The 54,989-nt window shown below is 62.0% G+C and carries 59 protein-coding genes and 1 tRNA gene (2 of these 60 running past the window's edge); 30 read left to right on the plus strand and 30 right to left on the minus strand.

The window, feature by feature from the left end; genetic code table 11:
• Positions 1 to 701, minus strand: partial view of an acyltransferase family protein gene (locus AC1DYO_RS24460; protein WP_477267025.1) — the 5' portion only. It extends 403 nt beyond the left edge of the window; only the first 701 of its 1,104 coding nucleotides appear in the window; its start codon is at positions 699 to 701; the stop codon falls past the left edge of the window.
• A gap of 229 nt (positions 702 to 930) precedes the next feature.
• Between AC1DYO_RS24460 and AC1DYO_RS24465 the strand changes: the two genes are divergently transcribed.
• A complete protein-coding gene (locus tag AC1DYO_RS24465) occupies positions 931 to 1,374 on the plus strand; it encodes a hypothetical protein (RefSeq protein WP_477267026.1) in 444 nt (147 codons plus the stop codon).
• A gap of 68 nt (positions 1,375 to 1,442) precedes the next feature.
• On the opposite strand, the gene rimO is transcribed toward AC1DYO_RS24465, so the two are convergent.
• The 3 genes from rimO to AC1DYO_RS24480 form a co-directional block, all read right to left on the minus strand.
• On the minus strand, positions 1,443 to 2,756 hold the full coding sequence (gene rimO, locus AC1DYO_RS24470) for a 30S ribosomal protein S12 methylthiotransferase RimO (protein ID WP_477267027.1): 1,314 nt from the start codon (positions 2,754 to 2,756) through the stop codon (positions 1,443 to 1,445).
• 141 nt (positions 2,757 to 2,897) lie between these two features.
• Complete coding sequence (locus AC1DYO_RS24475) at positions 2,898 to 3,557, minus strand: TerC family protein (protein WP_477267028.1); 660 nt, start codon at positions 3,555 to 3,557, stop codon at positions 2,898 to 2,900.
• Positions 3,558 to 3,720: 163 nt separating this feature from the next.
• Positions 3,721 to 4,128, minus strand: a complete 408-nt coding sequence (locus AC1DYO_RS24480; protein ID WP_477267029.1) for a DUF930 domain-containing protein — start codon at positions 4,126 to 4,128, stop codon at positions 3,721 to 3,723.
• A 393-nt stretch (positions 4,129 to 4,521) separates the two neighbouring features.
• Here AC1DYO_RS24480 and AC1DYO_RS24485 point away from each other — a divergent pair, with 393 nt between their 5' ends.
• Positions 4,522 to 4,740, plus strand: coding sequence for a hypothetical protein (locus AC1DYO_RS24485; protein ID WP_477267030.1), 219 nt, complete (start codon positions 4,522 to 4,524; stop codon positions 4,738 to 4,740).
• 424 nt (positions 4,741 to 5,164) lie between these two features.
• Entirely contained in the window at positions 5,165 to 5,881 is a 717-nt protein-coding gene (locus AC1DYO_RS24490) for a pentapeptide repeat-containing protein (RefSeq protein WP_477267031.1), read from the plus strand.
• Positions 5,882 to 6,025: 144 nt separating this feature from the next.
• On the opposite strand, the gene AC1DYO_RS24495 is transcribed toward AC1DYO_RS24490, so the two are convergent.
• Positions 6,026 to 6,292, minus strand: coding sequence for a hypothetical protein (locus AC1DYO_RS24495; protein WP_477267032.1), 267 nt, complete (start codon positions 6,290 to 6,292; stop codon positions 6,026 to 6,028).
• Between the two features lie 1,184 nt (positions 6,293 to 7,476).
• A tRNA-Ser gene (locus AC1DYO_RS24500) sits at positions 7,477 to 7,566 on the minus strand.
• Positions 7,567 to 7,748: 182 nt separating this feature from the next.
• On the opposite strand from AC1DYO_RS24500, the gene AC1DYO_RS24505 reads away from it, so the two are divergent.
• The 11 genes from AC1DYO_RS24505 to AC1DYO_RS24555 all read left to right on the plus strand — a co-directional run bounded on the left by AC1DYO_RS24505 (position 7,749) and on the right by AC1DYO_RS24555 (position 17,385).
• A complete protein-coding gene (locus AC1DYO_RS24505) occupies positions 7,749 to 8,141 on the plus strand; it encodes a hypothetical protein (RefSeq protein ID WP_477267033.1) in 393 nt (130 codons plus the stop codon).
• A 297-nt stretch (positions 8,142 to 8,438) separates the two neighbouring features.
• Positions 8,439 to 8,825 carry a hypothetical protein gene (locus tag AC1DYO_RS24510; RefSeq protein ID WP_477267034.1) on the plus strand — a complete coding sequence of 129 codons (387 nt, stop codon included), beginning with the start codon at positions 8,439 to 8,441 and terminating at the stop codon, positions 8,823 to 8,825.
• A 165-nt stretch (positions 8,826 to 8,990) separates the two neighbouring features.
• Positions 8,991 to 9,413, plus strand: a complete 423-nt coding sequence (locus AC1DYO_RS24515) for a hypothetical protein (RefSeq protein WP_477267035.1) — start codon at positions 8,991 to 8,993, stop codon at positions 9,411 to 9,413.
• A gap of 146 nt (positions 9,414 to 9,559) precedes the next feature.
• Positions 9,560 to 9,652, plus strand: coding sequence for a putative RiPP precursor (locus AC1DYO_RS24520; RefSeq protein ID WP_477267036.1), 93 nt, complete (start codon positions 9,560 to 9,562; stop codon positions 9,650 to 9,652).
• A 205-nt stretch (positions 9,653 to 9,857) separates the two neighbouring features.
• Complete coding sequence (locus tag AC1DYO_RS24525) at positions 9,858 to 11,069, plus strand: septal ring lytic transglycosylase RlpA family protein (RefSeq protein ID WP_477267037.1); 1,212 nt, start codon at positions 9,858 to 9,860, stop codon at positions 11,067 to 11,069.
• A 98-nt stretch (positions 11,070 to 11,167) separates the two neighbouring features.
• The gene (locus tag AC1DYO_RS24530) at positions 11,168 to 12,334 is read left to right on the plus strand and encodes a D-alanyl-D-alanine carboxypeptidase family protein (protein ID WP_477267038.1); all 1,167 of its coding nucleotides are present in this window, start codon (positions 11,168 to 11,170) and stop codon (positions 12,332 to 12,334) included.
• 71 nt (positions 12,335 to 12,405) lie between these two features.
• Positions 12,406 to 13,080 carry a dTMP kinase gene (gene tmk / locus AC1DYO_RS24535; RefSeq protein ID WP_477267039.1) on the plus strand — a complete coding sequence of 225 codons (675 nt, stop codon included), beginning with the start codon at positions 12,406 to 12,408 and terminating at the stop codon, positions 13,078 to 13,080.
• Positions 13,077 to 14,132, plus strand: coding sequence for a DNA polymerase III subunit delta' (locus AC1DYO_RS24540; protein ID WP_477267040.1), 1,056 nt, complete (start codon positions 13,077 to 13,079; stop codon positions 14,130 to 14,132). The genes tmk and AC1DYO_RS24540 overlap by 4 nt, the downstream gene beginning before the upstream one ends.
• A 92-nt stretch (positions 14,133 to 14,224) precedes the next feature.
• The gene (gene metG, locus AC1DYO_RS24545; RefSeq protein ID WP_477267041.1) at positions 14,225 to 15,775 is read left to right on the plus strand and encodes a methionine--tRNA ligase; all 1,551 of its coding nucleotides are present in this window, start codon (positions 14,225 to 14,227) and stop codon (positions 15,773 to 15,775) included.
• On the plus strand, positions 15,775 to 16,563 hold the full coding sequence (locus AC1DYO_RS24550; protein ID WP_477267042.1) for a TatD family hydrolase: 789 nt from the start codon (positions 15,775 to 15,777) through the stop codon (positions 16,561 to 16,563). The genes metG and AC1DYO_RS24550 overlap by 1 nt, the downstream gene beginning before the upstream one ends.
• Positions 16,564 to 16,566: 3 nt before the next feature.
• Positions 16,567 to 17,385, plus strand: coding sequence for an MBL fold metallo-hydrolase (locus AC1DYO_RS24555; RefSeq protein ID WP_477267043.1), 819 nt, complete (start codon positions 16,567 to 16,569; stop codon positions 17,383 to 17,385).
• Positions 17,386 to 17,398: 13 nt separating this feature from the next.
• Here the strand turns inward: AC1DYO_RS24555 and AC1DYO_RS24560 are convergent, their stop codons facing one another.
• Positions 17,399 to 17,674 (minus strand): GNAT family N-acetyltransferase, encoded by a 276-nt coding sequence (locus AC1DYO_RS24560; RefSeq protein ID WP_477267044.1) that lies wholly within the window; start codon positions 17,672 to 17,674, stop codon positions 17,399 to 17,401.
• On the opposite strand from AC1DYO_RS24560, the gene AC1DYO_RS24565 reads away from it, so the two are divergent.
• The 9 genes from AC1DYO_RS24565 (at position 17,558) to AC1DYO_RS24605 (ending at position 25,845) form a co-directional block, all read left to right on the plus strand.
• On the plus strand, positions 17,558 to 18,028 hold the full coding sequence (locus AC1DYO_RS24565; protein WP_477267140.1) for a hypothetical protein: 471 nt from the start codon (positions 17,558 to 17,560) through the stop codon (positions 18,026 to 18,028). The genes AC1DYO_RS24560 and AC1DYO_RS24565 overlap by 117 nt on opposite strands.
• Positions 18,029 to 18,090: 62 nt before the next feature.
• Positions 18,091 to 18,294, plus strand: a complete 204-nt coding sequence (locus tag AC1DYO_RS24570) for a hypothetical protein (RefSeq protein WP_477267045.1) — start codon at positions 18,091 to 18,093, stop codon at positions 18,292 to 18,294.
• Positions 18,295 to 18,390: 96 nt separating this feature from the next.
• Positions 18,391 to 19,080 carry a hypothetical protein gene (locus tag AC1DYO_RS24575; protein ID WP_477267046.1) on the plus strand — a complete coding sequence of 230 codons (690 nt, stop codon included), beginning with the start codon at positions 18,391 to 18,393 and terminating at the stop codon, positions 19,078 to 19,080.
• A gap of 162 nt (positions 19,081 to 19,242) precedes the next feature.
• Complete coding sequence (locus AC1DYO_RS24580; RefSeq protein WP_477267047.1) at positions 19,243 to 20,886, plus strand: hypothetical protein; 1,644 nt, start codon at positions 19,243 to 19,245, stop codon at positions 20,884 to 20,886.
• 78 nt (positions 20,887 to 20,964) lie between these two features.
• Positions 20,965 to 21,630, plus strand: a complete 666-nt coding sequence (locus AC1DYO_RS24585; RefSeq protein WP_477267048.1) for a hypothetical protein — start codon at positions 20,965 to 20,967, stop codon at positions 21,628 to 21,630.
• Positions 21,631 to 21,731: 101 nt separating this feature from the next.
• Positions 21,732 to 22,238 (plus strand): M15 family metallopeptidase, encoded by a 507-nt coding sequence (locus AC1DYO_RS24590; RefSeq protein WP_477267049.1) that lies wholly within the window; start codon positions 21,732 to 21,734, stop codon positions 22,236 to 22,238.
• Between the two features lie 269 nt (positions 22,239 to 22,507).
• Positions 22,508 to 23,449, plus strand: coding sequence for a rolling circle replication-associated protein (locus AC1DYO_RS24595; RefSeq protein ID WP_477267050.1), 942 nt, complete (start codon positions 22,508 to 22,510; stop codon positions 23,447 to 23,449).
• Positions 23,450 to 23,966: 517 nt separating this feature from the next.
• Positions 23,967 to 24,110: a hypothetical protein gene (locus AC1DYO_RS24600; protein ID WP_477267051.1), complete on the plus strand. Its 144-nt coding sequence runs from the start codon at positions 23,967 to 23,969 to the stop codon at positions 24,108 to 24,110.
• Between the two features lie 292 nt (positions 24,111 to 24,402).
• Positions 24,403 to 25,845 (plus strand): ISNCY family transposase, encoded by a 1,443-nt coding sequence (locus AC1DYO_RS24605; RefSeq protein ID WP_477267052.1) that lies wholly within the window; start codon positions 24,403 to 24,405, stop codon positions 25,843 to 25,845.
• Here AC1DYO_RS24605 and AC1DYO_RS24610 read toward each other — a convergent pair whose 3' ends face one another.
• The 6 genes from AC1DYO_RS24610 to AC1DYO_RS24635 all read right to left on the minus strand — a co-directional run bounded on the left by AC1DYO_RS24610 (position 25,846) and on the right by AC1DYO_RS24635 (position 30,911).
• Entirely contained in the window at positions 25,846 to 26,658 is an 813-nt protein-coding gene (locus tag AC1DYO_RS24610; RefSeq protein ID WP_477267053.1) for a sulfite exporter TauE/SafE family protein, read from the minus strand.
• Positions 26,659 to 26,904: 246 nt separating this feature from the next.
• Positions 26,905 to 27,693: a DUF2066 domain-containing protein gene (locus AC1DYO_RS24615; RefSeq protein ID WP_477267054.1), complete on the minus strand. Its 789-nt coding sequence runs from the start codon at positions 27,691 to 27,693 to the stop codon at positions 26,905 to 26,907.
• 118 nt (positions 27,694 to 27,811) lie between these two features.
• Positions 27,812 to 28,684, minus strand: coding sequence for an aldose 1-epimerase family protein (locus AC1DYO_RS24620; protein WP_477267055.1), 873 nt, complete (start codon positions 28,682 to 28,684; stop codon positions 27,812 to 27,814).
• 180 nt (positions 28,685 to 28,864) lie between these two features.
• Positions 28,865 to 29,581 (minus strand): Bax inhibitor-1/YccA family protein, encoded by a 717-nt coding sequence (locus tag AC1DYO_RS24625; RefSeq protein ID WP_477267056.1) that lies wholly within the window; start codon positions 29,579 to 29,581, stop codon positions 28,865 to 28,867.
• Between the two features lie 23 nt (positions 29,582 to 29,604).
• Complete coding sequence (locus AC1DYO_RS24630; protein WP_477267057.1) at positions 29,605 to 30,381, minus strand: anti-sigma factor family protein; 777 nt, start codon at positions 30,379 to 30,381, stop codon at positions 29,605 to 29,607.
• The gene (locus AC1DYO_RS24635) at positions 30,378 to 30,911 is read right to left on the minus strand and encodes a sigma-70 family RNA polymerase sigma factor (RefSeq protein ID WP_477267134.1); all 534 of its coding nucleotides are present in this window, start codon (positions 30,909 to 30,911) and stop codon (positions 30,378 to 30,380) included. The genes AC1DYO_RS24630 and AC1DYO_RS24635 overlap by 4 nt, the downstream gene beginning before the upstream one ends.
• A 169-nt stretch (positions 30,912 to 31,080) precedes the next feature.
• Here AC1DYO_RS24635 and AC1DYO_RS24640 point away from each other — a divergent pair, with 169 nt between their 5' ends.
• Complete coding sequence (locus AC1DYO_RS24640) at positions 31,081 to 31,518, plus strand: DUF3592 domain-containing protein (protein WP_477267058.1); 438 nt, start codon at positions 31,081 to 31,083, stop codon at positions 31,516 to 31,518.
• A 112-nt stretch (positions 31,519 to 31,630) separates the two neighbouring features.
• Here the strand turns inward: AC1DYO_RS24640 and phnX are convergent, their stop codons facing one another.
• Both phnX and AC1DYO_RS24650 read right to left on the minus strand, forming a co-directional pair.
• Positions 31,631 to 32,443, minus strand: coding sequence for a phosphonoacetaldehyde hydrolase (gene phnX, locus AC1DYO_RS24645; RefSeq protein ID WP_477267059.1), 813 nt, complete (start codon positions 32,441 to 32,443; stop codon positions 31,631 to 31,633).
• A complete protein-coding gene (locus AC1DYO_RS24650) occupies positions 32,443 to 33,603 on the minus strand; it encodes a TIGR03364 family FAD-dependent oxidoreductase (protein ID WP_477267060.1) in 1,161 nt (386 codons plus the stop codon). The genes phnX and AC1DYO_RS24650 overlap by 1 nt, the downstream gene beginning before the upstream one ends.
• A 189-nt stretch (positions 33,604 to 33,792) precedes the next feature.
• On the opposite strand from AC1DYO_RS24650, the gene AC1DYO_RS24655 reads away from it, so the two are divergent.
• Entirely contained in the window at positions 33,793 to 34,977 is a 1,185-nt protein-coding gene (locus AC1DYO_RS24655) for an amino acid aminotransferase (protein WP_477267061.1), read from the plus strand.
• A gap of 22 nt (positions 34,978 to 34,999) precedes the next feature.
• On the opposite strand, the gene AC1DYO_RS24660 is transcribed toward AC1DYO_RS24655, so the two are convergent.
• Entirely contained in the window at positions 35,000 to 35,206 is a 207-nt protein-coding gene (locus tag AC1DYO_RS24660; RefSeq protein ID WP_477267062.1) for a hypothetical protein, read from the minus strand.
• Between the two features lie 168 nt (positions 35,207 to 35,374).
• Between AC1DYO_RS24660 and AC1DYO_RS24665 the strand changes: the two genes are divergently transcribed.
• Positions 35,375 to 36,883 carry a winged helix-turn-helix domain-containing tetratricopeptide repeat protein gene (locus AC1DYO_RS24665; protein WP_477267063.1) on the plus strand — a complete coding sequence of 503 codons (1,509 nt, stop codon included), beginning with the start codon at positions 35,375 to 35,377 and terminating at the stop codon, positions 36,881 to 36,883.
• Positions 36,884 to 36,959: 76 nt separating this feature from the next.
• Here AC1DYO_RS24665 and AC1DYO_RS24670 read toward each other — a convergent pair whose 3' ends face one another.
• The gene (locus tag AC1DYO_RS24670) at positions 36,960 to 38,240 is read right to left on the minus strand and encodes an MFS transporter (RefSeq protein ID WP_477267064.1); all 1,281 of its coding nucleotides are present in this window, start codon (positions 38,238 to 38,240) and stop codon (positions 36,960 to 36,962) included.
• The gene (locus AC1DYO_RS24675) at positions 38,237 to 38,983 is read right to left on the minus strand and encodes an MBL fold metallo-hydrolase (protein ID WP_477267065.1); all 747 of its coding nucleotides are present in this window, start codon (positions 38,981 to 38,983) and stop codon (positions 38,237 to 38,239) included. Before AC1DYO_RS24675 ends, AC1DYO_RS24670 begins: the two co-directional genes overlap by 4 nt.
• A 104-nt stretch (positions 38,984 to 39,087) precedes the next feature.
• Between AC1DYO_RS24675 and AC1DYO_RS24680 the strand changes: the two genes are divergently transcribed.
• Complete coding sequence (locus AC1DYO_RS24680) at positions 39,088 to 39,753, plus strand: ArsR/SmtB family transcription factor (protein WP_181056913.1); 666 nt, start codon at positions 39,088 to 39,090, stop codon at positions 39,751 to 39,753.
• A gap of 21 nt (positions 39,754 to 39,774) precedes the next feature.
• Positions 39,775 to 40,203: a rhodanese-like domain-containing protein gene (locus AC1DYO_RS24685; RefSeq protein ID WP_477267066.1), complete on the plus strand. Its 429-nt coding sequence runs from the start codon at positions 39,775 to 39,777 to the stop codon at positions 40,201 to 40,203.
• Between the two features lie 170 nt (positions 40,204 to 40,373).
• Here AC1DYO_RS24685 and AC1DYO_RS24690 read toward each other — a convergent pair whose 3' ends face one another.
• From AC1DYO_RS24690 to AC1DYO_RS24705, 4 genes are all read right to left on the minus strand, one after another.
• Positions 40,374 to 40,562, minus strand: a complete 189-nt coding sequence (locus AC1DYO_RS24690) for a DUF1059 domain-containing protein (RefSeq protein ID WP_477267067.1) — start codon at positions 40,560 to 40,562, stop codon at positions 40,374 to 40,376.
• A gap of 184 nt (positions 40,563 to 40,746) precedes the next feature.
• Positions 40,747 to 41,388 carry a class I SAM-dependent methyltransferase gene (locus AC1DYO_RS24695; RefSeq protein ID WP_477267068.1) on the minus strand — a complete coding sequence of 214 codons (642 nt, stop codon included), beginning with the start codon at positions 41,386 to 41,388 and terminating at the stop codon, positions 40,747 to 40,749.
• Entirely contained in the window at positions 41,381 to 41,590 is a 210-nt protein-coding gene (locus AC1DYO_RS24700) for a hypothetical protein (protein ID WP_477267069.1), read from the minus strand. The genes AC1DYO_RS24695 and AC1DYO_RS24700 overlap by 8 nt, the downstream gene beginning before the upstream one ends.
• A 175-nt stretch (positions 41,591 to 41,765) precedes the next feature.
• Positions 41,766 to 42,854 (minus strand): helix-turn-helix domain-containing protein, encoded by a 1,089-nt coding sequence (locus AC1DYO_RS24705; protein ID WP_477267070.1) that lies wholly within the window; start codon positions 42,852 to 42,854, stop codon positions 41,766 to 41,768.
• A 224-nt stretch (positions 42,855 to 43,078) separates the two neighbouring features.
• Here AC1DYO_RS24705 and AC1DYO_RS24710 point away from each other — a divergent pair, with 224 nt between their 5' ends.
• Together AC1DYO_RS24710 and mazG are read left to right on the plus strand one after the other, a co-directional pair.
• A complete protein-coding gene (locus AC1DYO_RS24710; protein WP_477267071.1) occupies positions 43,079 to 44,539 on the plus strand; it encodes a winged helix-turn-helix domain-containing tetratricopeptide repeat protein in 1,461 nt (486 codons plus the stop codon).
• 143 nt (positions 44,540 to 44,682) lie between these two features.
• On the plus strand, positions 44,683 to 45,507 hold the full coding sequence (gene mazG, locus AC1DYO_RS24715) for a nucleoside triphosphate pyrophosphohydrolase (protein WP_477267072.1): 825 nt from the start codon (positions 44,683 to 44,685) through the stop codon (positions 45,505 to 45,507).
• Between the two features lie 6 nt (positions 45,508 to 45,513).
• Here mazG and hflX read toward each other — a convergent pair whose 3' ends face one another.
• The 8 genes from hflX to dusB all read right to left on the minus strand — a co-directional run.
• Positions 45,514 to 46,905, minus strand: coding sequence for a GTPase HflX (gene hflX, locus AC1DYO_RS24720; protein ID WP_477267073.1), 1,392 nt, complete (start codon positions 46,903 to 46,905; stop codon positions 45,514 to 45,516).
• Positions 46,906 to 47,151, minus strand: a complete 246-nt coding sequence (hfq, locus tag AC1DYO_RS24725) for an RNA chaperone Hfq (protein WP_006202172.1) — start codon at positions 47,149 to 47,151, stop codon at positions 46,906 to 46,908.
• Positions 47,152 to 47,296: 145 nt separating this feature from the next.
• On the minus strand, positions 47,297 to 48,157 hold the full coding sequence (locus tag AC1DYO_RS24730; RefSeq protein ID WP_477267074.1) for a D-amino-acid transaminase: 861 nt from the start codon (positions 48,155 to 48,157) through the stop codon (positions 47,297 to 47,299).
• A gap of 102 nt (positions 48,158 to 48,259) precedes the next feature.
• Positions 48,260 to 49,621, minus strand: a complete 1,362-nt coding sequence (ntrX, locus tag AC1DYO_RS24735) for a nitrogen assimilation response regulator NtrX (protein WP_181056899.1) — start codon at positions 49,619 to 49,621, stop codon at positions 48,260 to 48,262.
• On the minus strand, positions 49,611 to 51,899 hold the full coding sequence (locus AC1DYO_RS24740; protein ID WP_477267075.1) for a sensor histidine kinase NtrY-like: 2,289 nt from the start codon (positions 51,897 to 51,899) through the stop codon (positions 49,611 to 49,613). Before AC1DYO_RS24740 ends, ntrX begins: the two co-directional genes overlap by 11 nt.
• A 144-nt stretch (positions 51,900 to 52,043) precedes the next feature.
• Positions 52,044 to 53,501, minus strand: a complete 1,458-nt coding sequence (gene ntrC / locus AC1DYO_RS24745; protein ID WP_181056897.1) for a nitrogen regulation protein NR(I) — start codon at positions 53,499 to 53,501, stop codon at positions 52,044 to 52,046.
• On the minus strand, positions 53,498 to 54,643 hold the full coding sequence (locus tag AC1DYO_RS24750) for a two-component system sensor histidine kinase NtrB (protein ID WP_477267076.1): 1,146 nt from the start codon (positions 54,641 to 54,643) through the stop codon (positions 53,498 to 53,500). The genes ntrC and AC1DYO_RS24750 overlap by 4 nt, the downstream gene beginning before the upstream one ends.
• Positions 54,640 to 54,989 carry the 3' portion of a tRNA dihydrouridine synthase DusB gene (gene dusB, locus AC1DYO_RS24755; RefSeq protein ID WP_477267077.1) on the minus strand. The gene runs 679 nt beyond the window's last position, so the window shows 350 of its 1,029 coding nt (coding positions 680-1,029); its start codon lies beyond the right edge, outside the window — the gene reads right to left on this strand; the stop codon is at positions 54,640 to 54,642. The genes AC1DYO_RS24750 and dusB overlap by 4 nt, the downstream gene beginning before the upstream one ends.

A 54,989-nucleotide genomic window follows, 5' to 3' on the forward strand; every position in this document is an offset into this window, starting at 1 on the left:
AGCGTGCTGCAGGACAGAAGGAAGGCGGCACCAAGCAGCAGCAGAGCCGGCAGCGAACGACCATATGCATGGATGTGGTGGACGAGCACGCCGGCGGCGAAGAACGGACCGAACTCGGTGATGAACAGCAGCCTCGCCGCGCGGCTTTCGATGAAGAACTCGTTCGACGCCGAGATCACCAGCCAGATGAAGATCAGCCCAAGCTTCCATTTCTGGAAAACGCCGCCGATGAGAGCCAGCGTCACCCATCCGTAGAAGACCAGTTCGAGCAGAATCGACCAGTAGACGCCGTCCATGAAGGGTTGGCCGAGCGCCGGCGCAAACATCGACAGATTGGCGGCGTACTGGCCGAGAGAAGCTGAAAACAGCGGTGCGCCGAAAGCCGCGATAATGACGAAGGTGATTGTCATGCACAGGAGGTAGCCGGGGTAGAGCCGCACGAAACGCGCAATGGCAAACTCTTGCCAGAAGCGGCCTTCCGCCGACCAGGCGATGACGAAACCGCTGATCAGGAAGAACAGATTGACGCCGAGATAGCCGTAGAGCGCAACCGGCGCAACGCTCGGATAGCCCTGGGCCAGAGCGCCCTCGGCAGCCGCGCCGCGAAAGAAGTAATGGAAGAACACCACAGCCAGCGCCGCCGCGAACCTCAACAGGTCAAGCGTCGCGATGTAATCCTGCCGGGCAGGTTTTGCGTCCATGGAAGTCTCAGTGTTTACGGCCCGGAAACCATAACGCGGACCGCGACCAAACGGGGTAAACGGGCAAAACTATCGAGAAATTTGGTAAATGGCATCGGCCCGGGCGCACGGGAACTATGACATGGCTCCGTGACCGCCTTCACAGACGCCAATGGCTTTTACTTTCATGTTCAACTTGCGGCCAAGATGAATTCGGCCGGCGTTACAAACGTCAGCAGGAGAAAGTCTTATGCAATTGAACAAAAAACTCTTAGCTATTATCGGTAAGCGTATTCCAGCCATTTATGACGTCATTCCACGCGGACCACAGGCGCGGTTTGTGCAAGTCGCACTCAATCCTCAACCGCTACCGCCTCACGAGCTGGGCGCTGCGATCGCCGACGAATTCATCCGCGGCGCGTGGTTCGCCGAGCGAGGCGGGCTCGACATGAAAGCGGTGCTGAGCGACCTCGACGATTGGTGCCCGACGCGGCCGAAGCTACCGAAGCTTCCCCCGTGGTGGCCGCCTATTCCGGAGCCCGAGCCGCATCCCGAATGGTTCGTGGACTTTCATCTGGGATTTGCCGCACGGCTGTCCGTGGTGGAGGCTGGCTCGGCGGGCACGCGGCTGGACAAGACCCTCAATCAGGCGATCGATCGGTCGCTCGCTGCGATGGAATCGGTCAAGCTCTGAAGAAACCGCGACACCGCCTTGCGAGGCCAAAATGCGAGGGCGCCGGGGAGGCGCCCTTTCGCGGTTTTCTAAACCGCCGACCCGTAAAGATCGTAGGCGTCGGCGCGGTCGATCTTGACGGTGACGATGTCGCCTTGGCGCAGCGGGCGGCGCGACTGGATATGCACCGAACCGTCGATCTCGGGCGCATCGTATTTGGTGCGGCCCTTGGCCGAGGTGCCATGCGCCTCGTCGATCAGCACCGGCAGGCGCTTGCCGACCTTCTTGGCCAGCTGCGTCGCCGAAATCTTCTGTTGGCGCTGCATGAAGCGATGCCAGCGCGCTTCCTTGATCTCCTGCGGCACCTGTTCAAGGCCGAGATCGTTGGAACGGGCGCCCCTGACCGGCTCGTATTTGAAGCAGCCGGCGCGGTCGATCCTGGCCTCGTCCAGCCAATCGAGCAGCATCTCGAAATCCTCGTCCGTCTCGCCGGGAAAGCCGACGATGAAGGTCGAGCGTATCGCGAGGTCCGGGCACACTTCGCGCCAGCCGCGGATGCGCTCCAGCGTCTTTTCGCCATGGGCGGGACGGCGCATGTTCTTCAGAACCTGCGGCGACGCGTGCTGGAAGGGGATGTCCAGATAGGGGAGGATCTTGCCCTCGGCCATCAACGGGATGACGTCGGCGACATGCGGGTAGGGGTAGACATAGTGCATGCGCACCCAGATGCCGAGCTTGCCGAGTTCCTCCGACAGGTCGAGGAACTTTGCCCGCACTTCGCGGTCGCCGAACATGGACGTCTGGTACTTGATGTCGATGCCGTAGGCGCTCGTGTCCTGCGAGATAACCAGCAGTTCCTTGACGCCGGCCTTGGCAAGCTTCTCGGCCTCGCGCAGCACATCGGCCGCCGGTCGCGAGACCAGGTCGCCGCGCAGTGCGGGAATGATGCAGAAGGTGCAGCGATTGTTGCAGCCTTCCGAAATCTTCAGATAGGCGTAGTGGCGCGGCGTCAGCTTGACGCCTTGCGGCGGCAAAAGGTCGATATAGGGATCGTGGCTCGGCGGTGCCGCCTCATGTACCGCCGCCATGACGCTTTCATAGGCCTGCGGGCCGGTGATGGCGAGCACGTTGGGGTGCTTCTCGCGGATGACATCCGGCTCGGCGCCAAGGCAGCCGGTGACGATGACCCTGCCGTTTTCCGAAAGGGCGGAACCGATGGCGTTGAGCGACTCGTCGCGGGCTGAATCGAGGAAGCCGCAGGTGTTGATGACGACGAGGTCGGCGCCGTCATGTTTTCGCGCGATCTCATAACCTTCGGCGCGCAGGCGCGTGATGATGCGCTCGGAATCCACAAGGGCCTTCGGACATCCAAGGCTGACGAAACTGACGCGAGGGGCAGACATGAGACAACGTTCCGGGTTTTTCGGGATTGGCGGCCCAGTACCACACTTATTGCGGCATTGGTATGGGCAGCGGCTGCGGCGAACGCGACCGCAGCTTCAGGCAGGCGCCGTGCTGTTACAGAAGCTATATGACCGAGAGCGTCAGCTCACCACGGGACTGACATGCGGCCAGACCTCGACAACGCCGCGATAGACCATGTCCAGCGCGACATAGAGGATGATCAGCAGGCCGACATAGGCGATCCAGCGGTAGCGATGCAAAAGCCTGGCGATGAAGCTCGCGGCGAGGCCCATCAGGGCGATCGACAGCACGAGGCCGATGACCAGCACCGGGAAATGATCGCGCGCCGCACCGGCGACCGCCAACACATTGTCGAGCGACATCGAGACATCAGCGACGACGATCTGCAGTGCTGCCTGGCCGAGCGTCTTGCGCGCCTTGCCGGTCGCCACAGTCTTGTCGCCGTCGAGGTCGGCATTGGCCAGCGCCTCGGTCGCCTCCTGTTCGTCGGCATGCGACGTGCGCAACTCGCGCCACATCTTCCAGCACACCCACAACAGCAGGATGCCGCCGGCCAGTAGCAGGCCGACAATGGCAAGCAGCTTGACGGTGACGGCGGCAAACAGGATGCGCAGCACGGTTGCCGCCAAGACGCCGATGAGGATCGCGTTCTTGCGCTGCTCGACCGGAAGACCGGCTGCGGCAAGGCCGATGACGATCGCGTTGTCGCCGGCAAGCACCAGATCGATGGCGATGACCTGGAGGAGGGCCGTCATGCTTGCGGCGCTGAAAATGTCCATCGACTGGAGGCCCTTGCTGCTCGCTAAGTGTTCGTCGTCGGATATGCCGACGCCCTAACGTGTATGGTTCACGCGCGTCAAGAGACCGCCACGGGCAAGGCCAAAAAACCTCAGGAATAGCGAAAGCTCGTTCTGCCAGAGAGAACCCTGCTCGTAGGAAAATTCAGTCGTAGAGATTGTATTTCGCCCAGTCGGCTTCCGGGATTTCGTCACCGATGTGGTAACGGAACTGCAGGACCTCCATATGGTCGGGCGCCGTCTCGCATTTGAACTTCAACCGGTACCATTGGCCCTTGCTGCGGAAGGCCGCTCCTGGGCTGCGGATGGCATCGGCTTTCATTTCCGGCGTCGCAAATGCATAGGCTACGACGCGGTCGGCCTTGTACTTGTGATCGTCATGGCTGATGCGGTCCAGAACCTCGGCGTCGCATCTTTGTTCCAGACGGGTCTGCGGATCAAGTTTCAGCAGGCCGGCGCGCAAGGCGGCGTCCATTGCGTGAGCGGGCCAGGCTAGCGTTACCGAGGCCAGGGCCGCAAAGAATAGTTTTTTCATGGGCGGGAGAACGAGCATATTTCGGGTCGAAAATCAACCGGAGTACCATTTTGGGGCAACGGGATATGTCCGGAAATCGCCGTTAGGCGAACAAGCTTGGCCGGGCAATTCCTCGCATCGGCGGATCAAGGTCCGATAATTTCGTCATATCCTTCGAACATTCAATTTGCCTAAAATGTTCCGGAACTAAATTAGCTGTTGCGCCTTGAATCGCGGGTTCATGGAGACGATCCGACTACCAGCAGCACTTCAAATATCCGGTCTCGGACGAAGCGATCTGGATGCGATGACATTGACGGGATCATAGATCAGGCGCACGTTGAGCGCACCGATCGAGCCCGGGCGGGCCCCGGCCGGGACCGCGTGTGCGATGAAAACCTCGAGCAGCACGGAGACTGACGGGAGGAAGGAATGAGCCAGGTCAAGGACGTTTGCGATCGAGCACGATCGCTATGGCTGCGGGTGGTGCGATCGACCCGCCCTGTCGACGATGTCGAGAACGACGAGCTGTATCGGCTGATCGACGGCAAAAACAAGGTCATCAGCGGCACCAACTTCGAGGCGTCCCGCTTCGACATCGAGACCGATCTATCGCGGTGGGAGAGCTACAAGCCGCCGAACCGTAACTGAAAACTATTCCGGTCCGGAGTACTTTGGAGAGCCCAGCCACCGCGCTGGGCTTTTCCATTTCAGTGAACAATGCGATCGGCTATCTCGGCTCGAAGCCGGGTTACGAGCGCGAGTGGCCCGACCGCGGCCCAGCGAGCGCAGAGGCAGGGGAGAAGGCACGCCTCCTGCTACACTGGTGGTAGAAGAAGAGAAGCAGAACGATCGCAGTCAGAGGGGAGAGGGCCAGATCAAACTTACCAAAGATCAGAGGCAGCGCTTCGACGAACTGGTTGACGCGCTGCGCGCGGCGTATCTTCCCACAGTTGCCGGTCAAGGCTGGTTGGCGGGGCCGAAGCCCACTCTGGATGCATGGTCGAAGTCGCTCCCAGTGTCAGCAGATGTGGTAAGGTTGATTGTCGGCGAGTAGCAGAGAGGTTCAGCAACAATGACTTTGAGACGAACCAGAGCTTACGGCGCATCCGGCTTGGTTCTAGCGGTTTGCATTGTATTTGCTTCGCAGAACGCCACTGCCGCTCAAAATTGCGACGCAGCCGCCGCGCCTGGCGTCAATTGGCAGGAGTGTGACAAAAAGCTTCTCATCCTAGAAGGACAGGACCTGAGCGGGGCGAACCTGTTCGGTGTTGATTTCACTTCGACCGACCTCAGGAACAGCAATCTCCTTGCGGCAAATTTTGAGAAGGCAACGCTTGTGCGTGCTTCCCTGGCCGGCTCGACCGCCAAAGGCGCCCGGTTCGACAAAATCGAGGCCTACAGGACCGACTTCAGCCGTATGGACGCGCAGGGCGCTGTGTTTGCGGGCGCGGAAGTGCAGCGCTCGAATTTCCAGGACGCCAATCTGACCAATGTTGATTTCACAAAGGCGGAATTGGGGCGTGCGCAGTTCCATGACGCCGATATCAGCGGCAGCCGCTTTTCGTTTGCCAATCTCGCGCGGGCGGACTTCCGAGGAGCGACGTTCACCGCGCCGATAGACTTTGACGGCGCTTTTTTCTTTCTGACCCGTATCGAGGGCCTCGATCTTTCCAATTCGACGGGTCTGTCCCAATGGCAGTTCAACATGGCTTGCGGAGACGCCCGGACCGAGTTGCCTTCTGGCTTGACGAGGCCTGAAGATTGGCCCTGTCAATTCCAGCAGGAATAGTTGTCGGCAAGCGAACTGCGGCAATGCTTCACCCGGCAGGGCTCCAGCCAGAATCCCAAGCGCGCAAAGCGCTTGATCGCCACAAAGTCTACGACGAGTTCCGGCTGAGCCAGCTTCGGCAAGGTCTTTCGCCGGCAGTCGCCATCATGGGATGCGGCCAACCGGCTCGTCGCAACGGTAGAGTGGGCAGCGTCCATCACGGGTCTGGACATAGGCCGACATCGGTACCTGCGGCCAGTCGCACTCGTTGCCGAACTGCCTGACATAGCGGTCATAGGTGTTTGGTCCGGTGGAAAGCACCACGGCGTGGCGGCTCTGGATCATCTGTTGAAGCTCTCCGCAACTCATCTTGCGCGTGTCCGGCCGGGCGTTGGCCAAGCCGGTCGCGGCAAACATGATCGCTGCAGTCATCGGAATAATTCGGTCCATAGACATAGGCCTCACCCTCGAACTGATATGTCACGCGAAACTCGCATCCCGGCCGGCGTGTCGGCAACAGCCAGCTGGCTACATTTTGCGGCATGGGCATGAAGCGCGCGTAGCAGAGGAAACATGGGAGCGACCGCTTGTCGAGATCAATGTTGCCTCAGGCTCCGACTGTCGCCACCCGTTTCCTGCTAACAGCAGGGGTGCTACCCAGCCGAAGGCGGCTTCGCCGGCCCTGTCCCGTTCCACTGGGTGAATTCCGCTCTCTTGCCGGTGATCTTCTCGATCGATTTCAACAGCGGCTCATGGATCTCACGTAGCGCGCGGTAGTGCTCGCAGTGGTAATCTAGAAGCGGGCCAACGATGCTTCTTGTGCATAGCCTCCGCTGCCGCCAGGAAGCGCGCGATTTGGTCTTGCGAAAGCTGTTTTGAAGGTTTGGTTCTGGCGATTGGCGATCTCCGTTGAAGGGGTTCGCCGTAACAGGACTATAATCCTACAAGCCGAGCCGGCCGGCAAGGGATCATACGCCGATATAACGTGTTGTAGAATGGGGCTCCTTCCGTTCCCGAAACGGGCAAGACACGTTCTTACGTTAGGAAAGCCTAAACAAACCCGCCGTCGTCTGGCGATGCTCCATGTGCCGCGCTATATCGGCCGCATGGGCCACCAGCAGTCCGCCGCGTGCCCCCACGCGACGGACCTCTGATGGGAGCGGCTACATCCCTAAGGAATCGACCGCTTGTAGATGTATTGTGAACTGCCGTGATCGCGTTAGCCTATGGTGTGATCGCGGAAGCCAAAGGTGCGGATCGAGGAGACTACGCCGAAGGTGAAGGGGCGCTAGCGCAGCAGCACGTAGGCGCCGAGCGCGACCATCAAGAGGCAAGCGCCTAGGCCCACCATGTCGCGCTGGACGGCTAGGCGAAGTCTACGGTGTGCGATCGTTCGCAACCGTAGATCCGAATAGAGACCGGATGATACTGGGCGACAGCCTTAAGCCAATTGACAAAGCCGCCTGGGCGGTTTGCCTGTTGACGCCTGAGTGGGCCGCCGAACTAGCGGCCTGAGTGTTCCCGACAAATACCAAAGAAGCCCGCTTCGGCGGGCTTTTTTGTTGGTTATGGCAACGGGATAAAAAAGCTAAAAAAAGCGATAGAATCAAGCAGACTGGCGGAGGGAGTGGGATTCGAACCCACGGTGGGCTTGCACCCACGCCGGTTTTCAAGACCGGTGCCTTAAACCGCTCGGCCATCCCTCCAACTAATTGCAATCATTGCGCTTTTGGTAATCGGTATAGGGCCAAGGAAAGCCTTTTGCTACGCGCTTTGCAACTATTTGCCTTTTCGGTTGTCGCTTATAGCCGCCTGCAACGCGACGTCAACTTGCTCTGCCGCGTCTGCCTGCATTCCTGGCATAACATGCGAATAGAGGTCTAGCGTTATGCCGATGTTCGAATGCCCAGGCGCTCGCTCGCAATCTTCGGACGAACGCCGGCTGAAAGCATTTGCGTGGCATGGGCATGCCGAAGATCATGGAAGCGGATCCGGGGCAGGGAGTCTTGCCGAGAACGCGCACCCACTCATGCGTGAGGGAGCGGGGCTGGAGGGGCTGGCCGTCGACCTGAGCGACAACGAAGCTGTCCGCGTCCGGACGAATGCCCAGGCGCAGCTGCTCCTCGGCCTGCCGCGCGCGGTGCGCTTCAGTTCGGCGAAACGAAGCCTAGCTCTGGTGAAGCCACAACTTGTGGCTCGACCAAACCCGCTGCTTTACGGTGGCGGGCTCTTTTTACTGGCACTATTCGCCGTCGTTGCGGACAAAATGTCGTTGACGTAGCGCTAACTAGGCGCAATCATTTCGGATTGTGCAGGGTGAGGGCGTTTCAATGAAACTTGTTGTCTTTGGCGTAGCAATGGTATTGGCCGCCACCGGAGCGGCTGTTGCGAAAGAGAAGAAAAAGGTGGCCACCACTCAGGCTGCAACCTCGTGTTCTGCAGCTCATATGAAGGCTGGCAGCAAGCGGACCCCGAAACCGGATTGTAAATCGACACGCACCGTTGTTGCGCGACCGTCAAATGGGGGCGCAAACTTCCTGGATCATTATAATCCGCGCTTAGGGTATGACACCAGTCCGTGGTTTTCGAACTGGCAATAATTGACGGCGGCTTCGGCTCCCGGGCTTTCTTTATCCAGCGACGGCCAGACCAATGCCGACACCGATTGCCACCTCAATGGCAAGCGAAGCCGATTCTATCTCGCTTGGGTCTGATGCAGCCGCATCAGATCGTCAAAAAACGCGGTCCACGGTCGTTCTCTCCTTCGTATGTAGATCAACGCCTCGCTGGCCAGGTCGAGCAGAACATGTGGAACGATCCGGAAGGCGAGCCTGACCTTGGCTGGACCGGCATTGCTACCGACTGGCGCGAAGGCGATCCGATCTCCTCGATCGAGCCGAACGGCGACGAACTGGACTTTAATGGCGACGAGGGAGGCCCGGCACGAGGTGCGTATCCGTCGTGATGAGAAGTGGCAGTTTATCAAGCTCGATCGGTTCGTGCGGCTCAGGCTCGCTTCATGCAGTGCGCGCACGGCGGGTGACAAATGGCCAGCGCCAAGTACATGCATATCTGCTAAAATACGAGCCGTCCCGCATATTCAAGCGTGACCGACATATGGGAGGACGCGATGAAAACTATGAATCGCAGGTCTGCAATTGCGCTCGGTGTTACGGCCGCTGTGGTAACGCCTCTGTTCACCCTGGTAGCGTCTGCGAAGACCAAGAAATATGGCCCGAAGGAAGGCAAGGAGATTGCCCCAGGCGTCAGAGTCGTGGAGGTCGGCACAGGAAACTCCGACATTCCTGCTTACAAGAGCATTTCAATCGTCGACGTCGTGTTTCAGCCCGGGGCACACGCTCCCGCAATGATGATGGACAACGACATGGTCTGCACGATCACCGCAGGTGCATTCACGATCAAGAAAGCGGACAAGGAATTCAAGCTCAAGGAAGGCGACGTATACACGTGCTCCAAGGGCAAGACCGACGAGGCGACCAATACAAGCAAGGTGGTCGGCGTACATCGCATCGCCGTCTTGATACCTGCCTAACAACCATACTTCTCCCGGTCAGGGCAATCGAGTCCTGGCCGGGGGCTTTGCCGCGGACGATCCCACCGCTCTGCCCCGAACATTGACAATGCGGCGAAACACCAGCCAATCTGTGTTTCCTAAATAAGAGCAAACGGGGGAAAACGATGAAGAAGACCTACGAGAGGCCGATCCTGGTAAAGCGCCAGAAGCTGTCGCAAGTGACAGCGCAGGAAGTCTCGTCCGTCGAGCCGCAATGATAGGTCTGACGTCGACAGGCCTCGGTGCAGCCGCCGGTGCGACGCCACAATCTCGCCCGGTTCTGGACACAATCGATTAATACGCTGATAAGCAATTCCTGCGCACAAGGGGATGGGGATTGGCGCGTCGCAGGCATTGCTGCTCTGGCTCCGCCGAATTCTAAAAGCGGCGCCTGTGTCGACACGGTAGGGGACATCAGAAAACATGCAGACCACGACGCACAGGCGTCTTCGTCGCGCTCCTGCTTTGGTCTTGTGCGCTCTTTCGGCTGTGTTGCTGGCCGCGTGCGCGTCGCCGCAACCGAAGGCCATGGTCGACCCCCGGAAGCCTCGCTCGAAGGAATATTTTGCCGAGACCGAATATGGCGTGAAAGCCAGCCCGCGCGTCCAATACATGCGGCGCGGCGGCGGTCGCGACCAGTTGGGCAAGCCCTATCAGGTGCGCGGCAAGTGGTATTATCCCAAGGAAGAAAAACGCTACGCCAAGGTCGGTCTGGCCTCCTGGTATGGCGATGCCTTCCACGGCCGGCTGACCGCCAATGGCGAAGTCTACGACATGACGCATTTGACAGCGGCGCATCCGACCATGCCGCTGCCGAGCTACGCCCGTGTCACCAACCTCGAAACCGGCAGTTCGGTTATCGTGCGCGTCAACGACCGCGGCCCGTACCATGAAGGCCGCATCATCGACGTCTCGGAGCGTGCCGCGCAGATGCTCGACTACGCCAAGGTTGGGACCGTCAAGGTGAAGGTTGAATATGTCGGCCGCGCTCCGCTCGATGGCGACGACGATCAGTATCTGATGGCATCCTACCATCCTGGCAACCGGATACCGGACCCGTCGGATGGCTTGCCGACCGGCGTCATGGTGGCGATGGCCGGCCCATCGCCTAGCCTATCTGTTGGCGCACCACCTGCCGCCGTGCCGTTTCCCGGCCAGCTGACGAATTCCGGCACCGAGACGCAGCCGGTGATGTCGATGCAGGCACCGGCTTCAAGCGATGTGACACTGCCCGAATTCGGTCCGATCGTGCCTCAGCGTCCGGAATCGCCCTTTTCCGTGGCTTCGTTGTCCTATGCGGATGAACGCGTGCAACGCGCCGACGTGTTTGCTGCCCTTGATGACCAGGGCATGTCGCCGGCCGATATCCTGCAATCGTGGAAAAAATCCAACCCGCAGGAAGCGCCCGCTGTCTCGGATTATGTCGCGGCCGGCTCCTTCGACGATGCCGCCGAGGCAAAGCGGGTGGCGGCGGCCCTCGAACCCTTCGGCAGGACCGAAATCCAGAGCACCGAACTCGACGGCAATGACTGGTACGCGGTCAATCTCTATCCGGATGGCCACGGCAATGTCGACGATCTCCTGCGCGCGGCATGGTCGCATGGCGCGCCGGACGCGCTGGCTGTGCGCAACTGATCTACAAGGCCGGCTTTGCCATTGCGCGGTTGATCCGCCGGGAAGAAGCCTGATAGCGTTGCCGCACGTTTCCTGCAGGCCAACGGGTCGAGCCTCTCATGCGATTTCTCCTTGTCCACCCTTTTGCCGGGCTTTTGGGTCTCGGTCTCGTGCTGGCAGCGCTGGCTCCGGCCAACGCACAGCTTTTTGAGACCAAGGCCACGCAGGCTTTCATGATCGATGCCGAGACTGGCACGGTGCTGTTTTCCAAGGATGCCGACCAACCGATACCGCCGGCCTCGATGGCCAAGCTGATGACCATGGAGCTGGTTTTCAACGCCATCAAGTCGAAGCGCATAACCCTCGACGACACTTTCGTGGTCTCGGAGAATGCCTGGCGCAAGGGTGGCGCCCCGTCGGGAACATCGACCATGTTCGCCAAGCTCAAATCGGCGGTTCGGGTCGAGGACCTGATCCAGGGCGTTACCATACAGGCCGCCAATGACGGCTGCATGGTGCTGGCCGAGGGCATGGCGGGCTCCGAAGAGAATTTCGCCGCGCAGATGAACGATCGCGCCCGCCAGATCGGGCTGGCGAAATCGACATTCGTCAATTCGACCGGCCTGCCGGCCGACGGTCAGCAGACGACAGTGCGCGAGCTGGCGCAGCTTGGCCTGCATATGTGGCGTGAGTACCCCGATCTCTACCTCTATTATGGCCGGGCCGATTTCACCTGGAACAAGATTTCGCAAAGGAACCGCAACCCGCTGCTGGCCATGGGCATCGGCGCCGACGGGCTGGCAGTCGGTTCAAGCGAGGCGGGCGGTTTCGGCATCGTCGGCTCGGTCAGCCATGATGGTACCCGGGTGATCGCTGCGATGAGTGGATTGGCGAACGATCGCGAGCGCGCCGAGGAGGCGCGAAAGCTGCTCGAATGGGGCGTCCGATCTTTCGAGAAGACCGAGATTTTCGCCAGCAATGAAGTGGTCGGCGAGGCCCAGGTGTTCGGCGGCGCCAAATCCGGCGTGGCGCTGAAGGCAAAGGCGCCGATCAACGTGCTGTTGCCGATCGCCAACCGCGACAAGCTGACCGCAAAGATTGTCTATCAGGGGCCGGTGTCGGCGCCGGTGGAGGAGGGCCAGCCTGTCGGCGCGCTGCGCATCTGGATCGGCGACACGCTGAGCCAGGAGACACCGCTTTTCGCCGCCGAATCGGTCGGCGTCGGCACATTGCCGCAACGCGCGCTGGATGCCGCCAAGGAACTGGCGGTAGGCTGGCTGCGTTAACTCCTGCGGCGTGGACCTTTTCTCAGGCGCGGACTATGACGTCAACGCAAAGCAGGACAAAGGCCTTTCGATTGGCAAGCGGATTTTTCATCACCTTCGAAGGCGGCGAGGGCGCCGGCAAGTCGACACAGATCGAGCGGCTGGCCGGGAAGATGCGCGCCAAGAAATATGATGTTGTCGTCACCCGCGAACCCGGGGGGTCACCCGGCGCCGAGGCGGTCAGGCATGTCCTGCTGTCCGGCGCCGCCGAGCCGTTCGGGCCGAAGATGGAGGCGTTGCTGTTTGCCGCCGCGCGTTCCGACCATGTCGAGCAGGTTATCCGGCCGGCGGTGGAGCGCGGCTCCATCGTGCTGTGCGACCGTTTCCTGGATTCGTCGCGCGTCTACCAGGGCGTCACCGGCGGCCTCGATCCGGCCTTCATGGAAGCGCTGGAAGAGGTCGCCATCAACGGCATGATGCCTGATATGACGCTGATCCTCGACATCGACCCCGCCGAGGGCCTGCGGCGCGCCACCGCGCGGCGTGGTGCCGACGATGGTCCGGATCGCTTCGAAAAGGAGACGCTGGACATCCACCAGCGCCGCCGCGATGCCTTCCTGGCGATTGCCACCGCCGAGCCGGACCGCTGTATCGTCATCGATGCGTCGGCGTCTCCCGATACGGTGGAGGACGTCGTCACGGCGGCCGTGTTCGCAGCACTTGAGGCGAGGGCACCGGCGCGCAACAGACAGGCGGCGCCCGCATGATCTTCGAACGCATCGCCCCCGAACAGCACGACACGCTGGACGGTGTACCGGAGCCGTCCGAAACGCCGCGTCTGGTCGGCCATGAGCAGGCGGCCGCGATGCTCGCTGCCGCCTATCGCTCGGGAAAATTGCCGCATGCGCTGATCTTTGCCGGGCCGGTCGGCATCGGCAAGGCAACGCTCGCCTTTCATCTGGCGCATCATCTGTTGAAGCATCCGGCCTTTGAGCAGGCGCCGGACGTGTTTGCCGTTCCTGATCCGGCCTCATCGCTGTTTCGCCAGATCGCCACCGGCGCGCATCCCGGCGTGCTGCATCTGACGCGGCCGCTGAACGACAAGACCAAGAGCTTCAAGACCGTCGTCACCGTCGATGAGATCCGCAAGGTCAACCGCTTCCTGTCGCTGACCTCGCATGACGGCAGCTACCGTGTGGTGATCGTCGATCCGGCCGACGACATGAACATCAACGCCGCCAATGCCTTGCTGAAAAACCTTGAGGAGCCGCCGACCCGCACTCTGTTCATCCTCATCGTCCATGCGCCGGGCAGCCTGTTGCCGACGATCCGCTCGCGCTGCCAGATGGTGCGGCTGGCGCCGCTCGATGCCGGCAGCCTGATGAGCGTTCTGGAAACCGTCGAGCCGCCGCCGCCGGCCGATCCGGCGGCGCGCGCGGCTCTGGCAGAGCGGGCGGGGGGCAGCGCCCGCAATGCGATCCTTTTGACCCAATATGGCGGGCTGGAGATTGCCGGCACGCTCGACGCGCTGGTGACGGCCGGCAAAAACTACGTTGCCGGCGCCTATCGCCTTGCCGAGGCCGTCGCCGGCCGCGACCAGGCGATCCAGTTCGACATCTTCAACCGCCGTGCGCTGGATCTGCTCTCGGCGGGCGCCAGCGAAGCAGCACTGGCCGGCGACCTCCGGCGGGCGAAAACCCTGTCGGACACTTGGCACGAGGCGCTGAACGCTATATCTGAGACCGATACCTACAATCTCGACAAGAAGCAGCACGCCTTGACCATGATCGACCGCCTGAATTCCGCAATGCGAATGTGACCGGATCCGGCCTCGGGTCGGGATGGCAATCGCCGTCTCGATGCGATATCCACCGCCTCACATTCAATTCGGACATTCATGACGGTTCATTCATGTCACGCGACACATTCTACATCACGACGCCGATTTTCTATCCGAACGGCAAGCCGCATATCGGCCACGCCTACACCGTAATTGCCACCGACGCGCTGGCCCGCTTCCAGCGCCTGGACGGCAAGGACGTGTTCTTCCTGACTGGCACCGATGAACACGGCCTCAAGATGCAGCAGACAGCCGAGAAGGAAGGCATCACGCCTCTGGCGCTGGCCGACCGCAATTCAGCGATCTTCCGTTCGATGACCGAGGCGATGGGCGGCTCGAATGATGACTACATCCGCACGACGGAACCACGCCACTACGCGTCCTGCCAGGCGATCTGGAAGGCGATGGCCGCCAATGGCGACATCTATCTCGACCGCTATAGCGGCTGGTATTCGGTCCGCCAGGAGGCCTATTTCGAAGAGAGCGAAACCACGCTCGGCGACGACGGTGTGCGGCGCGAGCCGCTTGGCTCGCCCGTCGAGTGGAACGAGGAGGAAAGTTATTTCTTCCGGCTTTCAGCCTACCAGGACAAATTGCTTGCGCTGTACGAAAACCAGCCCGATTTCATCGGTCCGGCCGAGCGCCGAAATGAGGTGATGAGCTTCGTCAGGTCCGGCCTCAAGGATATCTCGGTCTCGCGCACGACCTTCAATTGGGGCGTGCCGGTGCCCGGCGATGACAAGCATGTGATGTATGTCTGGGTCGATGCCTTGACCAACTACATCACCGCCGCTGGCTATCCCGACACCAAGGCCGAGCAATGGCGCTACTGGCCGGCCACGCACATCATCGGCAAGGACATCGTCCGCTTTCATGCGGTCTACTGGCCGGCTTTCCTGATGTCGGCGGGCATCGAACTGCCCAAGCGCGTGTTCGCACATGGCTTCCTGTTCAACCGCGGCGAGAAAATGTCGAAGTCGGTCGGCAACGTCGTCGACCCCTTCACCATGGTCGAGCACTACGGCCTCGACCAGGTGCGCTATTTCTTCCTGCGCGAGGTGCCGTTCGGCCAGGACGGCAGCTACAGCCATGAAGCGATCGTCAACCGCACCAATGCCGACCTTGCCAACGGCCTCGGCAATCTGGCGCAGCGCTCGCTGTCAATGATCGCCAAGAACTGCGGCGGCGTGGTGCCGCAGCGCGGCGACCTCCTGGATGCCGACGGCGCCATCCTCGACCAGGCGGTGGAAGCGCTTGCCACGGCGCGCAAGGCGATGGCGGAACAGGGCATCCATCTGGCGCTGGCGGCGATCTTCAGCGTGGTGGCGGAAGCCGACCGCTACTTCGCCTCGCAGGCACCCTGGGCGCTGAAGAAGACCGATCCGGCGCGCATGGAAACGGTGCTGTGGACGACCGCCGAGCTAGTACGGCGCGTGGCGTTGCTGTGCCAGCCCTACATTCCGGGGTCGGCCGGCAAGCTGCTGGATCTGCTGGCGGTGCCGGCAGACAATCGTGACTTTGCGCATGTCCACGCCGACTACGCACTTGTGCCCGGCACGGCATTGCCCGCGCCGGAGGGCGTCTTTCCGCGCTATGTCGAAATGCCGGAGGCGAGCGCCTGATGCTCGTCGACAGCCATTGCCATCTGGACTTTCCGGATTTCGCCGAGGAGCGGGCGGCCATCGTCGCTCGCGCCAAGGCCGCCGGCATAGGTCGCATGGTGACCATCTCGACCCGCGTGAAGCGGTTTCCGCAAGTGCTTGAGATCGCGGAGAGTTTCGACGAAGTCTACTGCTCGGTCGGCACCCATCCGCACAATGCCGGAGAAGAGCTGGATGTGACGGCCGAGGAGCTTGTGCGCCTGTCCGCGCATCCAAAGGTGGTGGCGATCGGCGAGGCCGGCCTCGATTATTACTACGACAAGGCGCCGCGCGACGCGCAGGCACAGGGCTTTCGTACCCACATCGCCGCCGCGCGCGAAACCGGCCTGCCGCTGGTCATCCATTCACGCGACGCCGATGACGACATGGCTGCCATCCTCGAGGACGAAACAGGGAAGGGCGCCTTCCCCTTCATCCTGCACTGTTTTTCCTCGGGGCGCCGGCTGGCCGAGGTCGGCGTGGCGCTTGGCGGCTATGTCTCCTTCTCGGGCATACTGACGTTCAAGAACTCGGCCGATTTGCGCGCCATCGCAGCCGATGTGCCGCATGACCGGCTGCTGGTCGAGACCGACGCGCCCTATCTTGCGCCGGTGCCGTTCCGCGGCAAACGCAACGAGCCGGCCTATGTCGCTCATACGGCCAAGGTGCTGGCCGAAACGATCGGCGTCAGTGAGGCTGACATCGCGACGCTGACGACCGCGAATTTCTTCCGGCTGTTCGGCAAGATGCCGCGGCCCTCCGGGCTCTGACGCATGAGCGACCGGCTGCGCCTTACCATTCTCGGCTGCGGCTCGTCGCCCGGCACGCCGCGCATCACCGGCGATTGGGGCAATTGCGATCCAACCAATCCAAGGAACCGGCGCACGCGCTCCGCAGCGCTCGTCGAGCGGATTGCGGCCAATGGCTCCAGGACCACGGTGGTCATCGACACCGGGCCTGATTTCCGCGAGCAGATGCTGATGGCGGCGGTCCGGCGCATCGACGCCGTCGTCTACACGCACCCACATGCCGACCACATTCACGGCATCGACGATCTGCGCGGCTACGTGCTCGAGCAACGCCATCTGATCGATGTCCACGCCGACCAGCCAACCATGCTTAGGCTGCGCGAAGCGTTCGGCTATTGCTTCGAGACACCGTTCGGCAGCTCTTATCCGCCCATCGTCAGGCCGCACATCATCGATCACGCCAGGCCGGTAACGATCGAAGGCGAGGGCGGTGCCCTCACCCTTGAGCCGCTGCCGCAGATCCATGGCGACATCATTTCGCTCGGTTTCCGCATCGGCGGACTGGCCTATTGCCCTGATATCAGCGATTTCCCGGATGCCACAGCCGAGCGGCTGCGCGGCCTGGAAATGCTGGTCATCGATGCCTTGCAGTACCACACCCATCCCAGCCATTTGTCGCTCGGCCAGGCGCTCGGCTGGATTGAAAAACTGGCGCCGAAACACGCCGTGCTGACGCATATGCACGTGCCGCTCGACTATGCCACGGTGATGGCCGAGACGCCGGACACCGTGGTCCCAGCCTATGACGGCATGGTAATCGAAATTCCTTATGAATCAGCGTGATACGGCAAACCTCTCATAAGGGTGTTCGGCTCTTCGGTCCGAATATCAGCAGCGTTCCAATCCGCTCATAGCCCATGCGGGGATAAAGCAGCGCCCCGGCATGCGTTGCCATCAGCACCGAGCACCGCGACCCACAAGCCCGGTCGTCCTGCAGCATTTTAGACATCAGCGCATGGCCGATGCCGCGACGCCGGTGCGAAGGCTCGACATACATGGCCGAACACCAGCTGGCGCCCACGGCATCCACGCTGCGCACACGACCGACGATAGCGTCGCCATCGACCGCCACATATTGGCGGAACGGCGCGCCGTCGCCGAGCAGATCGGCCGCGATTGGCCGCCTGCGGATGATCTTTGCCAGCTGCGCCGCTCGTTAGACTGTCTGCACGCGCTCGATCGAGACGAATTCTGGCGAAACGACAGCCGGCGGATTCGGTATCTGGCGCAGCGGCTGGACGAAAAAACCTTCCGTCCGCAGCAGCGTGCACGAACACTTCGATCGCAGCTTCGATATCGCGCTTTGTTGTGGTCATCCAGGCAGCGTAACGTTGGCTATCTGCTCAAGGCAACACACATCAATCGTGCCAAGCCTATGAAAATCAGCAGCAATTCCCGGCTGCAGCCCAATGCGCAAGTTCCATAATCTATCTTATGCGACTAATTCATATTCCGAACTGAGGCGAACCAAAATGGAAAGGAAAGCGAATGTACAAAAGTGCAATTCTTCGCCATGTCCTGACCCCTTTGGTGACCCGGATCGGCACAGCCTTGGCTGCCTATCTGCTCGCCAAGGGCATGGACGGCGATATGATCGACCAGATCGTAAACGGCCTTATTGCCGTGCTTCTGGTCGGCATCGATCTCTGCACCCGCTGGCTGACCCCCGACGTCGATAAGGAGGGGGCCTAGTTCATCGAAGCTCTCATCGGCGGGGCGGCCTCCATCCTCGGTGGCCTCTTCGGCGGTGGTAAGGAAGAAACTACTTCCCACGTCGACTACGCCCGCATGGTTCGCGATAGCGAGGCTGCTGGCTTCAACCCCCTCACTGCCATCCGCAACGGTGGCTCTGCGGGGTTCACGTCGACTACCTCCCCCGGCTCTGGCGGCCTGTCTGCCGCCCTCTCCGCAGCCGGGAATTTCCTGACAAACTTCGATCCGTTCGCCGATGCGAAACGGGATCAAGAAAGCCGATATGTCGAAGCGCAAATCGGCAATCTCAACGCGCAGTCGGGCATGTATCGGACGGCCTCAACGCCATCCGGCCCGGTCCTGCGCAATCCCGGCACCGCCAGCTTGTCCGGCTCGGGCATCCAGCCCGGCAAGCTCACCGCAACAAACCCGCTCGCCGGGTTCAGCGGTGTGATCGACGGTCGCATGGTCGACGGCGACGCATGGGAAGCTCGTTACTCCGATGCGGGCGGCTGGATAGGCGGCGCTGTTAACGCGTCCGCCGACTTCAAGGCAAACCTCGGGCGTCCTGACGCTCCGGGTAGGCCGAACCGGGTGGGCCGTGCGATCTCGCGCGGGCTTGACCACATGCTGGACTATGACAGCGGGTCCGTCCCTGACGTGCCGTGGTTCAAACCCTCCAGGCGGAACGCCCCTCCCTCGTCGGGCAATCTGCCGGCTGGTGACAACTTCCAGCTTCCGCCCCTGTGGCCGACTTACGGGGCTGGTCCCCTCGGCGGCTACTGATGCCGTGCGCCGCTTGTCAACGGCGGCGCAAGGCCGTCGCCCGGACGTTCCGGGCAATCTCCAAAAAATCAACGCGCGTTACGCGCTCTTTGAAAGGTCGATTAAATGGCTACTCGCCCAAGCTCCGCTGAGATCGCCCCCCAGTCGGGGGACATGCTCCGCATGAACCGCATGTTGACCACTCCGATTATGGTCAACCGCTCCAACCGTGTTCACACGGCGCGGGGTATCACCTCCCTCCCCGCTGGCAAGATGGTTCCCATTGCCGCCGTGCCGCTGCTCCGTGAGGACGCCGTGCGCTCGGGCCGTCTCCGCTTTACCTTCGAAATGATGGAAACGGCTGAAATTCTCATGAATGCCGTCTACGTCTCGGTCAAGGCGTACCTCGTCCCTTGGTCTGCGTTCACACGCTTCGACAGCGTCGATGCGGTGAACCGCGCTTATGACGGGACCGAACAATATGCGGGCGGCCCGGTGCAGTCCTTCGTTCAGCGCGAAACCCACAATTCGGTGACCGCTGACGACATCAAGGTCTACCTCGGCCTCCATGCCAAGACCGGCGACGTTACCACCCTCGCCTATCATGAGGCCTATAACGAAATCTGGAATTTCCGGGCCAAGAACCGCTCTCCGGATTTGACGCTGCGGGCTCTGACCGACAAGTCTCTTGCGCCGGCCTTCTGGCGTCATGAGCAGTTCAAGCACGTGGTGCCGGACTTCGATCAAGCGTTGATCGACGGCAACGTGGCGCTCAACGTGGTCAACACCAAGCTGCCGGTCAAGGGTATCGGCATCAAGACCGGCGTCACTGGCACTGGCGTGCCGGGTACGGCGGTGCGCGAAACGGGCGGCACCACGCCGACCTATGCGCAGGGCGAAAACGCCGGCAACCAGTTCGCCATCAAACTGACGAACACGCCGACGGCGCTCGGCGTTCCGGAAATCTTCGCCGAGATGGCGGCGAACGGCATTACCGTTTCGCTCGCAAACATCGAGATGGCAAAGCAGACGCAGGCGTTCGCCCGGATGCGCACCCAGTACAACGAACTGGACGACAACTACCTGATCAACATGCTCATGGATGGCCTGACCATCCCCGAACAGGCGTTGCGTCAGCCCATGCTGCTCGGTGAGCAGACGACGATTTTCGGCATGTCCAAGCGCTATGCGTCGGACGCCGCAAATCTGACTGAAAGCGTCGTCAACGGCGCAACGATGGTGGACATGGCCATCCAGACGCCGCGCGTTCCTGTCGGCGGTATCATCATGATTGTGGCCGAAATCACGCCCGAACAGATGTTCGAGCGTCAGGCCGACCCGCTCTATCACTATCCGGTCGTTGCCGGCACGAATGCCAACACTGGCGGCGCGTTCCCGCACTACCTCCGGGACACTCTGGATCCGGAAAAGGTCGAGGCGGTGCCTAATCGCTATGTCGATACGGCGCACGCCACGCCGGCTGGAACGTTCGGCTACGCGCCTCTCAATTACCGCTGGAACGTTATGCAGCCGCGTATCGGCGGCAAGTTCTGGAAGCCCACGCCGGGCGGCGCGTTTGACGAGGATCGGCAGCGCCTTTGGGCTGTCGAGACGGCAAACCCGACGCTCGGCCCGGACTTCTACCTGTGCACGAACATGAACACTTCTGTCTTCGTCGTCACGGCGCAAGACCCGTTCGAATGCACCAGCCAGGGCGATTTCCTGATCGAAGGAAATACCGTCTTCGGGCCGCCGCTGGTCGAAAGCATTGACGACTACACCAAGGTCCTCGCCGTGGTCGATCAGACCCGGCTTATCCAGTCCTAACCGGGATGGGGGCAATAACGCCCCCTCCCCTCCCCTCAAAAATTCTTGCAGCTGCAAGAAAAATCGGAGTGAAAAACTATGTCGAATGTCATTCGTATTGCGGACCTTGGCCGCTGGACCTTCCTCATTCCCGGCAACAAGCTGAGCTTCTCGCCGCACAAGGCCCGGACTATCCGGCTCGATCTGCGCGCCTCTGCGCCGGCCTACTGGGCCGTTGAACGCGTCACCGCTGACGGCGAGGTCAAACAGGAGTTCTTGACCATCACGCCGCCCGGCGTCTCCACGCTCGAAATCGGCGTGGCTGCCGGCGACATCTCGCTTATTCCCGAGATCGCGGAAGGCGAGGACATCGCCTTTTCCGCTCCGGAATTTGAGGTGTTCGACCTCGAGTCCGCGCATCCGGGTGAGAGCTTCCTCAAGATCGCTCACCGGCGCCAGCGCAACCCCGAAGTGGAATACATGGAATTCCTCATGAACCAGAACATGGAGGCGCGCTTGCGCACCATGGATGAGGAGATAGCGCGCCGGCTTGCGGCGATCCCGACAGGAGCAAGGGAAGACGATGGCAACGGAGTTCATGAGCAGCCGGCTGCGAAACGTGAAAAATTACCTCAAGACGCTAAAGGGAAAGGCGGCAAGGCCGGCATTCCAGCGGACAGGCCGGGACAACAGCTACACGCTGCCGGTGATGCAGACGCGGGGCCGGCAGCTGGTGCCGGTGAACCAAGCGGCGAAGGCGAATAAGCCGGATGCCGGCAACTGGTGAACGCGGCGGCTCGGGCATGCGTGTCCGGGCCGCTCTCATGTCCATAGCCCTGTATCAACAACGTGGAAGGGAACCACCAATGGCACTCAAGGCCCTCGCGGGGCTCGCTCCGCTCCTCCCTTCGCGGGAGGCTTCGCCCGAGAACGAGACTGTTCTACTCGGCCTGCGCGATCGTGCGTTTATGATGGGCGAGAAATACGCCGGCCAGCAACTCCGCGCTTCGCGGGAAGGCTCCAGGCCGGAAATTGTCAAGTTCCACGACGCTTTCCAGAGGCAGCTACGGGCGCTTGGCGTCCCTATGTTCGCCTTCACCTTCATCCGCTCTAGCAGCGCTCAGGATGCCGCGTATGCGGCGGGAAACAGCCGTGCGCAAGCCGGCGAAAGCCCGCACAATTACGGCATGGCCGTTGACATAGTGCACTCTCGGCGCGCGTGGGACCTCACCCGCGCCGAATGGAACCTTATCGGTCATATCGGTAAGGACGTCGCCGCGCGTAACCAGTTGCGTATCGACTGGGGCGGCGACTGGGAAACGATCTATGATCCGGCGCATTGGGAAATGCGTCGCTGGCGTTCCCTCCTCTAGTAAAGCGTAAGTCTTACTCAATAACTCCGGCTGGATCAGCAATGATCCGGTCGGCGTCTCTGCGCCTATACAATAGGAGAAAAGAAATATGCAGTATTTCCAAGTCAAGCCTCTTGACGTGCGGTGTCGTGCGATTTATCGCGCGCACCGCGCCCGCACCCGCTTCTCGTCGTATAGTGCAATTACTGACACTCTCAACGGAGGTCGTCTCTATGTGTAGTTCCCCAAGGAACCTGCCAGACGGTACTGCCGTTGGGTGTCGTAAATGTATGCAATGCTTCTCGGTCCGTGCCCAAGATTGGGTAGGCCGGTGCATTGCTGAAAGTCGTACTTCCGTAGCAAACCGGTTTGTTACATTGACCTATGGGGGCGGCAACGTCCCCGCGTCGGAAGTGCTGACTTATTCAGATGTGCAGAAATACTTAAAGCGTCTCCGGAAATCCGGACACAAATTTAGATATTTCGCAGTAGGTGAGTATGGCTCCGCAAAGGGGCGCTCTCACTGGCATCTGATGTTATTTTATCAGGCAGAGCCGCCACAGGGTTACCTGTTCGCTCGATCTGATGAAAAGCATTGGCCTCATGGCTTCTCGCAAAGCGAAGTCGCCTCCAATGCATCCATCCGCTACTGCGTCAAATACCTCTACAAAGACCTTGGGTCTGATGAGGCAAAACAGGCGAAATTCGTCCTGTCAAAAAATCCCGCTATCGGGGTTCCTTACTTCCGCAAGCTCGCGATGGATTACGCACAACAAGGGGTCTCGCCTCGCGACAATTTCTATTGGTTCCCTGATGTGCTGAATTCTAAAACCGGCCTCCCCGAAAAGTTCTACTTGTCGAAACAAAGTGCAGCCGGTCAGATATTCTACCAAGCATTCATAGATGCTTGGAAAGAGGTCCACGGTAATAACCGCTGGCCTCACTCCGATCTTATCGATTGGTGGGTCGACCGTAATACGGTCATGCCGCCCGAGGTCTTGCAGCCTCGTGGCGCTCGCGGTGTTAAGCCTCGGACCCCGCCCCCAGGCGGTTCCGTGCCACTATTCAGCGAGTCTCACAATTGCTATTACTCCGACACCATAACCGGTCGGTTATGGTTCTCAACTGATGAGGAAGGCGAAGCCAGATGGCATACGAAAATCGGAAAAAGAAGGATCGTCGGGACAGGCGTCAAGCCGAACCCCGGCGCGCCTCGGTACGGCGGGATATAACGCCGTCTCTCTCTCGGCGGGTCGCCTATGGCGCTCGCTCGAAGTTAGAGCGGGGCGTCCCCTCTCCCTTCTTCCATCCCAAGCCGCTTAGCATGCCTGCCATGCCGGACGCTGCGCTAGTCCAGCGGAGCGCGCGCTTGGAACGGTTGAATGCGCAGCATTACAGTCGCGTAGCGGCTGGGCTCTCAGCACCAACCGAAAGCCGCAAGCGCAATGTCTCGCGGCTCATTATCTCGTCATTGGCCACGCGGCCCGGATCAACCGTCAGAAGAGCGAAACAGATCGAGATAAAAACTCCCCACCTCCCCCCGCTTCAGCGGGGGGTGCAGGGGGGCCGCACGGTCCCCCTCGCGGGGGGTGCCGGGGGGCTTGCCCCCGGGCTGGCTCGGCCGTCGCCTGTCTCCGACAGTCACCCGAAGGTGCGCGACAAATCGGCCGCGGCCTCTTGTAAGCCTCGACCAAAGTCGAACGCTTCTAAAGGTGGGGGCTCTAAAATCTTTGTGCCGTGGTGCTCCTGATGGACGCCGAGAGCGCAAGCCTTTTTCTGGCTCTCTCCTACCTCGTGCCCTTGGGCGCGGCGGTGGCCCTCTTGGGCTGGATCGCCAGTATTGCCCGCTCGCTTCGAAAAATAGCGGCGGCACTCGAAAAAAAGGGTCAATAGGTCCTTAAGGCCTGTTGACAAAAAAACGCAAATCACTGCTTGGTTTCGTTTGCGGGGGTAACGGTTCGTTATCCCCGCTATATTACAAAAAGGTTCGCTTTATATTCGGAAGGTTCATGCATAATCTATCTTATGCGACTTTTATGTGTAGCAGCTATTTAGTAATGCGACAGTTGCCCCAGTTAGAGATGCGACACTTCCCGCTTCCGAGGCTGGTCAACATGAAGCTGGAAAGGAAGGCTGGCGACTTCACAGAGCCTGGCGTGAGACCGGGCTTGTTGCGGGAGCCGTCATGCCTTTGGTCACCTTGTCGCAAAAAGAGCTGCATCGTCTTGAAGCCATCCAGAAGATCCGTGACCGGCGGCTGAGCGTCGTCCAGGCGGCGGAGCTTCTTCATCTCAGCCGCAGTCAGGTTCACCGGCTGTTGCAGGCCTATGACCAGGACGGCGCCGGCGGGCTGGCGTCGAAGAAGCGCGGCCGACCGAGCAATCGGCGCCATGATGAGGACTTCCGCAACACCGCATTGGATCTGGTGCGCGATCGCTACCGGGACTTCGGCCCGACGCTTGCCCGCGAGAAGCTGCTTGAGTGGCACCAGATCGCCGTCAGCACCGAGACGCTGCGCAAATGGATGACGGAGGCCGGCATCTGGACATCGCGCCGGGAGCGCAAGAAGCAGCTTCACCAGCCACGGGGCCGGCGCGACTGCCTCGGCGAGTTGGTGCAGATCGATGGCTCGCACCATTGGTGGTTCGAGAACCGCGGTCCCAAATGCGCCCTGCTCGTCTACATCGATGACGCGACCGGCAAGCTGCTGCATCTCCGTTTCGCCGGTTCCGAGAACACGTTCGATTACCTGATCGCCACAAAGGCCTATTTGCGGGAATGGGGCAAGCCGATCTCATTTTACAGCGACAAGCATGGCGTCTTCCGCACGACGCATGGCTCCGAGAAGGATCGAACGACCGGCCTGACGCAATTCGGTCGCGCGCTCTACGAACTGAACATCGACATCATCTGCGCCAACAGCCCGCAGGCCAAGGGGCGCGTCGAGCGCGCCAATCAGACGCTGCAGGACCGGCTTGTGAAGGAACTGCGCCTGCGCGGTATCAGCACGATCGAGGCGGCGAACGCCTACGCAGCCGAGTTCGCCGCCGACTTCAATGTCCGCTTCGGCAAGCAGCCGCGCAATCCGAAGGATATGCACCGTCCCCTCGCCGAGCATGAGAATCTGGACAGCGCCATGTGCCGCAAGGAGTTCCGCACGCTGTCGCAAGCCTTGACGCTGCGCTACGACAAGGTGCTGTTCATCCTCGATCCGAGCGCCTTTGCGAAGAGCCTGGCCGGCAAGAAGGTGGTCGTTTGCGACTATCCTGACGGTCGGCTTGAGATCATGGAGGGCAGCACATCCCTGCCCTACAGGACATTTGACAAGCTGCGCTCGGTTCACAGATCGGAGATTGTCGAGAACAAGCGCCTGGACGAAGCGCTTGCCATGGTGGCCGAGATGCAGGTCGGCCGCGACCTTCAGCGCAGCCAGCACGGCCCGCGCCGCACCGGCCAGGCGAACCATATGTTCGGGATTCCCGATGGCAGCCAGGCCAATGGCTATGTGAAGCGTGGCCGCAAGCCTGGTCGACGGACGGATTTCATGAACGATCCGGCCGTCATTGCCCGGCGGGAGCAGACGATGGCTCGGATGGAGGCGGCCGAGCGACTGGAGGCAGCCGAGTGACTACTTGTGCTGCCAGACTTTTACGGCCGATATCACAAGGATCAGCGCCAGTGCCGGAAGCAGCACGTAGCTCGGCACCAGGCCGAGCAACTGGCCACCGATGAATGTCCCTATGATCGATCCGGCGGCCATGATCAGAAGGAACTTCTTGTTGCGGCCGATGACCGAGAAGCTCTGATCCCGGCTGTAGCGAGTGAACCCGACGAGCATCGTCGGCAGACTCACAGCAAGCGAGAGAGAGCCCGCCAGCTTGATATCAGCGCCGAACAGCAGAACCAGCGTCGGGATAAGCAGCTCTCCGCCGGCAACTCCGAGGAGCGAGGCGACGATGCCGATGATGAACCCAGCAATGACCCCTGCGACAAGCTGTGCTGTGCCGGTGACCAGCGCTGCACCTGTCGTGGCGTGGTCGTGACCGAACAACAGCACGACCGCGATGACGACCAGGAGCAAGGCTATCACCCTGTAGAGAGTTTCCGATTTGAGGCGTGTTGCCCATCCTGCTCCAAACCAGGCACCCAAGAGGCTACCAGCAAGCAGATTGAGGATGACCGGCCAATGGGCGGCCACGTCGGCAAAGGGCACTGTCTGCGCCCTGAATGGCAAAGCTGTGGCCACCACGACCAGGCTCATCGTCTTGTTCAGAATCACTGCTTCCAGCGCAGCGAAGTTGAACACGCCAATCAAAAGCGGCAGTCGGAACTCCGCGCCTCCAAGGCCGATGAGGCCGCCGAGGGCGCCAATGATGGCACCACCTCCGAAGGCCACCGGCAATTTCCTATAGGATGTGGAGGCGGCAGTCTCGTGCGTCATAGCGTTATATCTACGCGGAAATGACGACCTTTGCACCCAGCACGATGTGTTGTGCGGGCCCTCAAAGCTAAAGCCGGGGAGCTCTACTGACCGCCCCCGATCGGGCTGCGCAACCCCGACCAGCTGACGCCCGATCGGGCGCTCACGTCGGCGCCAGGAAGCGCATCACTGTCGCATTTCTAACTGGCTGGTGGTGTCGCGTCTCTAAATCGCTTTGACATTATGGGTGGGTGCCGCATAGCCGGCTTACGGCTGTCCGTTGCCCGACAGTATCTGCAACGTTCCCCGCACAGCATTGCGGAACGCATCGTCGAAGCTGACGCCGCGCACCTGCCAGCGATACTCCTTGCCCTTGAAGCCGAGCCGCCAGTCGCCGACCCAACCCAGCGCTTCCTGGCGCCATGTCAAAGTGCCGGAAAGCGAAGCATCGCCGCCCAGGGTGTCGGCAACGTCGGCAAGCGCGACGTCCTGTGGTTTGGGGAGCTCCAGCGGCAAACCGGTCCGGTGCGCGGCGTCTGCCAGCGCGACGCGCATATCCGCCTCAAGCTCGTTGCCGCCATCGCGCACCAGCGTGAAGCCGTCACCTTTCATCGGCTTTATGTCGAGCAGTGCGACGATCGCGGGCCGTGGCAACGGCCACGGTTTGCGCCCGAGCGACGCCAGCAAGCCATCGATCTTGTCCGGATCGAAATCGGCGGTGATGTATTGCGGTCGGTCATGCGTGCCTTGCTCATCATGCGGCGGCCGGTTGTTGAGCAGGTCGCGGTAGCCGACATCGGTGACATAGTCGGCCGCGCGCCGGCTCATTTCCGCGACACGCGGATCGCCGATCAGCCGCGGGTCGCCGGAAACCTTGACCAGCACCTCTTCAAGACACGGCGCCAGGCCCCACGCCCGGTTCTCCTCGCCAGTGCCATTGGTCACCGACTGCGCGCGGTAGAGGCTGGCCCGGTCGATATCAGCGGCAGCAACAGGAAAGGCAATCAGCGCAGCCAGCACAGCTGCCGCAACCCTGAATTTCAAGCATTCAGGCATGAGCCGCTCCTCCCGGACGGTCCGGAATATCCGTTGGATCCATATTCCCGATCATTTCAGGGAAATTCAAGCGCCTGGAGGCGTATCGTCAGTTCAGGCCTGGAGGCGTATCGTCAGTTCAGGTGGATGTCAGCCTTACCTGATAACTCAGCACACGCTTTTCCCCGGGCGCGATCAGCATCACCCCAGGCTTGTCGGCGAACTCGCCGTCGAAATCGACGGGGCTGGCAAGGCCGTGCCAGGGTTCGATGCACAGGAACGGCGCGCCGCCCGGTTTCGACCAGACGCCCAATTCCTTGAAACGCTGCCACGACATCTCGATCGCCGGACCGTGCGCGGCGGCGTAGCGTACGCTGCTGCTGGCCGGCCGGTCGAGGATCACGGCGTCCGCCTCGAACAGCTGTTCGGAGAGCGCCAGCGTCCTGCCATCTATAGGCGTCGGTTGTGGTGCTGCCAGCACCAGGCCGTCCTTCAGCCGGCGGATCGGCGCCGGCTCGTCCTGGGCGAAGTTCAACCGGTAATCGGTCTTGGCGAGGCCTGGCAGCAACGGCCAATTGAATGCCGGGTGCGCCCCGATCGATGCCGGCAGCGTCTCGTCGCCGGTGTTGGTGATATCGAAGGACACACCGAGTTGCTGGCGCTCCAGCGTGTAGGTGACGGCCAGGCGAAACGCGAAGGGATAGCGCGTGCGGGTGTCGGCATCGTCGGTCAACACCAGCGTGCAGGATCGGGGGCTCGTCTCAGCCCACACAAACGGCTTGTCGCGGGCAAATCCGTGCTGGGTCAAAGGATAGACCTGGCCGCGATGGCGCAACTGGTCGCCCTTCAGCCGACCGATGATCGGAAACAGCACCGGCGAATGCCGCCGCCATTCCGGTCCGGCCTGCCACAGAAGCTCCAGACCCTCGGCGTTGCGCAAAGAGATGAGTTCAGCCCCCTGCCCGACAATGGTCGCCGAAATGCCGTCGCCGTGAAGCGTCACTTGTTCCATGCGTCCTCGCGAGAAGCTGCGTGCAAGCGGCAGGTTAGCAAAGGCCGGCGTGGACTCAAGGGCGGCAAGACAGCGCGCTCCTAACAGAGCCGCGAGAATGACCCCATGGCAAAAACAACAGTGGCCGGAGTTTCCCCTCCGGCCACTGCGAGATCGAGATTGTTGCCTGCGACGGTTCGACTATTCGCGTTCGCCGGTGAAATTCAGCAACAGCTGGAAGATGTTGACGAAGTTCAAATAGAGCGACAGCGCGCCGAAGACGGCGAGCTTCTGCTGCGATTCCGCGTCGAAATTCTCCGCACACTGTTCCTTGATCGTCTGCGTATCCCAGGCGGTCAAGCCGACAAACACGGCGATGCCGATCACCGAGATGGCGAATTGCAGCGCGGTCGAGCCGAGGAAGATGTTGACGACGCTCGCGATCACCACGCCGATCAGGCCCATGATCAGGAAAGACGAGAACTGGGTCAGGTCGCGCTTGGTCGTGTAGCCGTAGAGGCTGGTGGCGCCGAACATGGTGGCGGCGATGAAGAAAGTGCGCGCGATGCTGGTGCCGGTGAAGACCAGGAACACCGAAGCCAGCGACAGGCCCATCACCGCACAGAAGGCCCAGAACATCGCCTGAGCGCTCGCCGCCGACATCGTCTGCATCTTGAACGAGAACAACAGCACGAAGGCGAGCGGCGCCAGCATCACCACCCATTTCAACGGGCTGGAAAAGATCGGCACGTAGAGGGCCGGCGTCGAGGCGACCACGAAGGCGATGACGCCGGTGACGACGAGGCCGATACCCATATAGTTGTAGACACGCAGCATGTGGCTGCGCAGGCCCTCGTCATAAACGGCGCCGGCGCGGACGCCAGCGCCCATGCGGTAGCCAAGGTCGGGGGTATTCATGCGGGTTCTCCTTATGTGAGGTCTCAGTAAAGCGTTTTGGCGAGCGTCTCGGCGGCACGGTCGAGATCGTGGACATCGCTGCGCGCAACGACCGCGTAGGCGACCTCGCCGATCTGGAAATAGGCCGAGGAAATATCGCCCGAGGGCGCTATTGCCGGCTTGACCACGTCGAACGTTCCCGGCCGGATCGCAAACAGCGAGACCAGCCCCATATCCTTCGTCTCCAGCGCCACCTCGACGCTCGGCCCGAAGCGCGACGGATAGACCTGCACGTCGCGGACCGTCCAGTCCTTGGGCAGCGACGGCATGACGATGGCGGTCGCCGCTCGGATTTCGTCGGCATTGTAGTTCGGTGCCTCGAGCTGCGAGGGCATCGCCTCGCGCATGAGCGTCGTCCTGTGCGCCCGGATCGCTTCTTCGACATAGGCGGGCGGCGGCGGCGAAGCCACCACCTTGGTCACCAGCAGCGGCCCGAAGAAACCGTTCGCCAGCCAGCCGGCGGCGACAAAGACGGCGACCGCGGCCGCCCGCTGCAGCACGGCGAAGACGCGGCGGCTGGCCAGCCCCCTGCCCAGCCGGCGCGCGACTTCAGTCGTCGCCGGCCGCGCCATCCCGTTGGAAGCAGCCAACCCCAGGCGCAGCTCGTCGCGCGTCCTCAAGTCGGACATCACCCGCGCCGCTGCTTCCGGACGTGCAGACAGAAACGCCTCGACCTCGATGCGGCGCGCGACATCCAGCTGGTCGTCGACATAGGCGTCGAGGTCGGTATCGGTCACCGGGTCCCGCAATAGATCGGTCATGACGGGTCTCCCACGATCCTCAGATGGCTTTTCGCCGGCGAAGGCGCAGCGCTCTCCATCGAGCGCAGCGCGGCGCGCGCCCTGCCGATGCGCGACATCAGCGTGCCCAGCGGCACCCCGCTGGCGTCGGCGGCCTCCTGGTAAGAAAGGCCCTCGATGGCGACCAGATGCAGCGCCGAACGCTGCTCTTCCGGCAGGCTGAAAAAGGCCTCGCGCACCTGCGCCAGGCGCACGGAATGTTCCTGCGGGGCTGGCGTGCTGGCATCAGTGAGATGGCCGGCCTGTTCGACGCGTGCCGCTTCCGACCGGCGCGAGCGCATTTTGTCGATGAAGGCGTTGTGGACGATCGACAGCAGCCATGCCCGCAGATTGCCGCCGGAACGGAACGTGCCGCGCCGCTCATAGGCGCGCACCAGCGCATCGTGCACCAGATCCTCGGCATCGGTGCTGTCGCGCGTCAGCGAGCGGGCGTAGCGCCGCAACGAACCCAGCTGTCCAACTATATCGAAGCGTGGCATCGACCGTTTCATGCCCTGTTTACGGAGCATGTGGGGATTTTAATCCCTCGCACGCCAAAACTTTCTGCGTCGTGGGCATCATGCCGTCAGGAGTGCGCTTCGCAAACGCCCATCTCCCGCGCGGCAGATGTTTGCACTATGCTGGTGGTTTAGCCTTCCCGTCTTTGCAGAGGAGCAAAAGATGGTCGGTGGGGATCGGGTGACGGGTGCCGCGGCGCTGCCGATCGTCGGCAGGGTGTTCATGATCCTTGGCATTGTCGGACTGATCGTTTCCGGCGTGCTGGCCATCGTCGAGATGTACGGCCCCCGCACCGCTTCGGCGACAGGCAGGATTGTCGCCGCCGAATACAATCCCCGCATCGAATTCTCGACAGCAGACGGCACCGTCATCCGCTTCAACAATGCCGTCCACAGCTCGTTCTGGGGCGATGGCGACAGCGTCCCTGTCGCCTACGATCCAACCAATCCGCAGAATGCCTCCGTCGACAGCTTCGCCGGCCGCTGGTTCCTTGCCGGGTTGGCCGGCATGCTCGGTGGTTTCTTCCTGCTGACCGGCATTGTGCTCATCGTGCTTGGACGGGTGCTTATGCGGCGGGTCATCACGAATTCAAGGCCATAGTCGCCTTGCTGTCGGAGGACGCACCGCGCTCGTCGCACAGCATCGAGGCGGAGCCGCGGGAAAAGGCATTCGCATCAAGCCGCTGGCGACGCATTGATCGCTCGGCGGTGTCCTAAGGTCGTTCGCCGCGTCGAAGCCTGCCCTCGATTACCGCAATCACCGGCAGCAGATCGGCCACCCCGTTGACGACATAGTGCGCACCAGCGGCGCTGAGCTTGGCCGCTGCCTCGGCGCGCTTGGTGCGGAAAAGCTCGGGCGCCATTGCCTGCGTTTCCGCCAGAGTGTGGCCAAAGACATTGCCGGTGACCGACACGCCGACCGTCCAGGCGCCGGCATTGATGCCTTCTGCAATGCCGACCTCGGTGTCGTCGACCTTGACGCTGAGCCATGGCGGATAGACGCCGAGTTCGGTCAGCGCCTTCCACAGCATGAACGGTGTCGGCCTGCCATCCGGCGTGTCGCCGGTGCAGACCAGGCAATCCGGCGCAAAACCGTGCGCGGCCGCCCCAGGCAGGATCTCGGCCATGATGTCGCGCGTATAGCCTGTGGTCGAGCCTATCTTGAGGCCGTGCGCGCGCAGCGTGGCGACCACATCGGCGACGCCAGGAATGACGTCGGAAAAGCGAGCCGCCACCGCGCGGTTCTTCGGCACGAAGACGTCGTAGACGGCGTCGATGTCGGCATCGGTCGGCGCGTGGCCATGCTGCCTGGCCCAGGCGGTCGAGATTCTCGGCAGCGCCATCAGGGTGGCGATGTGCGGGCGCTTGGCCATGCCCATGGGCCCGCGCGCCTCCTCGATGCTGATGGCGACGCCGAATTCATGGAACGCTTCGACGAAGACGCCCATCGGCGCCAGCGAGCCATGATCGACGACGGTGCCGGCCCAGTCGAAAACGACGGCGCGAAGCAGGTGCCGGGTGGTCATCAGGCGATCTTTCTGGCGTCTGCCGTGGTTGAACCGAAGAGTTCGTCGATCACCTCTTCGGCGATGGCGAACGACGTCGAGGCGCCCGTGCCGCTGGTGATCATCACCATGCGCACATTCTCCCGCGGCGCGTCGGCAAACATCGTGTGATTAACAGCCGAGGCATAGATGCCGGTCCAGCGTTCCAGCACCCGCGGCGGCGCGCCGCCGAAGACCGCGCTGAACTCTTCCAGGATGATCTCGTCGACCCGCTCCGAGGCGAACGGATCCGGCGTCGCTGCGTAATGGTGAGAATCGCCGACCACCAGCGTGCCGTCCGCACTCTGCACCACGATCAGGTGTACGCCATTGTCCAGCGCATGGCGTTGATCGCTCTCGAGCCGGCGGCGCAAGGCCGTGGCTTCAGGCAAGGCCCCGAAGCCGGAATAGCGCGCAAGTCCGAGATCCGACATCACTGGAGATGGAAGCCGGAAGCCGGGATCGGCAAGGCGCATCATCTGCAATTTGCAGCGCCGGACGCCGTAGAGCGCAATTCGCTCGGGATAAAGCGTCGCCAGATCGTCGCCGGGGCAGACAATCACCTTGTCGGCGACGATTGTGCCGCGGCTGGTCTCGATCGCAGGCGGCTCGATCCCACGCACTGCCGTTTCGCGCCGGAACTCGACGCCGTGCTGTTCGGCAAGGAAAGCAGCAAGGCGCGGAATTGCTTCACGCGATTCGACACGCACCTCGTGCGGGCTCCACAGGGCGCCGGCGAAGTCCGCCCCGGCAAGCTGGGAATAATTGCGCTGCAATTCGCTGAGCTCAAGCAGCGAACATCCCTCGCCCATCTCGGTCTGCAGGAACGCCTCGACCACACTGCGCGCTTCGGGGCGACGCGCGACGACAACGGTGCCGCGCTGGATGATGTCGATGCCGGCAGGCCCGGCCACTTCCAGCCAGATATCGCGGGAGCGCATAGCGCGCCGCCACACCTGGCCACGTTCCTGGCCGCTCACCGTGACGAAGCCGAAATTGCGCACCGAGGCGCCGTTGGCTTGCGCGTCGCGATCGATGACGACGACGGAAAGGCCGCGGCGGACGGCTGCCAGCGCATGCGCAAGGCCGACAATGCCGGCGCCGACAATGGCGAGGTCGAACTTGTCTTGCTGGCTCATCATTGTCCTTCGCCACCGCTCTTTGTCGTATCCGGCAAACCTATTCAAACTACGCCGATGTGACAGGAACGTGTAGGCTGGGCTTCGGCATCGACAATGGTTCTGGCAAGGCTTTCCGTCTGGCGCACAGGAAAGCGCTGGCGAAGCGCGCCCGATTTGCGTATTAATCCGCCGCCACCGGAACCACTATCGATGTTCGAGACCCTGCAACCTGCCCCGGCCGACAAGATCATCGCCTTGATCGGCCTCTATCGCGCCGATCCGCGGCCCGGCAAGATCGACCTCGGCGTCGGCGTCTACAAGGACCGCGACGGCAAGACGCCGGTCATGCGCGCCTTGCGCGAGGCCGAGAAGCGGCTGCTGCATGGCCAGGACACCAAGACCTATCTCGGCCTTGCCGGCGATACCGCCTTCAACACGGCGATGGTCAAGCTGGCCTTCGGCCCTACGGCAGACATGACGCGCATTCGCGCGGCGCAAGCGCCCGGCGGTTCCGGCGCGCTGCGGCTGGTGGCCGAGCTTTTGAAGCGGACCCGTCCCGACGCAACCGTCTGGTTGTCGGACCCGACATGGCCGAACCACCCGCCGGTAATGCGCGGCGCCGGCCTTAAGGTGCGCGACTATCCCTATTTCGACGCCGCTTCCGGCGCGGTGCGCTTCGACGACATGGTGGCGGCGCTGGGTACGGCCGAGGCCGGCGACATCGTGCTGCTGCATGGCTGCTGCCATAACCCGACCGGCGCCAATCTCGATGCCGCGCAGTGGGCCAGGATCACCGATCTCGTCGTCGAGCGCGGGCTGTTGCCGTTTGTCGACATTGCCTATCAGGGCTTCGGCGAAGGCCTCGATGCCGATGCCGTCGGCTTGCGCCTGCTGGCGGCGAAGGTCCCCGAAATGGTCGTTGCGTCGAGCTGCTCGAAGAACTTTGCCGTCTATCGTGACCGCGTCGGCGCGGCGATGATCATGGCCAAGGACGGCGCCCAGGCCGATGTGGCAATGAGCCAGATGCTGGCGGCGGCGCGCGCCATGTATTCGATGCCGCCGGACCATGGCGCCGCCGCGGTGCGCATGGTGCTGGAAGACGACGGCTTGCGCGCCGACTGGGAGGCGGAGCTCGAGGAGATGCGGCTTCGCATGCTCAGGCTGCGCGTCCAGTTCGCCGACGCGTTGCGCCGGCAATCCAATTCCGACCGCTTCGATTTCATCGCCAGCCATCGCGGCATGTTTTCCAGGCTTGGCCTCACCGAAGCGCAAGTCGAACGGCTGCGCGCCGAGTACGGCGTCTACATGGTCGGCGACAGCCGCATCAATGTTGCCGGCCTGCCCGAAGACGGCATGGATGACCTCGCCAAGGCTGTTGTCTTGGTGCTCGACTGAGCAATCCCAGGAAAGGTGGAGCTCACCAGTTGGGGTCCCGCCCCTCGAGATCATCATCCGGAATGACCTGCGGCTGGCGACGGCGACTGGTGTAGGGGGCCGCGTAGGCCATTGTCAGCGCTTCGGCCACCAAACTGAATATGGCGGCAAGCGATGCGCCGATTTCCGGCCACACAAAGCTGAGCCGCGACGGGTTGAGGCGGCGGATGAGGATGTGCACGTCAGTCATGGTGTCCTCCTGTGACGGTGAGAGTGACACCGGTTGCCGTTCAGGTCCTTGGCCCGGGCCTGAAGAGTCCTGAACAGCCCTGAAGTTCGCCTTCAAGGTGATCTTGGATTATCCTGCCCGCGAGGGGTGGGTTCTTGGCCAATGGATTTGGAGTTTGGGAACTATCGTTTGAAACGCGCCGAACGGCTGCTGCTGGCGCCTAACGGGCCGGTGGAGCTTTCGGGGCGGTCCTTCGACATCCTCTCCATGTTGCTGGAGCGGCCGGACGACGTGATCAGCAAGACCGAACTCTTCGATGCGGTCTGGCCCGGCCTGGTGGTGGAGGAGAACACGCTGCAGGTCCACATTTCGGCGCTGCGAAAACTGTTGCCCGCCGAAATGATCGTAACCGTGCATGGCCGCGGCTATAAATATGCAGGCCCGAGGCCCTTCGGGGCCTCCGCAGAAGCTCCTGTGCCGCCGAGACCGTCCATCGCCGTGCTTCCCTTCGACAACATGAGCGGCGATGCGGCGCAGGATATTTTCTGCGAAGGATTGGCGCTCAACATCGTCGCCAGCCTCGGGCGCTTTCACGAGTTGTTCGTCATCGACAGGTTTTCCACCCTGGCCTACCGGAACCGGCCGGTGACATCGGCTGAGGCTGCGCGTGAACTTTCGGTTCGCTACATTCTGGAGGGAAGTGTTCAGAAAGCTGGGGATCGCATCCGCGTCTCGGTCCAACTTGTCGACGGCGCCGAGAGCCGGCAGCTGTGGACCGAGACCTATGACCGGCAACTGACGGATATCTTCTCGGTCCAGGACGAAATCACCGGGACGATCATCGGCACGCTTGCGTCCGGCTATGGCGGCAGGCTCGGCAAGGCCTGGCGTGACCGAAGCAAGTCCGCCGGACTCGAGAGTTTCGTCGCCCTGGACCATCTCCAGCGCGCCATTGATGCCTGTCGTTTGACCAAGGAAGGAGAGAGCCTTGCAAGGGAACATCTGACCAGGGCAATCGAATGTGATCCGCGACTTGCCAAGGCCTATAGTAAAATGGCGATGAGTCACACGGTCGACGCCTGTTGCGGCTGGGCCGACGACCATGATGTTTCGATGGAACTGGCCCGCCAATGGGCAGTGGAGGCGATTGCCTGCGACGACGGCGATTCCTGGTCCTATTGGGCTTTCGCTAACTATCACTTGTATACATTGAATCATGGCGTGGCACTTGAGGCCTTCCGGAAAGCCCTCGAATGCAATCCCAACGACGCCGACGTGACGACCGACTACGCTCTTTGCCTGAGCTATGCAGGCAGGGCGGAAGAGGGCATCGAGTACGCGCGAAAGGCCATGCGCCTCAATCCGTTTCACTATGAATGGTACACTTCCCAACTGGGCCAGATCTATTTCGATGCCCGCCAATACGACAAGGCCATCGCCACCTTCGCCAGCCTGCACTCGCTTGATAGCGCCATCATGCGCATCTATCAGGCCGCCAGCTTCGCTGCCGCCGGGTACCAGCAGCAGGCCCAGAAATCGGTGAAGCGCGCTCTCGAACTCGATGCCGGCGCCACGCTGGAAAAATGGACCGATCCGAAGCTAGCGCCCTATGGTGATGCCGCGAACCTTGAGCATTTTCGCAAGAATCTCCGCAAGGCCGACCTCCCGGAGCGGGCCGTGTATGCGTCGCATCGCTAGAGTACCACCGGCAACGTTTCGGTGACGGCCGTAGCCGTGGCTAGGCATGGCGCGTCATTGAGGATGAAAACCGTATTCATGGCGCGGCCTTTCCGGCATCGGCGTTGACGAGCGGCGCGCCGGCGGGCCGCTCTTTCATCAGCGCGGCGACGATCACGCCCGAAACGAAGGTCAGACCCGCAATCGCAGCGATCGCCGAGGCCAGGCCGAAGAAATCGGCTATGAGGCCGGCCGAGAGCGCGCCGATTGCGTAGCCAAGATCGCGCCAGAAGCGGTAGACGCTCAGCGACCGGGCGCGCCACGAGGGATGCGAAGCGTCCGACACCGCCGCGATCAGGCTTGGATAAACCATGGCCGTGCCGAGCCCGAGCAGAACGCTCGCCAACAGCCACCAGCGAAAGTCACTCGTGAAAGCGGTCAGGAACAGCGCGGTCGCTTGCACCCACATGCCCGCTGCGATCAGGCCTTTGCGCCCCCAGCGATCACTTAAGGGGCCTGTAGCGACTTGCAATAGCCCCCACACCGCCGGATAGACGGCCTTCAGGATGCCAATGCGCTCAACGCCTAGGCCGTTGGCGGCGAAGAACAGAGGGAAGATGCCCCAGCTCATACCGTCATTAAGATTGTTGACCAGCCCAGCCTGACAGGCGGCGAACAAATTGCGGTCACGGAAGGTGGTGAGGACGAACACCTCGCGGAAGGAAATCGGCGAGACTTGCTTGACGTGGCCGGCCATCTCCGCCCGAACATGGGCCCGCGTGTCGCGCACCAGCACAAGCGAGAGGATGGTGCCAAGCAGGGCATATGCCACGCCGAGATAGATCGGCACCGGACGTAGACCGTATTGCCCGCCGAGATACCCGGTGAGAAAGGCCGTGACGCCAACTGCGAAATAGCCGGCGAACTCGTTGAGGCCGACCGCCATGCCCCGCCCTTTGGGCCCGACGAGATCAACTTTCATGATGACAGTCATCGACCACGCAAACCCTTGGCTGATGCCAAGCAATGCGTTTGCGGCGATGATCCAGCCCCAGCTCGGCGCCCAGATAATGATGAACGGCACCGGCAGCCCGAACAGCCAGCCGAGAATGAGCACGCGCTTGCGGCCCCATGTATCGGCGAGTTGCCCAGATATGAGATTGGCGAACGCCTTCACCACGCCAAAGCTGACGATGAAGGAGACGACCAGCGTCGTCGAAGCGATCCCGAATTCTTTCGAGCCGATCAGCGGTACGACGGTGCGCTCGATGCCGACCATCCCACCGACAAAGGCGTTGATCAGCACCAAGAGCGAAAACTGCTGCCAGTTGGCTTTGAGCCCGAGGGCAACATGCGGCGCAGCGCCGGCTTCGCTCACTGCGCGGCTCCGGCATTCAGCGCACGGGTGCGTGCCGCCTCTGGCGGTGGCGGAGGAATATCAGCCACCATGGCCGCGACGAATTCGTCCTCATCAGCGATGCGAAAAGCCTTGTTGAAACGCTTCTCAAAACCGATAGTCGATGTCGGCTTGCCGCTGAGCGAACGGCCGCATACCGACCCGGAAAAGGCGCCGGGCAATACCTCGACATGGTCGGGCAGGTCCTTGAGGCGCTGGGCGCTGGCAAACAGGGAGCGCGCGCCATCTTCTGCGCTTGAGGCAAGCTCGGTGCGGCCAAGATCGCCGACCATCAGCGTATGGCCGGTCAGCACGAACCAGGGTTCGACGGTGCGTGTGCGGTCGGTCACCAGCAATGCAATGTGCTCAGGCGTATGGCCGGGCGTGTGCATGATCTGCGCGGTGACATTGCCAAGTTCAAGCACCTCGCCGTCCTTGACCCGGTGGAAGTCGAAATCGGCGGCGGCGCTCTCATGCAGCACATATTCCGCGCCGGCGGCTTGCGCGAGGGCGCGGCCGGCCGAGACATGATCTGCATGGATATGCGTATCGATCACGTAGAGGATGCGCATGCCGGTCGCCTTGGCCGCATCGAGATAGGGCTGAACGTCGCCAACGGGATCAACGACCGCAGCGGATGCCTTGCCGCCGCAGCCAAAGAGGTAGGATACGGCCACGGGGTCGGAATGAAGAAACTGGCGCAGGATCATGGGGATGTCCTTCATGGGCCGCCATCAACGGCCCAGCGAAATGCGCCGAACCTTGACAGGGCGGTCGATGCGTGTCATTCAAAAACTATATTGAATGATCTAACGTTGACTCGAAGCTGATGTCAATCCGCAAACCGAAACAGGCGCTCTATGAGCAGTTCGCGATTGTAGCGAAGGCGCTCGGCAACCCTCAGCGGCTGGAGCTGATCGAACATCTGGCGCAGGGTGAACGCAGCGTTGACCTGCTGGCTACCAAGGTCGGGCTTCCGATCGCCAATGTCTCTCAGCACCTGCAGACCCTGCGCCGAGCTGGACTGGTCCAGGCCGAACGCGAGGGAAAATTCGTGAACTATCGGCTCGCCGACGACACCGTGCTGTCGCTGTTTGCGTCGATCCGCTCCGTCGCGGAGCGCCACCTCGCCGAGGTCGACCGTATCGTGCAGGGCTATTTCGAATCTCGCGACAGCATGGAGCCTGTAACCCGAGAGGGGCTGGCAGCTCGGATGCGCGACGGGCTAGTTACCGTGATTGACGTCCGCCCACCGGACGAGTTCGCGCTCGGTCACGTGCCGGGCGCGATCAATGTGCCGCTCACCGATCTTCAAGCGCGTCTCGCGGAAATCGACCCGGATCGCGAAATTGTTGCTTACTGCCGCGGACCTTGGTGCGTGATGTCATTTGAAGCCGTTGCGGCGCTTCGCAAATGCGGCTTCCAGGCTCGGCGTTTGGAAGACGGACTGCCGGAATGGAAAGCAGCGGGACTGCCTGTTGAGGTGACGATGTAGCGATCGCCCTGGGGGCTGCAAATGACAGTTGATGAAATGCTCAGTGAAGCTCGCGCCATGCTGACACCGCGCCTCTCGCGGGCCGCAGCCTATCAGGAAATGCAGCAAGGTGCAGTGCTTGTCGACATCCGCTACCTCGAGCAACGAGCCCGCGACGGCGAGATTCCTAGCGCGGCGATTATCAGCCGCAACGAATTTGAGTGGCGCTGCGATCCGAGCGCTCCGTGGCGCCACGAAATGATCAACAAAGACGACTACAAGCAGCGCATTCTAGTGCTCTGCAACCAAGGCTATCAGTCGAGTTTTGCTGCCGCGAACCTAGTGCGCATTGGTCTAAGCAACGTTACTGACGTCGAGGGTGGCATGCAGGGCTGGCTTTCAGACCGCCTCCCGGTATTGCCCTTCGAGACCTCCAGGATACGGGCACTCTTGGTGGCATCGGGCACTTAGTCCCGCAGTCCTTGCAAGGAAGCTGTCGCAACCAGTGAGCGCCTCGCTAGGCGGATTGCGCCCATCCTCTAGGCGTCGCCTAGAGTCCCAGAAACGTAGAGGAAGGACCCTTGGCATCCACGACTAAGAACTTGATGACATCAGCGTTCGCAGTTCCGGCGAAAGCGGGCCTAACTGGTTACAATCAGGTTTTTGAGTTGCTCCCGGTCATCCTGCGACCATTGTTTCGGGTCTTCACCGTGGGCGACCTCAGCGTGAAGTTCGACGTGCTTCATTACCTCTGACGCGCTCTCTGCCGTGAAGCTCGCCGGGCACGCTTCCATCCCCGGATAGTCCCTGCACCGATACGTGTACGGCATCGCTGCCTCCGTATATTAGAGAACGCTTTAGGAGAGCGAGCGAACACGAGTTTTGTCAATATGCCTTTCGAAGCCGTAGCACAGGGGGGTTGCGGTGCGGCGCTGGAAGACCGATTGCTGGAGTGGCGGGCAACGGGCTTCAGGTCGAGACGAATCCTTTGGTCACATCGCTGGTCGAATAGAGCTATCCGGGAAGCTCAGCGGCATTGGCTGACTTCGTGGCTAGGAGCAGCATCGGCCCTCCGCCGCGCTCACCCGTGTGATCCAAAATGAAGCCAGCGCCCACGAGCGCCGATGTCATATCTACAAATGCCGGGAAGCGGTACACGTCGGCCGGAAACGCCCGCACGGCAGTTTCGTCCTCATTCGTTCTGAAGACCAAAGCCAGGCGTCCGCCTGGCTTTAGAACCCGCGCGATCTCGCGAAGGGCGGCATCCAGGCCATTCCAGAAATAGACGACATGGACGCACAGCGCCTTGTCGAAGACGGCGTCGGCAAAGGGCAACGCACCGACCCCGGCGATGGAGACCTCGACCCGCTGTGCTTTGACGAGCTCGCGGTTTCGTAGCACCGCAATCTCGGCCATGAGTTCGGATGGATCGACGCCGACAACGTGCCCATTCGCGGCGTGCGCGGCCAGTGCGGCCAGGCTGCGCCCATGACCACAGCCGATGTCGAGGACATGATCGCTCTCTTCGATGCCCAGCGCCTCGATGGCGCGCTTGTTCTCTGTCCATGTCTCGCGCGACATGATGAAGGCGATGAGCCGCCCGAGCAGCCCTCTCGCATGGCGCGCTTGTTCGGCGATGAAGCGCGGCCTACGCATCGGTCGGCACCCGACGCTGCGCCAGCAGCACCACCGCTACATAGGCCGGGATGAAACCCAGCACGGTGGCCATGAAGCCGATAGTGAGCCGGTTTACCCCGGCGATGCAGCTTCCCGGAATAGCAATGCTGAGGCCGATCGCCAAGGTTGGCAGAACGGGCAGCAGCAGCGGCGCATAGACAAGTGCGCGAGAGGTAACCATGACAATCTCCGGCGGTGATCGTGTTGAGGCAAGGCGGACCGAACAGAGAGAATTCCGCCTAGAGCATTCCGGTGAGCAGAGATGACTCATGTTCGGGAAGTGGGCTCGCCGAATCCGAAATCCGACTAGCCGCATTCCAGAAACCAGCTGGCTGGTTCCGAAACGCTGTCTTGGATTAAGTCGCCGCGTCCGCAGTCGCTGATGGATCACCCTTCGCGCTCGCAAGCACCTGTGCGCGAAACGCCGTTGGCGTCAGGCCGGTCTGCGCCTTGAAGGCACGGTTGAAGGGACCCAACGACTGAAAACCGGCATCGAGTGCAATCGTGGAGATCGGCACTTCGCGCTGGTCAGGGTCCGCCAACGCCTGGGTGACCTCGGCGAGACGCCATTGGTTGAGATAGGCGGTGAAATTGCGGTGGCCGAGCTGCCGGTTGATCAGGCGCCGCAACTTGTATTCTGGAACGCCCACTCTCAGCGCAAGCGCTGCGATCGACAAATCTTCCGCGCGGTAGGCGCGCTCGCCGCGCATCAGCCGATCGAGTTTCGCAGCGATCTTGGCGTAACCTGACGGCGCCTGCATGTCCGGCAGGGATACCTCTGCCGGCTGCGGCCTGACGGGGCGTGCGAAAAGATCTGGATTGGCCTGCAACAGCGCGCCGATGGCAGCGAGGCTGAGCATGAGCAGAGCTGCGGCCGCAAGGGGCGAGAGCGCGCCGGCCGGCCGCCAGAGGAGTTCGGAAATCTGCACCGCAATTACGGCCACGGCATAGAGTGCCGCTGCCGCGAGGACCGGACCGCGCAGGCGCCGCCGTGTCTCGACCAGATCGTTGCGCCAACCCGCCACGATGACGAACAGCACATGCGCCATGAGTGCCGCTCCGAAAAGATTCTGCGCAAGCCATAAGGCCCTCGCTGCTCCGGGCGGCGTCACGGCCGCCAGTATCCCGAGGGCAAGCAAGCCGATTGCAGGAGCGAAGCGGTGGGCCTTAAGACGCTGGCGATCTTCGAAGAGTTCCGTTGCGAACGCCCAGAAAAGGCCCGCGCCCATAACGGACAGGGTCCATATCGGCGGCCGCGCCCAACCTAGCGACTGCTCCAAACCGGGAAGTTGGGTCAGTGTGTGTGACGCGGCGGCCAAGCAAAAGAGCACACCGGTAACGCGTGCCGGGGAATAGCTACCGCGGCCGACGACAATGGCGAGCCCGAGGAAAACGCCTGCGGCCGCGCCACGCGCCAGTACTTCGAGAATCTCCGCGTTTTCCATGTAGAGTGGAATAGCACGAGTCCGCCGCGTTGACGTTCGTTGGAAATTTCAGGATCCAGTGGAAAGCGCCATGGCGCGCTTGTTCGGCGATGAAGCTCGGCCTACCCATCGGTGGGCACCCGGCCCTGAACGGCTCCGACGTTCGCCTTCGGGACCCTCTTGGATTATCCTGCCCGCGAGGGGTGGGTTCTTGGCCAATGGATTTGGAGTTTGGGAACTATCGTTTGAAACGCGCCGAACGGCTGCTGCTGGCGCCTAACGGGCCGGTGGAGCTTTCGGGGCGGTCCTTCGAAATCCTCTCCATGTTGCTGGAGAGGCCGGACGACGTGATCAGCAAGACCGAACTCTTCGATGCGGTCTGGCCCGGCCTGGTGGTGGAGGAGAACACGCTGCAGGTCCACGTTTCGGCGCTGCGAAAACTGCTGCCCGCCGAAATGATCGTCACCGTGCATGGCCGTGGTTACAAATATGCGGGCCCCAAGCCCATCGCGGCTACGGCAGATGCCGCGGCGCCGACCAGGCCGTCCATTGCGGTTCTACCCTTTGACAATATGAGCGGCGACCCGGAGCAGGACTATTTCAGCGACGGGATAACGGAAGACATCATCGCCGAGCTTGGCAAGTTCCGGGAGTTCCTGGTTATCGCGCGGAACTCCTCCTTCCAGTTCCGCGGCAAGGCCAATGACGTGGCCGACGTAGCGACGAAACTTGGCATCCAGTATGTCGTCGATGGCAGCGTGCGAAAGATTGGCAACCGGGTCCGCATCACCGTGCAGCTGACAGACGCCGTCTCGTTGGCTCATATCTGGGGCGAGCATTACGACCGCCAGCTCGACGACATTTTCGCCATCCAGGACGAAATCACCCAGATGATTACAGCCCGCCTGGCCCGGCAGACCAGAACCGCGATTGCGTCACGCGCCAGGGCCCGGCCGACGGACAACATGTCGGCCTATGAGTTCTACTTGCGAGCCCTGCAACTGGCGGCCGTCTATGACGCCGCGCACGAAGCGGAACCGTTTCTGCGCCAGGCGGTAAAGCTCGATCCGCGGTTTGCTGCTGCCCACGCCATGCTCGGCGTTGTCGAGACCCTCAAGTTCTTCTGGGTCTACTACAATCCAGACTATCTGCATTCCGCACTGGAGATGGCAAAAACCGCGTTGCAGCTCGACCCAGACGAGGCGTATGGCCATGTCGCGACCGGCTTTGCTCTCTTGTACTTGCGCCAATTCAGGCAGGCTGAAATCAGTCTTGACCGTGCGGTTGCCCTCAATCCGAACGATCCGTTCATTCTTAGTTTCCGTGCGCTTTTCCTGAACTACACGGATAGGCCGGATGAGGCGCTTGTTGAGATAAACGAAGCCCAGCGCCGCGACCCATACGCTGTGGGATGGTATGAAGACTTTCGCGGCATCATACTGACCACGGCTGGACGATATCGCGATGCAACGGCCTGCTACGCGAAAATGGCTGCTGTACCGCGGTGGTCGCTCGTTCGTCTTATCGTCTGCCATTCCGAACTCGGCGAAATCAAGCAAGCGCAAGACACCCTGGCAAAAGTCAAGGCACACTATCCCGGACTCCGCCTTGACGAGATCGTTGATGCGGAAGTGGATTTCTATGAGGATCCGGCCGTGTGCAGCCGTTATCGCGCGATCCTGCAGCGCGTTGACAACGAAGCATAGACTTCACCACGGCCCGGCGGCGAGAAGTCCTGGTCAACCGACCTTCGCAGAGTGGCTGGTTCCGCGCCGCCACCTGTGGACAATCTCCCCTCGCCGGCCGACGGCATTGGCCGGCCGGCCGCATGCACGATAGCATCCCGGCCATGAAACCTTCGCAGGACATTTCCCGGCTGATCGAGATCATGGCAGCACTCAGGGCGCCGAAGACCGGCTGTCCCTGGGACATCGAGCAGGACTTCTCCACCATCGCGCCCTATACGATCGAGGAGGCCTATGAGGTGGCGGACGCCATTGCGCGCGGCAATCTCGACGATCTGCGCGACGAGCTTGGCGATCTCCTGCTGCAGGTCGTCTACCATGCGCAGATGGCTGAGGAGGCCGGCGACTTCGCCTTCAGCGATGTGGTTGAGGCCATCACCACCAAGATGATCCGCCGCCATCCGCATGTCTTCGGCGACGAAGAGGCGCGCAGTGCCGGCATGGCCAAGGGCATGTGGGAAAAGATCAAGGCGCAGGAGAAGGCTGAAAAGCGAAGCGCCCGCCTCGCCCGAGGCCTCGACCCGGAAGACAATGGCAAGGGGTTCCTGGACAGCGTGCCGGTTGCCCTGCCCGCTTTGACGCGAGCGTTGAAGCTGCAGGAAAAGGCTGCCCGCGTCGGCTTCGACTGGAGCGAGGCAGCCCCCATACTCGACAAGATCGAGGAAGAGATCGGCGAATTGCGCGAGGCGCTGGCCAAGGGCGAAACGGCCGAGATCAAGGACGAATTCGGCGACATGCTGTTTGCCGTCGTCAATCTGGGACGCCACCTCAAGCTCGATTCGGAAGCGGCCCTCGGCGGTACCAATGAAAAGTTCCGCTCGCGCTTCCACTATGTCGAGCGCGCGCTAGAGGCATCGGGAAGCACGCTTGAAAAAGCCACTCTGGACGAAATGGAAGCGCTCTGGCAGCAGGCCAAGGGCAAGACGTAAGCGGGCTTATGCCCTGTTTCTACGGTGCAATCGGCTTTCGATCTCTTGCCGGGCGGTTTGCGTCGCCTTGAGCGCAATGGTCGCGCTGCCATCCTCATTGTCTAACCGCGAAACGATGTCGCCGTTGCGGTAGAGCCAGTCGACGAGGCCGAACTGCGCCGGCTCGATCGTCACTGTCAGCTCTTCCAGCTCGCCCGACATCCTGGTCTCGATCAGCGCCTTCAGCGCATCGATCCCCTCGCCGGTGATGGCCGAGATGGCGATCGGCGGCGCCTTGTTGGCGTCGACGCCATCGGCAAGCAGGCGCTCCCGGTTGCCGTCGTCGAGCAGGTCGACCTTGTTCCACACCTCGATGACGCGCTTGGCATTGCCGGCATCGACGCCGAGGTCGGCCAGGATGCGTTCGACATCTTCGGCTTGCGCGGCGGTGTCCGGATCCGAAATATCACGAAGATGGATGACCAGGTCGGCCTCGACCACCTCTTCCAGCGTGGCGCGGAAGGCGGCGACCATATGCGTCGGCAGGTCGGAAATGAAGCCGACCGTATCCGACAGGATGATCGGCGTGCCGTGCGGCAGGCGCACCCGGCGCAGCGTCGGGTCGAGCGTGGCAAACAGCATGTCTTCGGCCAGCACATCTGCCCCGGTCAGCCGGTTGAACAGCGTCGACTTGCCGGCATTGGTGTAGCCGACGATCGCCACCACCGGGAACGGCACCTTCTTGCGCTTGGCGCGGTGGAGGTCGCGGGTGCGGCGCACGGTTTCCAGCTCGTGTTTGAGCTTGATGATCTTTTCCTGCAACTGCCGCCGGTCGGATTCGATCTGGGTTTCGCCGGGGCCGCCGAGGAAGCCGGCGCCGCCGCGCTGGCGTTCAAGGTGGGTCCAGCTCCGCACCAGGCGGCCCTTCTGGTAGTTGAGATGGGCAAGCTCGACCTGCAGCGTGCCTTCCTTGGTCCGCGCGCGCTCGCCGAAAATCTCCAGGATCAGCCCGGTGCGGTCGAGCACCTTGGCGTTGAATTCCTTCTCGAGATTGCGCTGCTGCACCGGCGTCAGCGGATGGTCGACGATGACCACCTCCGCGTGACCTTCTTTGACGATCTCGGCGAACTCCGCGACCTTGCCGCTGCCGAGCAAGGTTGCCGGGCGTGGATCGTTGACGGTCACAACCGCCGTGTGGATCAGATCGAGGTCGATGGCGCGGGCAAGGCCGACCGCTTCGTCGTGGCGCGCGTCGGCCGAACGCGTCAGGCGCGGACGATTTGTTTCGTCATCGTTGCGCTGGTGCCGGGTAAGCACCGGCACAATGACAACCGCCCGGGTCGGACCTTTGGCCTCCGTCCCGGGGTGATGCGCTGGTTTCCCGCGGACACTGCGGTCCGCGTCTTTCTCACGTGCCAATCAGGCGCCCTGGCTTTCCTCGCCATCGAACATCTGAACCGGCTGGCTCGGCATGATCGTGGAAATGGCATGCTTGTAGACGAGCTGGGAGTGGCCGTCACGGCGCAGCAGAACACAGAAATTGTCGAAGGAAGTGACCACGCCGGTCAGCTTGACGCCGTTGATGAGAAAGATGGTGAGTGGATTTTTGCTCTTGCGAACAGAATTCAGGAACAGGTCCTGAAGGTTTTGCGATCGTTCCGCCATTGTTCTTGTCTTTCGCCGATCCCCTTCGGTTTGCAGGCCAATGCGCCAAATTAGCGGGCACATGTCAAGCTTGCAAACACCCCCTTGCCGTCAGTAACGACAACCAGAACGAGATATATTGATGTGCAGTCCGTCTGTGCGGTTATCAGGCTGGACTTTTTTCCGCAACGTCAAAAAATGCTTGCCGCAATGAAAGTGTTACCGAACCCGGATGGCCATTGGCGACGGCGGCGCCGTCGATTGCCACCACCGGCATGGCAATTGTCGTTGCCGAACTGATGAAAGCTTCGCGCGCCGCCTTGGCCTCGGCGACCGAAAAACCCCGTTCCTCGATCTTCAAACCGAGCTTGGCCGCCACCTCGAACATGGTGGTGCGGGTGATGCCGCGCAGGATGCCGTGCTCGGCCGGGCGGGTCACCAGAACGCCGTCCCGGGTGACGATCCAGGCATTCGACGAACCGCCTTCCTTGACGTTACCGTCGGTGTCGACAAACCAGGCTTCCTGGGCGCCGGCTTCCTTGGCCTTCTGCTTGGCCAGCACATTGGGCAGCAGGCCGGTGCTCTTGATATCGACCCGGTCCCAGCGGTTTTCCGGCACGGTGATGACCTTGATCCCGGTCTCGGCCCGCTTGGCGGCCGCCGCCGGATCGGCTTTCCTCGCCGTAATGACCAGCGACGACAGCGTATCTTCCGGGAAAACGAAGTCGCGGCTGGCAACCCCGCGCGTCACCTGGACATAGACCAGGCCGTTGACGACGTAGTTCCGGCGCACGACCTCACGCAGCAGAAGCGGCAGCACGCCCTTGGTGACCGGCCAGTCGATCGAGAGTTCGGTGAGCGAACGGTTCAGCCGGGCAAGATGGCGCGGCATGTCGACGATATAGCCTTGCGCCACCTCGCAGACCTCATAGACGCCGTCGGCGAACTGATAGCCGCGATCCTCGATATGCACAGCAGCGTCGGCATGGGCGACATAGCGCCCGTTCACATAGGCAATGCGCGGCATGGGTGATCCCTCAGAAAAGTCCCGCTATTCCTAGGCGATTCCGCCGCTGCCGTAACCGGCAATTGCATGGGCCGCGGCCCGCTGGACCAACAACAATGGGGATCAGACCCCCAGCGACTTCAGCTTGCGGTGCAGCGCGGAGCGCTCCATGCCGATGAACTCGGCCGTCTTCGAGATGTTGCCGCCGAAACGGTTGATCTGGGCGATCAGATAGTCCTTCTCGAACTGTTCGCGGGCCTCGCGCAGCGGCAGCGCCATAATGTGCTGGTCCGACTGGTTGGGCGTGCGCGGCATGACATCGCCGATCTCGGACGGCAAAAGGTCGGCGGTAATCGGCGCATCGACATCGTCGCCGCGCGCCAGGATCATCAGCCGTTCGACATTGTTGCGCAGCTGGCGGACATTGCCCGGCCAGTTGTGCGCCTGCAGCACGGCCAGCGCATCGTCGCCGATGCGGCGCGGCTTGATGCCAGCCTGACGCGCAATCTGCTTCATGAAATTGTCGACGAGATAGGGGATGTCCTCGCGCCGCTCGGCCAGGCCCGGCACCATGACCGGAACCACTGCGAGGCGGTGATAGAGATCCTCGCGAAAACGGCCGTCGGCGATCATCGCTTCGAGGTTCTGCGAGGTCGAGGAAATGATGCGGACGTCGACCTTGACCCGCTTGGTGCCGCCGACCCGCTCGAACTGCTGCTCGACCAGCACGCGCAGGATCTTGTTTTGCGTCTCGCGCGGCATGTCGGCGACTTCGTCGATGTAGAGAATGCCGCGATGCGCCTCCTCCAGCGCTCCGACCTTGCGCTCGGTGCCGTTCGATTCGGTGCCGAACAGCTCGATTTCCATGCGCTCGGGCGTGATGTTGGCCGCACTCAGCGTCACAAACGGCGCGCCCTTGCGCGTCGAGAGCGTGTGGATGGCGCGGGCGGCGAGCTCCTTGCCAGATCCGGACGGGCCTATGATCATGACGCGGCTGTTGGTCGGCGCCACGCGCTCAATGGTCTGGCGCAGCTGGCTCATCGCCGACGACATGCCGATCAGGTCGAAGGTCTCGCCGCTGCGCTGCTTGAGGTCGGAGACCTCGCGCCGCAATTTCGAGGTTTCGAGCGCACGTTCGGCAATCAGGATCAGCCGGTCGGCCTTGAACGGCTTCTCGATGAAATCATAGGCGCCACGGCGGATGGCCGACACTGCCGTCTCGATATTGCCGTGGCCGGAGATCATCACCACCGGCAAGCTCGGATGCATCGTCTTGATCTCGTCGAGCAGCGCCAGCCCGTCCAGGCGCGAGCCCTGCAGCCAGATGTCGAGGAAAATCAGCCGTGGCGCACGATCAGCAATTGCCGCCAGCGCGCTGTCGGCATCGAACGCCGTGCGGGTTTCATGCCCCTCGTCGCTCAATATGCCCGCGACGAGTTCACGGATGTCTTCCTCGTCATCGACGATGAGAATATCAGACGCCATTACCGACCTTTTCAGTTTCTCTTTCGCGTTCCCTTTCACCTTGACCGCGTGGCGGCGCGGCTGCGGCAGCTGGTGGCAGGATGATCGAGATCATCGCGCCTCTCCCACCATGGAAATCCGGCGGCGCATCGTGCAGTTCGAGGCGCCCACCATGGTCTTCCACGATCTTCTTGACGATGGCGAGACCGAGCCCGGTCCCCTTCTCGCGTGTCGTCATATAGGGCTCAAGCAGCCTTTGGCGATTCTCGCGCGGCAGGCCTTTGCCATTGTCGATAACGTCGATTCGTATGGCGCCATCTTGGCGCCCGGCTTGAATCCGAATTGTGCCGTCCGAACGGTCCTTTGAATCAAGTCCGTCAATGGCCTCGGCGGCGTTCTTGATGACATTGCCAAAGGCTTGCGCCATCAGCCGGCTGTCGAAGGTACCCTTGAGCGGCTCGCTGCCGAAAACACGCTCGAAGGCAATGTCGGCACGGCTGACTTCGACCAGGAAGGAGGCCTCGCGCAGCGACTCGCGCAAGTCGATGGCCTTCATCTCGGGCTTCGGCATGCGAGCGAAAGCGGAAAATTCGTCGACCATGCGGCCGATGTCCTCGACCTGGCGGATGATGGTGTCGGTGCACTGGTCGAAAATCTCGCGGTCCTCGGTGATGACCTTGCCGAAACGGCGCTTGATGCGCTCGGCTGAGAGCTGGATCGGCGTCAGCGGGTTCTTGATCTCATGCGCGATGCGCCGCGCCACATCCGCCCAGGCCGAAGAGCGCTGCGCCTGAACAAGATCGGTGATATCATCGACCGTCACCACGTAGGACTTTTCGTCCTCGCCGTCGTCGCCGGCCTCGATGGTGATCTGCACGTTGAAGGTGCGCTCGGCCCCAGTGCGGTAGAAGGTGACCTGCTCGCGATAGACCGGCTTGCCCGATTTGCGGCCGATCTCGAAGACACGGCCGACATGCGGCAGCACGGCCGACAGGTTCTGCCCGAGCGCCGCCGTGGCCGATATGGCCAGCATCGTCTCAGCCGATTTGTTGACGATGGAGACGATGCCATAGGGATCGACGCCGATGACGCCGGCAGTGACGCCGGCCAGCACCGCTTCCGAGAAACGCCGCCGCTCGTCGATCAAATCCTTGGCCGACAGGATTTCGTTGCGCTGCGATTTCAACTCAAGCAGCATCTTGTTGAACGTATCGCCAAGTGAGGCGACGTCACCGTCGGAAGGCCGCACCGGCACGGCGACATCGAGATTGCCGGTGGCAACCTCGTCAGCCGCGCCGATGAGCTGGCGAATGGGCCGCACCAGACGGTCGGCCACCGCTATGCCGGTCCAGATGGCTGACAGGATGATGATCAGCGTCAGCGACAGATACGGAAGCGCAAACGCCACCTGCGAGGTCCGCCTGTTATCTTCCAGGCCGCGATACTCGGCGGTGTTGGACTGCACGATCTGCCGCGCCTTGATCACCTCGGGATCGACGAGGCGAATGGTGTAGAGATAGAGGCCTTCGATCTCGCGCAGTTTGACGATGGCGCCCATGATGTTGCGCGTCTTCGGCTCGATCAGCACCGGCTTGCCGTCGGCCGCACTTGCCACGGCCCCCTCCGGCGGCTCCGGCATGGCGAAATTCGTATTGGTCTTGGCGCTCATGACGAAAGAGCCATCCGGCTTGATCAGCGCCGCATGCGCCAGGGTCCTGCCCACGGCCTCCTTGTTCATCAGGTCGAGAAAGCCGGTTCGATCGAGGCCGTAAAGCGTGCGCGAGGCGTCGAGGTCGTAGGCCATCGACAGCGTCGTGCCCTGAAGATTGCGAGCATTTTCCTGCACATAGGCGTCAGCGATCGACAGCGACGAATTGACGATCGTCTTGGTGCGGATCTCGAACCAGCGGTCGAGGCCAATATCGAGCGTGATCGAGGCGATGATGGCCACCATGATGGCGGGGATGGCGGCGACCAGCGCAAACATCGCCACGATGCGCACATGCAGCCGCGACGCCGCCTTGCCGTGCCGGCGCGCCATGACGATGCGGCGCACCTCGCGGCCGACCAGGGCGATCAGCGCCAGCACGAACACGGCGTTGACCGCAATCAGCGTCAGCGTCGTGGTTGCGTCCGGTGTGATCGGCGTCGCGCCGACCAGGATCGCAAATGAGATTGCGGCTGTAACCAGCGCACCGGCGATTGCGACAACGCCGGGCAGCGCAAGCAGCCGGCGTCCATCCCTTCCGCCGGGCCTGCTGAAAAGCGGTTCGTTTGATGTCAGAGCTTGCGAAGCCATGTCGCCGTCTAAGAGCCAGTGATTGCGTCGGATGTATGCAACGCATTGTGGCGATTATGCAACAAGTGTGGCCGCGACGGAAATCTTTCGCCCACCGATCCCCTGAAAAGGGGATGACCGCACGTCACGTCGGATGGCTCGCGCTCACGACCGCGACGATTTGTAGACGTTGACGCCGAGTTCGCGAATCTTCTTGCGCAGCGTGTTGCGGTTCAAGCCCAGCAATTCGGCCGCCTTGATCTGGTTGCCGCGCGTTGCCGTCATGGAAGCCAGCACCAGCGGATATTCGACCTCGGACAGGATGCGCTGATAGAGGCCGGCCGGCGGCAATTCGCCGGCGAAAGAGGCAAAATAGCGCTGCAGGAAGTGCTCCACCGCCTGGCCGATGGAGAGATCGTCCGGGATCAGATTGCCGCCGCCGGGAACGACCGGCCTTTCGCCTGTCTTCAGCTCGGCTTCGATGATCTCGGCGGATATTTCGTCCTGCGAATAGAGCGCGGCAAGCCGGCGCACCAGGTTTTCCAGTTCGCGCACATTGCCCGGCCAGGGATAGCGCTTCATCAATTCGATGCCGCCGGTCGAAATGCGCTTGGTCTGCAGGCCCTCGCTGGCGCCGATCTTGAAGAAATGCCGCACCAGATCGGGAATGTCTTCCGACCTCTCACGCAAGCCCGGCAGCCGCAGCGGCACGACATTCAGGCGATAGAACAGATCCTCGCGGAAAAGCCCCTGGTTGATCAGCGTGCGCAGATCCTTGTTGGTGGCGGCGACGATGCGCACATCCGTCTTGATCGGCGTGCGCCCGCCAACCGTGGTGTATTCGCCCTGCTGCAGCACGCGCAGCAGCCTTGTCTGCGCCTCCATCGGCATGTCGCCGATCTCGTCGAGGAACAGCGTGCCGCCCTCGGCCTGCTCGAAACGGCCGGTGGAACGGTTCTGCGCGCCGGTGAAGGCGCCCTTCTCATGACCGAACAGTTCCGATTCAATCAAATCGCGCGGGATCGCCGCCATGTTGATGGCGACGAACGGACCGCCGCGGCGGCGGCCATATTCGTGCAGCGCGCGGGCCACCAGTTCCTTGCCGGTCCCGGATTCGCCCGAGATCATCACCGTCAGATCGGTCTGCATCATGCGCGCCAGCATGCGGTAGATGTCCTGCATGGCGGCCGAGCGGCCGACCAGCGGCATGGCGTCAGGCTGCTCTTCCGGCCGGGTGTCGATTTTCGGCCGCCTCGGCTCGGACAGCGCGCGGTTGACGATGCTGAGCAGTTCAGTCAGGTCGAACGGCTTCGGCAGATACTCGTAAGCGCCTGTTTCGGAAGCACGAATCGCGGTCATGAAGGTGTTCTGCGCGCTCATCACGATGACCGGCAGTTCGGGCCGCGCCTTCTTGATGCGCGGCAGCATGTCGAAGGCATTTTCGTCCGGCATCACCACGTCGGTGATCACCAGATCGCCCTCACCCGCCGCCACCCAGCGCCACAGCGTCGAGGCGTTGGAGGTTACGCGCACCTCATGGCCGACGCGCGACAGCGCCTGGTTGAGCACGGTGCGGATAGCCGCATCGTCGTCGGCGACGAGAATATTACCGCGAACCGTCATTTGCGGTCTCCTTCGCCTTCATCATCGGCGATGCCGATCGGTGTCTCTTTCCAGGCCGGCATCAGGATGCGGAAGGTGGTGCCGCGCGGCGTCGAATCGCATTCGATGATGCCGCCATGCTCGCCGACGATTTTCGCCACCAGCGCCAGGCCGAGCCCCGAGCCGTTCGGCTTGGTGGTGATGAACGGGTCGAACAGGATCGGCAAGATGTCTTCCGAAACACCCGACCCATTGTCACGCACGCAGAATTCCAGCGGCAGCGAGACACGGTCCTGCGTTCCCGGAACGGAGACCCGGATGCCCGGCCGGAACGCGGTCGACAGAATGATCTCACCTTGCGGATCGCCGCCGATGGCCTCGGCGGCGTTCTTGACCAGGTTCAGAAACACCTGGATCAGCTGGTCGCGGTTGGCGAAAACTGGAGGCAATGATGGATCATAGTCCTCCAATATCCTGATTCTTTTGGCAAAACCGTTCTTGGCGATCGCCTTTACATGGTCCAGCACGACATGGATGTTGACGGGATAGCGATCGATCGGCCGCTCGTCGGAAAACACCTCCATGCGGTCGACCAGGGAGACGATGCGATCGGTCTCGTCGGTGATCAGGCGGGTCAGCGCGCGATCCTCGTCGGAAGCCGACAATTCGAGAAGCTGTGCCGCGCCGCGTATGCCGGACAGCGGGTTCTTGATCTCGTGCGCCAGCATGGCGGCAAGGCCGGTGACCGAACGCGCGGCACCGCGATGCGTCATCTGCCGGTCGATCTTGTCGGCCATCGAGCGTTCCTGGAACATCACCACGACCGAGCCCGGAAATTCCGGCACCGGGGCGACATAGAGATCGACGACTTTTTCGATGCCGAGACGCGGCGACGACACGTCGACACGGTACTCGTTGACCGGTGCGCGGCGCTCGCGCACCTGGTCGACCAGCTGTAACAGCGGGCTGCCGAACGGGATCAGCTTGGAAAGCGTGTTGCGGGCAAGCATGTTGGCGCTGGAGCGGAAGAAGTCTTCCGCATCGGCATTGGCGTAGGTGATGAAGCCTTCGGGGTCGACCATGATCACCGGACGGCGGATCGTGTTCAGCACGATACTGGCGGCATCCGCCATGTCGGTGCTCGGTGCGACGGAGGCGTTCATGCAGCGCTCCGCATGGGCGTGGTCTCGCCTTCACAGGAAAACACCTCACGCAGCGCGGCGATGACGTGAGCGGGATCGAACGAGGTGAGGATGGCTTTGCGCCGTTCGTTGGAGACGTCGGCTGCATGGCGGTCGAGATACCAGCCGAGATGCTTGCGCGCCTGGCGCAGGCCGCTCTCGACGCCATAGAGCGCCAGCATGTCTTCGTAGTGGGCGGCTATGTAGTCGGCCATGGCTTTCGGGCTGTCCGGCACGCCGGAGGGCGCCTCGCCCGCAGCCGCCACGGCGATGCGGCCCGCCGTCCACGGCGCGCCGTAATGCGCCCGGCCGATCATCACCGCATCGG

It is taken from the genome of Mesorhizobium sp. P2_F5, from assembly GCF_056403715.1.

Excerpts from the sequence above, each read along its gene's own strand:
- AC1DYO_RS24465 (WP_477267026.1), top strand. The coding sequence starts at position 931 with ATGCAATTGAACAAAAAACTCTTAGCTATTATCGGTAAGCGTATTCCA.
- rimO (WP_477267027.1), bottom strand. The coding sequence starts at position 2,756 with ATGTCTGCCCCTCGCGTCAGTTTCGTCAGCCTTGGATGTCCGAAGGCC.
- AC1DYO_RS24475 (WP_477267028.1), bottom strand. The coding sequence starts at position 3,557 with ATGGACATTTTCAGCGCCGCAAGCATGACGGCCCTCCTCCAGGTCATC.
- AC1DYO_RS24480 (WP_477267029.1), bottom strand. The coding sequence starts at position 4,128 with ATGCTCGTTCTCCCGCCCATGAAAAAACTATTCTTTGCGGCCCTGGCC.
- AC1DYO_RS24485 (WP_477267030.1), top strand. The coding sequence starts at position 4,522 with ATGAGCCAGGTCAAGGACGTTTGCGATCGAGCACGATCGCTATGGCTG.
- AC1DYO_RS24490 (WP_477267031.1), top strand. The coding sequence starts at position 5,165 with ATGACTTTGAGACGAACCAGAGCTTACGGCGCATCCGGCTTGGTTCTA.
- AC1DYO_RS24495 (WP_477267032.1), bottom strand. The coding sequence starts at position 6,292 with ATGACTGCAGCGATCATGTTTGCCGCGACCGGCTTGGCCAACGCCCGG.
- AC1DYO_RS24505 (WP_477267033.1), top strand. The coding sequence starts at position 7,749 with ATGCCGATGTTCGAATGCCCAGGCGCTCGCTCGCAATCTTCGGACGAA.
- AC1DYO_RS24515 (WP_477267035.1), top strand. The coding sequence starts at position 8,991 with ATGAAAACTATGAATCGCAGGTCTGCAATTGCGCTCGGTGTTACGGCC.
- AC1DYO_RS24520 (WP_477267036.1), top strand. The coding sequence starts at position 9,560 with ATGAAGAAGACCTACGAGAGGCCGATCCTGGTAAAGCGCCAGAAGCTG.
- AC1DYO_RS24525 (WP_477267037.1), top strand. The coding sequence starts at position 9,858 with ATGCAGACCACGACGCACAGGCGTCTTCGTCGCGCTCCTGCTTTGGTC.
- AC1DYO_RS24530 (WP_477267038.1), top strand. The coding sequence starts at position 11,168 with ATGCGATTTCTCCTTGTCCACCCTTTTGCCGGGCTTTTGGGTCTCGGT.
- AC1DYO_RS24540 (WP_477267040.1), top strand. The coding sequence starts at position 13,077 with ATGATCTTCGAACGCATCGCCCCCGAACAGCACGACACGCTGGACGGT.
- metG (WP_477267041.1), top strand. The coding sequence starts at position 14,225 with ATGTCACGCGACACATTCTACATCACGACGCCGATTTTCTATCCGAAC.
- AC1DYO_RS24550 (WP_477267042.1), top strand. The coding sequence starts at position 15,775 with ATGCTCGTCGACAGCCATTGCCATCTGGACTTTCCGGATTTCGCCGAG.
- AC1DYO_RS24555 (WP_477267043.1), top strand. The coding sequence starts at position 16,567 with ATGAGCGACCGGCTGCGCCTTACCATTCTCGGCTGCGGCTCGTCGCCC.
- AC1DYO_RS24565 (WP_477267140.1), top strand. The coding sequence starts at position 17,558 with ATGGCCGATGCCGCGACGCCGGTGCGAAGGCTCGACATACATGGCCGA.
- AC1DYO_RS24570 (WP_477267045.1), top strand. The coding sequence starts at position 18,091 with ATGTACAAAAGTGCAATTCTTCGCCATGTCCTGACCCCTTTGGTGACC.
- AC1DYO_RS24575 (WP_477267046.1), top strand. The coding sequence starts at position 18,391 with ATGGTTCGCGATAGCGAGGCTGCTGGCTTCAACCCCCTCACTGCCATC.
- AC1DYO_RS24580 (WP_477267047.1), top strand. The coding sequence starts at position 19,243 with ATGAACCGCATGTTGACCACTCCGATTATGGTCAACCGCTCCAACCGT.
- AC1DYO_RS24585 (WP_477267048.1), top strand. The coding sequence starts at position 20,965 with ATGTCGAATGTCATTCGTATTGCGGACCTTGGCCGCTGGACCTTCCTC.
- AC1DYO_RS24590 (WP_477267049.1), top strand. The coding sequence starts at position 21,732 with ATGGCACTCAAGGCCCTCGCGGGGCTCGCTCCGCTCCTCCCTTCGCGG.
- AC1DYO_RS24595 (WP_477267050.1), top strand. The coding sequence starts at position 22,508 with ATGCAATGCTTCTCGGTCCGTGCCCAAGATTGGGTAGGCCGGTGCATT.
- AC1DYO_RS24600 (WP_477267051.1), top strand. The coding sequence starts at position 23,967 with ATGGACGCCGAGAGCGCAAGCCTTTTTCTGGCTCTCTCCTACCTCGTG.
- AC1DYO_RS24605 (WP_477267052.1), top strand. The coding sequence starts at position 24,403 with ATGCCTTTGGTCACCTTGTCGCAAAAAGAGCTGCATCGTCTTGAAGCC.
- AC1DYO_RS24610 (WP_477267053.1), bottom strand. The coding sequence starts at position 26,658 with ATGACGCACGAGACTGCCGCCTCCACATCCTATAGGAAATTGCCGGTG.
- AC1DYO_RS24615 (WP_477267054.1), bottom strand. The coding sequence starts at position 27,693 with ATGCCTGAATGCTTGAAATTCAGGGTTGCGGCAGCTGTGCTGGCTGCG.
- AC1DYO_RS24620 (WP_477267055.1), bottom strand. The coding sequence starts at position 28,684 with ATGGAACAAGTGACGCTTCACGGCGACGGCATTTCGGCGACCATTGTC.
- AC1DYO_RS24625 (WP_477267056.1), bottom strand. The coding sequence starts at position 29,581 with ATGAATACCCCCGACCTTGGCTACCGCATGGGCGCTGGCGTCCGCGCC.
- AC1DYO_RS24630 (WP_477267057.1), bottom strand. The coding sequence starts at position 30,381 with ATGACCGATCTATTGCGGGACCCGGTGACCGATACCGACCTCGACGCC.
- AC1DYO_RS24635 (WP_477267134.1), bottom strand. The coding sequence starts at position 30,911 with ATGAAACGGTCGATGCCACGCTTCGATATAGTTGGACAGCTGGGTTCG.
- AC1DYO_RS24640 (WP_477267058.1), top strand. The coding sequence starts at position 31,081 with ATGGTCGGTGGGGATCGGGTGACGGGTGCCGCGGCGCTGCCGATCGTC.
- phnX (WP_477267059.1), bottom strand. The coding sequence starts at position 32,443 with ATGACCACCCGGCACCTGCTTCGCGCCGTCGTTTTCGACTGGGCCGGC.
- AC1DYO_RS24650 (WP_477267060.1), bottom strand. The coding sequence starts at position 33,603 with ATGATGAGCCAGCAAGACAAGTTCGACCTCGCCATTGTCGGCGCCGGC.
- AC1DYO_RS24655 (WP_477267061.1), top strand. The coding sequence starts at position 33,793 with ATGTTCGAGACCCTGCAACCTGCCCCGGCCGACAAGATCATCGCCTTG.
- AC1DYO_RS24660 (WP_477267062.1), bottom strand. The coding sequence starts at position 35,206 with ATGACTGACGTGCACATCCTCATCCGCCGCCTCAACCCGTCGCGGCTC.
- AC1DYO_RS24675 (WP_477267065.1), bottom strand. The coding sequence starts at position 38,983 with ATGAAGGACATCCCCATGATCCTGCGCCAGTTTCTTCATTCCGACCCC.
- AC1DYO_RS24680 (WP_181056913.1), top strand. The coding sequence starts at position 39,088 with ATGTCAATCCGCAAACCGAAACAGGCGCTCTATGAGCAGTTCGCGATT.
- AC1DYO_RS24685 (WP_477267066.1), top strand. The coding sequence starts at position 39,775 with ATGACAGTTGATGAAATGCTCAGTGAAGCTCGCGCCATGCTGACACCG.
- AC1DYO_RS24690 (WP_477267067.1), bottom strand. The coding sequence starts at position 40,562 with ATGCCGTACACGTATCGGTGCAGGGACTATCCGGGGATGGAAGCGTGC.
- AC1DYO_RS24695 (WP_477267068.1), bottom strand. The coding sequence starts at position 41,388 with ATGCGTAGGCCGCGCTTCATCGCCGAACAAGCGCGCCATGCGAGAGGG.
- AC1DYO_RS24700 (WP_477267069.1), bottom strand. The coding sequence starts at position 41,590 with ATGGTTACCTCTCGCGCACTTGTCTATGCGCCGCTGCTGCTGCCCGTT.
- AC1DYO_RS24705 (WP_477267070.1), bottom strand. The coding sequence starts at position 42,854 with ATGGAAAACGCGGAGATTCTCGAAGTACTGGCGCGTGGCGCGGCCGCA.
- mazG (WP_477267072.1), top strand. The coding sequence starts at position 44,683 with ATGAAACCTTCGCAGGACATTTCCCGGCTGATCGAGATCATGGCAGCA.
- hfq (WP_006202172.1), bottom strand. The coding sequence starts at position 47,151 with ATGGCGGAACGATCGCAAAACCTTCAGGACCTGTTCCTGAATTCTGTT.
- AC1DYO_RS24730 (WP_477267074.1), bottom strand. The coding sequence starts at position 48,157 with ATGCCGCGCATTGCCTATGTGAACGGGCGCTATGTCGCCCATGCCGAC.
- ntrX (WP_181056899.1), bottom strand. The coding sequence starts at position 49,621 with ATGGCGTCTGATATTCTCATCGTCGATGACGAGGAAGACATCCGTGAA.
- AC1DYO_RS24740 (WP_477267075.1), bottom strand. The coding sequence starts at position 51,899 with ATGGCTTCGCAAGCTCTGACATCAAACGAACCGCTTTTCAGCAGGCCC.
- ntrC (WP_181056897.1), bottom strand. The coding sequence starts at position 53,501 with ATGACGGTTCGCGGTAATATTCTCGTCGCCGACGACGATGCGGCTATC.
- AC1DYO_RS24750 (WP_477267076.1), bottom strand. The coding sequence starts at position 54,643 with ATGAACGCCTCCGTCGCACCGAGCACCGACATGGCGGATGCCGCCAGT.